We start from the raw sequence: 46925 nt of genomic DNA, 5'->3' as shown, positions 1-46925 counted from the left end.
AAAATGCCTTAGACGTGTCCCTGGCGGCGGGCCGGACAGCACGCCTCCCCGGCGCCGAGTGGGGCGCCGGGGCGGCGGAACAGCAGCCCGACTAGTTGGCGTTGTTCTGGTAGAGCGCGGAGACCCGGTTCGGATGCTCCGACTGGAACTGCGTTTGCGCATTGGCACGGATCGACTTGTTCGATACATCGCGGCTGGCTGCGGACGCCGTACCCGAAAGCAGGCCCAGGAACAGGACGGCGACGATGGCTTGGACACCCAGGACTTTCATAGCGAATACCTCTTGGTTTGGCTGTTTCGATAGACACAGCGTACTCCTGGTACTAATTCGCCAAAAAGAGCCCTTTTCGAGAGTGATATTTACCTATAAGGCAAATATCATATGGGAACTTCCAGGTCGTTCCTGAGCGTCCGGGATTCGGCCAAGGGCTCTGGCGCGGCTATCGCAACTCCCGCAGCTGCTTTTCCAGCCCCATGGCCCGGCCAGCGCCGACACTGGTCAGGTGGAAGAAGCCGTAGTCTTCCAGATAGGTCCAGCGACTCCGCGGTCCGCTCCCCGCCTCGCCATGCTGGCACTCCAGGGTCTTGGCCCGGCCGCTGAGGCTTGCCAGTACCTTGCGTGCCTCGCCTTCGCTCACCACCTTGCAGGACAGCCGGATTTCGCGCTGCTCGTTGCCTTTGAGATTGCCGGTCAGGGATTGCCGCGCCTGATAGCCAACCTGGCTGCCCACGGCGAGGGCGCGCCAGTCGCCGCTGAAGGCCAACTGGTCCAGGCTGGCCACTTCTTCCACCGGCAGATTGCCGTTGTCGATACGGGTGCGGCGGACCAGATCGATCAGCCCGCGCCAGGTGAGCGAATCGACCCGGGCCGCCTTGCCCTGGGCACTGAAGCGCAGCAGTCCGGGCTGAGGACCGGCGCTGACCTGAACCTCTTCGCGATAGGCATGGGTCTGACCTTCGTAGCGGCTTTCGCCCTCCTCCACGAAGCGCTGGACGGCCAGACGCGGTGCCGGCAGCGCTTGCGCCTTTAGCGCCTGCAGGGGCTGTGCCTGGGCTGCGGGCAATTCACCGAGGGGCGGCGGTGCGGTCGATGGCGTAGCCGCAGCCTTGACCCCCTCCAGGCGTGGCGTGGCCAGCAAGGCGTCCCGACGATCACAGGCGGCTTCCAGCAGCGTACGCCGCTCGACCGGCGCCGTCGTGAAGGCCTCCTGACCTTGGGCGCCCAATTGGCTGTCGGTCACCCGCCCGCGGTCGTCCAGGCCATAGCGCGCCAGCAGCAGGTAACGGCGCGCCGTGCAGTCGGCGGCCAGGGATTCGCGCCACTGGCGTACCGGAGCGCCATAGCGTGGCGTCTGCACCGCGACCGCCAATTGCTGACCGCCCCAGAAGCGGCGTACTCCGTTGGCATCCATCAGGCTGTTACGGTCGATCAACAGGGTATCACCCCCGGGGCCGCTGGCGAGGGCGCGCCAGTCGGTGTTGGCCGGCTGGGCGCAGAGCGCCGCCACATCGGGACGCTGCTTGAACGCCGCGACCTTGGCAGCGCTCAGCGGCAGGGGCGCGGCATAGGCATTCACCCGCCCGGGATAGACCCGCTGAGCGCCATCCAGATAGAGCAGTTCCGCCTGGTCAGCCGCGCAATCCAGAGATACCAGGGCGGAACCGCCATCCTCCAGGGCGAGCGCCAGCTGCAGGCGTGAATCCTCGCGCAGGACGCTTCCGCCGATGACCGGACGGGCAAAGAGGTCGTCGGCACTGGTCGGGGGCTCGACCGGCGGCTGCTGGGTACTGCAGCCAGCCAGTAGCGACAGCAGGCAAAGGGCGGAAAAACGGCTGGAGATCATGAATCCTCTCGGCAGGGAACCGCGAAAGATGTGGCGAACGGCAAATTGACCTGAACGAAATGCGTCTGGCGCGGATCAATAAAGGAAGCATGCCGCTTGGCATGACCTCCCCCGTTTTCCAACACGAGGTGCATTTATGAATACCGATCAGATCATAGGCAGTGCCAAGGATGCTACCGGCAAGGTCCAGGATAGCTTTGGCGCCGCAACCGGCAATGCCGATTGGCAGGCCGAAGGCAAGGCCCGTCAACTGGAAGGCAAGCTGCAGGAGCAGTATGGCCAGGCCATCGACTGCGCGCGCAATGTGACCGCCGACAAGCCCTTCACTGCACTGGCCATCGCCGGCGGTGTCGGTTTCGTACTGGGCGTACTGCTTTCGCGCTCCTGATCGGAGACGCAGGGCTGGTTGCGCGCCAGCCCCAAACGAAAAAGGCCTGTCTAGACAGGCCTTTTTCGTTTGGGGCTCGTTAGCGCTCCAGGGTGACCAGTTGCCGGTGTACCGCATCCACGATGTCGCCGATGTTGAACGGCTTCTGGAACACGGCGTCGAACAGGTCCCCGCTCTCCTGGGCCAGGTGCGCCTGGGCTCCGCTCATCAGGATGATGGGCAGATGTTGCAGCCCCTGACGTTCACGCAGGGCCTCTGCCAGTTCACGACCGTTCATCACCGGCATCATGAAATCGGTGATGACCAGCGACGGTAGTTCTCGATCGAAGACATCAAGCGCGCGGCGACCGTTGCTCGCCTTGACCACCATGTAACCTTCGTCTTCGAGGGCGAAGGCCAGGATGTCCGCTATCAGAAATTCGTCATCGACTACCAGTATCGTCGTCATCTGGAGATTCTCCCACCCGACGCGATCATGGTTGTGTTGAGGGCATGGCTGAACCTGAAAGTACCTTCACCATGTCTTTGAATGCCTTTTTGAGTTCGATTCCCGAATCGTCTATCACCAGCTCACACAGAGAGGGATCGTAGATGCTGTCCCTGACCTTGAGGATGGACAGCACTCGCTTGATCTCGGCTTCGGCCTCGACGAATCGCAGCAGAATCAGATTGTCCACCATGCTGGAAAGTTCGGGCGCCGGCGCGGCTATATCAGCGCCAAAGACGTCGCGCAGTTCCCAGGTTGCTAGAACTGTGACGCCTTGGGTGCGTAGCTCGTTCAGTAACGCGCTGAAGTATTCGATGAGCCGTCCTTGCGGCAGGGCGAAGCGGGCGATGGCGCCGAGGCTGTCGATCACCAGCCGCTTGATGCCATGCTCTCTGACCATCGCCAGCAACTTGATGCCCACCTCGTCGAGGCGCATTTCGGTGGTGGGTTGCCAGTGCAGGTGCAGGGCGCCCTCGTCGAGGCGACTCGCCAGATCCACGCCCAGGGCGCTCGCCTTGAGCAGCAGCCGCTCCGGGGGTTCGTAGAAGCCGAACATCAGGGCGGGCGCTTCCGGCGTGCAGGCCGCCAGGAAGTTGAGACTTATGGAGGTCTTGCCAGCGCCCGAGGGCCCCATGATCAGGGTGGTCGAACTTTCCGGCAGGCCGTTTCTGATCATTGCATCGAGCGACGCCATGCCACTCGGCACGCGCCGGTGACCGATCCGGTAGGTCGAGCCCGCCGAGGGATCGCGATAGAGCGTCTCCAAGCGCGGGAACACGGTGATGCCGACATCGGAAATGGTGAACTCATGGAAGCCCGGCAGGGCGCCGCTGCCGCGGGTCTTGCGCAGTGCCAGCCGGCGGATGGTGCGACTGCCGATCTCTTCCTCGTGCAGATCCAGCACCCCGTCGACCATGGTGTGTTCCGGGCTGCCGTCTTCGAGGCGGGCGCTGGTTAGAAAGATCACCGTGCAACCGGCAAAGGCCGCGTGGCCCTGCAACTCGGCGATGAATTTCTTGGTGTCGATGGGCGTTTCCGCGCGCGAGCGGGCGTTGAGCAGGCCATCGACCACCAGCAGACTGGCCTTCTGCCGGCTGATCTCGCGCCGCAGCAGGCGCACCACCTCGTCCAGGCCCTCGCCTTCCATGGTGTCGAAGGCACTCAGATACTGGACCTGGTCACCGATGCAGGAGCGATCGAAGAAATCCAGCGTGGAAAAGAACTGGAACATCCGCTCATGGGTTTCCGACAGCATGGTCGCAAAGAGCACTCGCCCACCACCACGCACATGGTTGAAGGCGATCTGATTGGCCATGATCGATTTGCCGGAGCCCGGACGCCCCTGGATGACATAGGACGCGCCTGCGACCAGGCCACCCTTCAAGATCTCATCCAGCCCCTGGATACCGGTTACCACGCGCTCGAGTCGATTCAAGAACGATGCCCCAAACTGATTATGTGTCTGGACGCCCACCCCGGGCATCCGATCCTTCGCAGCAAGAGCCTATAAGGGTGCTGCGCAAATATCCAGCTAGAGGGTCTCGCCTCAGCCGCGTTTGCGAATCAGTCCTTCCTGAGCCACCGAGGCCACCAACTGACCGGCGCGGTTGTAGATGCTGCCGCGACACAGGCCGCGGGCACCGCCGGCCCAGGGACTGTCGATGGCGTACAGCAGCCAGTCGTCCAGGCGGAAATCGCGATGGAACCAGACCGCGTGATCAAGGCTGGCGATCTGCAGCGAGCGGTCCCAGAAGCTGGTGCCATGGGGCAGCAGCGAACTCGGCAGCAGGTTGAAGTCAGAGGCGTAGGCCAGCAGATAGCGATGCAGCGCCGGCTGGTCCGGCAGATCACCGGTGGCGCGGAACCAGACGTGGCGGACCGGTTCGGTGGGCTCCGGCTGGAAGGGATCGGTAAAGACCACCGGGCGCATCTCGATCGGCCGTGGCCCCAGCAACTTGTCGCGCAGCGGCGCGGGGATCAGCTCGGCATAGCGCTGGGCATGGGCGATCTCCGACTGCAGGGTCTCGGGTGCGGGCACCTCCGGCATGGTCGTCTGGTGCTCGAAACCAGGCTCCTCGACATGGAAGGAGGCGCTGCAGAAGAAGATCGGCTGTTCGCCCTGGAAGGCGGTGACCCGACGGGTGGAAAAGCTGCCGCCATCGCGGATGCGATCCACCTGGTAGGTCACTGGCTCCACCGCCGAGCCGGCGCGCAGGAAGTAGCCGTGCAGCGAGTGCACGCGGCGCTCCACCGGCACGGTCTGGCTGGCTGCCGACAGCGCCTGGCCCAGCACCTGTCCACCAAAGAGCTGGGGAAAGCCGAGATCCTGGCTGCCGCCTCGATACAGATCGGGGGCCAGGGATTCGAGGGTCAGCAGATCGACCAGGTTGTCCAGCACCTTGCTCATGGGGAGGGTTCCTTGACAGAGAGCGATCATCATACGCAAAACCGGTCAAATCCTGTGCGTTCGCCGTGCTTCCAGACCTATTGCTCATCGTATGACGATAACTGGTGGAGCTTGTGGCCGCATAAGTGGTCACAATGCAGGTATCGCTGTCCGCTCGCAGGCTTCCTCTCCATGACCGAAACCGCCAACGCTTCGTCTCCCCACCCTTCCGCCGCGCTGATCGCGGAGTTGGGCAAGGGCCTCGGACACGACGACATCTTCTTTGCCGCCGTGAAGAAGACCCGGATGCCGATGATCGTGACGGATCCGCACCAGCCGGATAATCCGATCATCTTCGCCAACGAATCCTTCCTGCGGACGACCGGCTACGCCCTGGACGAAGTGATGGGGCGCAATTGCCGCTTCCTGCAAGGGCCCGATACCCGCCCGGAGCACATCGCCGAAATCCGCACTGCCGTGCGCGAGCAGCGTGATTGCGACATCGAACTGCTCAACTACCGCAAGGACGGCTCGACGTTCTGGAACGCGCTGTTCATCTCGCCGGTGTTCGATCCCGAGGGGCAGCTGCGCTACTACTTCGCCTCGCAGCTGGATGTCTCCCGTCGGCGCGATGCCGAAGACGCCCTGCGCCAGGCGCAGAAGATGGAAGCCCTGGGTCAGCTCACCGGTGGCATCGCCCACGACTTCAACAACCTGCTGCAGGTGATGGTCGGCTATCTGGATATCCTGAGGATCAACCTGGACCGTCCGGAGCTGGACAAGGACAAGGCCAAGCGCCATGTCGACAACACCCGCGACGCGGTAAATCGGGCGGCGACCCTGACCCAGCAGTTGCTGGCCTTCGCCCGCAAGCAGCGCCTGACCGGGCGCGCAGTGGACCTGAACAAGCTCATCAAGGCCCGCCAGGGACGCCTCGCCCAGGCGCTGGGCGGGCCTTTCCGCTTCATCTTCCGCCCGGCGCCGGCGCTGTGGAATTGCCGTCTCGATCCGAGCCAGCTGGAAACGGCGCTGCTCAATATCGTCGACAACGCGCGCCTCGCCATGCAGGAGCGAGGCACGGGCACCCTGACCCTGGAAACCCTCAATGTCGAGGTCAGTGGCCAGGACCTGGCGCACGGTGGCCTGGCCCAGGGGCATTATGTCTGCATCGCCCTGACCGACACCGGCGGCGGCATGTCCACCGACGTGCTCGGGCGTGCCCTGGATCCCTTCTTCACCACCCGTGACGAAGGCCAGGGCAGTGGCCTGGGCCTGTCCATGGTCTATGGCTTTCTCAAGCAGTCGGGCGGCCTGGTCAGGCTCTATTCCGAAGTCGGCATAGGCACCTCGGTGCGCCTCTACTTCCCGGTTTCCGAAGAGGAAGCGCGCGAGCATCCGGTACCTCTGCCCACCCCGCACGAAGACGGCGGTGGCTCCGAGACCATCCTGGTGGTGGATGACCGACCGGACGTAGCGGCGCTGGCCCAGGCCATCCTGGAGGAGACCGGCTACCAGGTGCTGGTCGCTCATAATGGCCAGCAGGCGCTGGATATCCTTGCCCGCGAGCCCGCGGTCGATCTGTTGTTCAGCGATCTCATCATGCCCGGCGGCATGAATGGCGTGATGCTGGCCAAGGAGGCCCAGCGGCGGCAGCCCGAATTGCGCATCCTGCTCACCACGGGGTATGCCAACAACGCGCTGGAGCTGGAGGAAGGCAACGGCGAGCGCTTTCCCATTCTCAACAAGCCCTATGGTCGCCAGGATCTGACGCGCTGGATCCGGCGCATGCTGGACAGCGGCCAGCCATGAAGGACCAGGCCCTGGAGCAGGAGCCCGCCAGCTGCGATGCCGGACAGGATGGCCCGGTGGATCTCCAGAGCTTTCTGGCCTGCCTGGAGCGAGTCGGCAACAGCCCCAGCCAGGTGTCGGTGCAGCACCTGATCGACGCCATCGGCAGCCGCTCCTTCGGTCCCATGATCCTCCTGCCGGGGGTGCTGGCGGTCTCGCCGCTGACCGGCATTCCCGGTATCGCCACCGCCATTGCCATCTTCGTGATGCTGGTGAGTGGCCAGCTGCTGCTCGGCCGGGATCATTTCTGGCTGCCGCGCTGGGTGCTGCAGCGTTCGGTCTCGCGCGGCAAGCTGCGCAAGTCGTTGCGGCTGCTGCAGAAGCCGGCGCGCTGGGTGGACAAGGTGGTCAAATCACGGCTGCGGGTACTCACCTCGCGACCGGCGCACTTCGTCACCGCCCTGCTCTGCATCCTCATCGCCGCGACCATGCCGGTGCTGGACCTTGTGCCCTTCGCCAATACCACGGCGGGGCTGGCATTGACCTCCTTCGCCCTGTCGCTGATCGCCCGCGACGGCCTGCTGTTCCTCCTGGCGCTGGGTTTCTGCACCGGCATCGTCTGGTTCATCCTGGAGCTTCTGGTGTTTTGAGCACGCGCCTGCCGCTGGTCTACCACGAGGACTACAGTCCACCCTTCCCCGCTGGCCATCGCTTTCCGATGGAGAAGTTCCGCCTGCTGCACGAGCACCTGAGCGCCAGTGGCATCCTCGGCGCGGACAACTGGCGGCGGCCCGAGCTCTGCCCGGACGAGGTGCTGGCGCTGGCCCATGCGCCCGACTACGTCCGCGCCTTCCAGGCCGGCGAGCTGGCGCCGCCGCTGCAGCGCCAGCTGGGCCTGCCCTGGAGCGAAGCCCTGGTGCGCCGTACCCTCCGCGCCGTGGGCGGTTCCCTGCTCACCCTGGAGCTGGCGCTGCGCCATGGCCTGGCCTGTCACCTGGCCGGCGGTACCCACCATGCGCACCACGACTATCCGGCCGGCTTCTGCATCTTCAACGACCTGGCGATCCTGGCGCTGTCGCTGCTGGAAAGCGGGCGCGCCGGACGGGTGCTGATCCTGGACTGCGACGTCCACCAGGGCGATGGCACGGCACGCATCCTCGCCGAGGTGCCGGACGCCGTCACCGTCTCGCTGCACTGCGCCACCAACTATCCGGCGCGCAAGGCGCACAGCGACTGGGACATCCCCCTGCCCCGCGGCCTGGACGATACCGGGTACCTGCAGGTACTCGACGACGCCCTGGGCTATCTGCTGCCGCTTCATCAACCCGACGTGGTGCTCTACGACGCCGGCGTCGACGTCCACCGCGACGACGCCCTGGGCTATCTGGACCTCACCGACGCCGGTCTCGCCGCCCGGGACGGGCTGGTCTTGCGGCGCTGCCTGGCGGCGGATATACCGGTGGTAGGGGTGATCGGCGGCGGCTATTCCGCCGACCGCCTGGCCCTGGCCCGCCGGCACGGCATCCTTCATCACACGGCAACCCAGGTCTGGCACGAGCTGGGCCTGAACTGAACGGGAGTTTTCATGAGCAAGATCGCCAAACCCGCCGAATCCAGCCAGGCGCGCCTGGCGGTGCTGATCGATGCGGACAACGCACCGGCCGCCATCGTCGACGGCCTCATGGCCGAGATCGCCCGCTTCGGCGTGGCCAGCGTCAAGCGCATCTATGGCGACTGGACCCAGCCGCAACTCAATAGCTGGAAAAAAGTGCTGCTCGACCACTCCATCCAGCCGGTGCAGCAATTCGGCTATACCAAGGGCAAGAACGCCACCGACAGCGCCCTGATCATCGACGCCATGGACCTGCTCTACACCCGGCGTTTCGACGGCTTCTGCCTGGTTTCCAGCGACAGCGACTTCACCCGCCTGGCGGCGCGCCTGCGCGAAGAAGGGTTGACGGTCTATGGCTTCGGCGAGGAAAAGACCCCGGACCCCTTCGTCTCGGCCTGCGACAGATTCATCTACACCGAGATCCTCAGGTCCAAGCCGCGGGAAGAACCGCGGGAAGCCACCGGCACCACCGACAAGCCGGCCACCACCAACCGCGGCAAGCCCAAGCTGAGCACCATCCTCAAGCTCATCGAACAGGCGGTGGAAGACGCCTCCGACGAAGGCGGCTGGGCCAATCTGGGCCTGGTCGGCACCAACCTGGGCAAGGTGCGTCCGGACTTCGACGCCCGCCTCTATGGGCATCGCAAGTTCAGTGGCCTGGTCAAGGCCCATGGCGATCGTTTCGAGGTCCAGGAGCGTGACCCCGCAGATCGCAGCGCGGGCAAGGCCGTCTATATCCGCAACCGCTAGCACCGCTGCGCCTGCCCGGCTCTGGCCTGGGCACTGGCGGCAACAAGCCGCGATCGGTCGCTATCAAGGTGCCATACCACCGGTCCGAGGGCGCGGAACCGCTCGGCTGGCGGTGGCCTCAATCCTAGGTGCTTACCGCCCTACGGAGACCGCCATGCGAGCCTTGACCTACCACGGTGCCCACGATGTCCGCGTCGATACCGTGCCTGATCCGACCATCCAGGATGCCGACGACATCGTCCTGCGGGTGACCGCCACAGCCATCTGCGGCTCGGACCTGCACCTCTATCGCGGCAAGATTCCCACCGTCGAGCACGGTGATATCTTCGGCCACGAATTCATGGGTATCGTCGAGGAAACCGGTCCGGCAGTGACCGCCGTGCAGAAAGGCGACCGGGTGGTGATTCCCTTCGTCATCGCCTGCGGCAGCTGCTTCTTCTGCAACCAGGATCTCTACGCCGCCTGCGAAACCACCAATACCGGCCGCGGCGCCATTCTCAACAAGAAGCAGATCCCACCGGGCGCGGCCCTGTTCGGCTTCAGCCATCTCTACGGTGGCGTACCGGGCGGCCAGGCCGAGTACGTGCGCGTACCCAAGGCCAACACCGGGCCCTTCAAGGTGCCCGGTACCCTGGCCGACGAGAAGGTGCTGTTCCTTTCCGACATCCTGCCCACCGCCTGGCAGGCGGTGCTCAACACCGGCATCGGTCAGGGCTCCAGCATCGCCATCTATGGCGCCGGGCCGGTCGGCCTGCTGTCCGCGGCCTGTGCGCGGATGCTGGGTGCCGAGCGCATCTTCATGGTCGATCACCACCCCTATCGCCTGGCCTATGCCCAGCAGACCTATGGCGTCATCCCGATCAACTTCGACGAAGACGATGACCCGGCAGCGACCATCATCGAGCAGACGCCCGGCAAGCGCGGCGTCGACGGTGTGGTCGATGCGGTAGGCTTCGAGGCCAAGGGCAGCACCACCGAGACCATTCTCGCCAACCTCAAGCTGGAAGGCAGCAGCGGCAAGGCCCTGCGCCAGTGCATCGCCGCGGTACGGCGTGGTGGCACCGTGAGTGTCCCGGGCGTCTATGCCGGCTTCATCCATGGCTTCCTGTTCGGCGACGCCTTCGACAAGGGCCTGACCTTCAAGATGGGCCAGACCCACGTGCAGCGCTATCTGCCGGAACTGCTGGAACACATCGAGCGCGGCGATCTCGCTCCTGAGGCCATCATCACCCACCGGATGTCCCTGGAGCAGGCGGTCGAGGGCTACAAGATCTTCGACAAGAAGCAGGAGGACTGCCGCAAGGTGATCCTGACGCCGGGACGCACGGAGCCCCTGATTCCGGAGCGGCTGGAAGAACCCCTGGCGGCGCCCCTGGGTCAGGCTGGCGTGGTCTAAGAGCCCAGCACCTCGCGTACAATGGCGGCTTTCCGTAGCTCCTGGATGCCGCCATGTCTCTCTCCCCCGCCCCCCCTGCAGTCGTTGTCATCGGGGGTGGCCCAGCCGGGTTGATGGCGGCCGAGACCTTGGCCGCTGCCGGCATCTCCGTAGACCTCTTCGACGCCATGCCCTCCGTGGGCCGCAAGTTCCTGCTGGCCGGTGTGGGCGGCATGAACATCACCCATGCCGAGGAACAGGCCGCTTTTCGCCGGCGCTATCGCGAACGCGAGAGCGGCGTCGGGCTCTGGCTCGATAGCTTCGACAGTGATGCCCTGCGTGCCTGGATCCATGACCTCGGCATCGAGACCTTCGTCGGCACCTCGGGGCGAGTGTTTCCCGCCGACATGAAGGCTGCGCCGCTGCTGCGCGCCTGGCTGCATCGCCTGCGCGATCAGGGCGTACGCATCCACACCCGCAGCCGCTGGCTGGGCTGGGACGCCGAGGGTCGGCTGCGCCTGGCGACCCCGGAAGGCGAGCGTCTCTTGCAGCCCCAGGCCTGTGTGCTGGCATTGGGCGGCGGCAGTTGGCCGCGCCTGGGCTCGGACGGTGCCTGGCAGGCCCTGCTGGCCGAACGTGGCGTCACACTGCGACCGCTGGAACCGGCCAACTGTGGCTTCGAGGTGGCCGGCTGGAGTGACTTCCTCAAGACCCGCCATGCCGGCGCGCCAGTCAAGCCCGCCGCCCTGGCCCTCCCCGGCCAACCGCCACGCCAGGGCGAATTCGTCCTTACCGAGACCGGCATCGAAGGCAGTCTGGTCTATGCGCTGTCCGCCGAGATCCGCTCGGCCATCGAAGGCGACGGCCAGGCAACCCTGACCCTGGATCTGGCACCCCAGCGCGACCTCGCCGAACTCGGCCGGGCACTCGCCAAGCCGCGCGGCAGCCAGTCCCTCGCCAATCACCTGCGGCGCCACGCCGGGATCGACGGCGCCCGCGCCGCCCTGCTTCGCGAGCTGGCCCCGGCGGAAACGTTCCAGGACATGGCTCGGCTGGCCCAGGCCTGCAAGGCCCTGCCCCTCACCCTGGTCAGACCGCGCCCCCTGGCAGAAGCCATCAGCAGCGCGGGCGGCGTGCCCCTGGAGGCATTGGACGAGGGCCTGATGCTGCGGCAATTGCCTGGCGTCTTCTGTGCGGGCGAGATGCTCGACTGGGAAGCGCCTACCGGTGGCTATCTGCTCACAGCCTGCTTCGCCAGCGGCCGCGCAGCGGGCCAGGGCGTGCTGCGCTGGCTGGCCGCTGGCGGCAGATCGGCCTGAGCGGCCCCGTCGCGATGCGCCGCTACCGCTCGGACACTAGAGCTTGACCCCGATCGATCGCGGCCTGGTTCGTTGCTTCGCTGAGCCAATCCCCTGCTGCGACCTGGTCGATCATCACGCCTCCCGCCCGGCAACAGCCTTCTTTGATGCCGGACGATCGGGCGCTGTAACCTAGGCCAAGACCACCGCGATCATCATGGATCCATGCCACCTTCCCAGGCGTTGTCGGAATTCAGGCAGTTGTTGCGCGATCTGGCGGGAGATCTCCGCCAGTTCGGCCGCGACCGTCGCCGCCTGGTCGACGAACTGGAAACCCTGACCTCGGTCTTGCTGGCGATCCTGCTCGGCCATTTGGCCGGGGTTCAGCATGTCGGTTGGGCGGCTTTCAGCGGCTATATCGTGATGAGGTCAGATGTCCGCGACAGCTTCGCGCGCGGCTGCCTGCGGGTGCTGGGTACCTGTATCGGCGCCGCAGGTGCCTTGTTGGTCCTGCGCCACCTGCAGCTGAACCCCTACGAGCAGGCTCTACTGCTGGGCACCGTGGGCAGCATCACCCTCTATCTGACCCTGGTGGGCCGCTATGGCTATGCCTGGTTGCTGGGCGGCCTCACCTACGCCATGGTGGTCCTGGCGAGCCTCCAGGCGCCCGCTCAGCTGGAGCAATACGCCCTGTCGCGCCTGTTGGAAGTGGCGCTCGGCACCTCGGCTTGCGTACTGGTGAGCGCGCTTTCCACCTACGGCATCCGTGCCCGCCTATGGCCCAAGGCACCGATCACGGTAGCCGCACCGCCGCGCGCCTAGGCGTCTGGCAACCCTTGGCATTGCGCCATGCGCTGCAGGGCGGTCTGGCCCTGGCCCTGCTGGCATTGGGCGCGACGGCGAAGATCGAGGTGGACATCAGCCAGGCGGCCATCACCATTCTGGCGGTCATGGTCGTTCCCTTCGACGGCCTGGGCAGCGCCGGCAAGGCAGTCTCCAAAAGGCTGCTGCATCGAATGCTCGGTTGCCTGCTCGGCGGCGGCCTGGCGGCCATTCTGCTGCTGGTCAGCCAGGAAAGTCTCTGGCTGACGCTGGCGGGCGTCGCGCTCGGCGTGCTGATCGGCAGACACCTCGAGAACGGCGCGCTCGGTATCGGCTATCTCGGCATGCAGTTCGCGCTGGCGTTTCTGGTGGTGATGGTGCCTGACCACTATGACCATATCGACCCGGTGGCAGGCATGGCGCGACTGGGCGGCATCCTGCTGGGTTTTCTGGTGCTGGAGCCGGTGTACTGGATCTCGACCTGGCTGATCAGGCGCCTGTCATCCTCGATAACCTAGCACGCGGCCGTGCTGACCTCAGGCCGGGCGCTCGACGAACGCGGTGGCCGGTGAGCCATCGGCATTGTGCTGGCGGATCACCGCCGGCCGCCCTTCCTCGTCCAGCAGCACCTGGCCGATACCGGCACCGTTCCACAGCCGCTCGCCGGCCTCGCGGCGATCGGGCAGGCGTGGCTGCAGCGCCCAGCGGCGGCGCTTGGTGAAGCCGTTGAGCGGCGACCAGGGTGCATAGAGCCAGCGATTGAGCCGGTCCAGGGTCGCCAGCAGGCGCGGCGGAAATTCGTTCTTGATGCCACTGCTGGTGATCTGCCAAAGCCGCGGCTCGCCCCGTCGGTCACGGATGCGGATGTCGTAGACGAAGGAATAGTGCACGTCGCCGGAGAGCACCACGTAGTTGCCCGGGGTGCGCCGGTGGCGAAAGATATTGAGCATGGTCTTGGCCGCACCGGGGTGGGCCATCCAGTTCTCGGCATCCACCATCAGCGGCTGGCCGAACCAGGTGAAGATGCGCTGCACCGCCTCGATCAGCTTGACGCCGAACATGGGCGCGGCCGAGACGATCACCGCGGAGGGATGGTCCAGCAGATCCTGTTGCAACTCGCAGAGGGCTTCCCAGTCCATCAGGCCCGACGGATGCTCCAGGCGTCTTTCGCTGCGCCAGCGGCGCGTGCGGGTGTCCAGCACGATCAGCGGCGGGTCGGTCTTGAGCACATAGTGCCATCCCTGGAAGCGCAGCAGATCGTCGATGCAGGTGTTCTGCACCGGGCAATTCAGCGTGCCATCGTCTCCCGCCGTTTCCAGCAGACGGGCCGTAGCTGCCAGCGGCTCGGCCACCAACTCGGGCGCATTGCCCCAGGCCTGGCAGAGCAGATAGGCCAGCAGCGCATTGCCGAGGATACGCCGGGAAAAGGGGTGGCCGTAGGCGGTCTCCTCCCAGCGGGCGGACAGATTCCAGTCATCGGTGACGTCGTGGTCGTCGAAGATCATCAGCGTCGGCACCCAGGCCAGGGCCCGCGCCGCCTGGGGCAGGGTCGCGACGAAGCCGTCGATGCAGCGCGATTCGGCGGCGTAACGCTCACTGTCCTTGGCGTCCAGCGCCGGCGGCACCACCGCGATCAGGCTCCAGGGTGTCGGCGACCAACAGAGCAGATAGAGCGCCAGCACCTCGCTCAGCGTCACCAGGTGATTGTGCGCATTGGTGGAGGTGAAGATCGGCTTTTCCACCCCGCCGAAGAATTTCTCCCGTAGCGCCCGGTTGGCCTTGAAGGCCGGCAGCAGGTCTTCGCGGTGATAGAGGTTGGCCGGATGGGCCATCAGCGCTTCGCTGTCCGCCACCACCGCGCCTTCGAGACCCTCGCCATGGAGGCCGAGGCGGCGGATCAGTGCCTGCACCGCCAGCAGCATCGGCCCGGCGACGTCGTCGGCATAGACCTGATCGCCGGTGAGCAGCAGGGCCGCGGGCCGCTCCGCGGGGGCCGTGCAGGCCTGCAGCAGGCGATCCACCGCGATCAGGCCATCGGCCGAGGCATGATGAGGCTTGCGGCAGGAGCCATGGAGCAGGTGATCGAAACGCGCGCGCAGCACGAAGCGTGGCAGCTCGCCCTCGGCGGAGAGCAGGTGTGGCGCCCAGTCGCGGATCCCGCCGCCGGCCAGCCGGACGTCGTACTGGATGAAGGCGTCGACCGGCAACGCGACGGCGGGCCGGACGTCGATCAGTTGTAGATAGGCGTGCTCGCCCAGGCGCAGGCAGCGCACCTCGGCCTGAGCCCCGAGCTCGACCGCGCCCTGCCATAGCCGTGGGACAGGCGCCTCGGCCGTGGTGGTCACCAGCCAGAGCAGCAACCGTGAGGCCTCGGTGCGCCGCAGCAGCGGGCCGGCCAGGACCGGGGGCAAGGTAGGGGTAGCGCTCATGGGGTCTCCTGTAGCCACGGAACTGACCACTATGCCGTGTCGGGATTCCGCCTGCAGCCGCCGCTTGGCTACAAAGTTTGAGCACGCGTCACAGTCGGCCTAGAATTCGCTCCCTTTTCGTCGCCTTCCGGGCCCGTCATGACCTTTGCCGACCTCGGCCTCATAGATCCGCTGCTGCAGGCGCTCAGCGCCCTGGAGCACAGCTCCCCTACCCCCATCCAGCGCCAGGCCATCCCGGCGGTGCTGGCCGGTCGCGACCTGCTGGCCGCCGCCCAGACCGGCACCGGCAAGACCGGCGCCTTCGGCTTGCCGCTCCTGCAGCGACTGGTGCAGGACGGCACGGCGGTGGCGCCCAACCATATCCGTGCGCTGATCCTCACCCCCACCCGCGAGCTGGCCGAACAGGTCCATGCCAGTCTGCGCGACTACGCCCAGCAGCTGCCCTTGCGCACCGCAGTGGCCTATGGCGGCGTCAGCATCAATCCGCAGATGATGAAGCTGCGCAAGGGCGTGGACGTGCTGGTGGCGACCCCCGGGCGCCTGCTCGACCTGTTCAGCCAGAACGCCGTACGCTTCGACCAGGTGCAGCTGCTGGTGCTGGACGAAGCCGATCGCATGCTCGACCTGGGCTTTTCGCGGCAGCTGGGCGAGTTGTTCGTCATGCTGCCGCGCAAGCGCCAGACCCTGCTGTTCTCGGCGACCTTCTCCGACGCCGTGCGCCAGCTGGCCGCGCCCGTGCTGCGCGATCCCCAGACGATCGACGTGAGTCCGCGCAACACCGCTGCCGTCACGGTCAAGCAGTGGGTGGTGCCGGTCGACAAGAAGCGCAAGACCGAACTCTTCCTGCACCTCTATCGCAGCGGTCGCCACGGCCAGGTGCTGGTGTTCGCCAAGACCCGCAAGGGTGTGGAGCAACTGGTAGAGGCGCTGCAGGCAGAAGGTCTGGCCGCCGAATCCATCCATGGCGACAAGCCCCAGCCCGCGCGGCTGCGCGCCCTCGCCCGCTTCAAGGCCGGCGAGGCGGACATCCTGGTGGCCACCGACGTGGCTGCGCGTGGCCTGGACATCCAGGACCTGCCACTGGTGGTCAACCTGGACCTGCCCATCGTCGCCGAGGACTATGTCCACCGCATCGGCCGGACCGGGCGTGCCGGCAACCAGGGCCAGGCCGTGTCGCTGGTCTGCGCGGATGAAGTGGAGCAGTTGGCCGCGATCGAGACGCTGATCGGCCAGGTCCTGCAACGCCGCGACGAACCGGACTTCATCCCCGATCACCGGGTCCCGGAAACCCGCCCCAACGGCCTGGTCGTGAAGAAACCCAAGAAGCCGAAGAAGCCCAAGGTGGGCGCGCCGGTGTCGGACAGGCCCCTGGGTCGCTGGGTGGAAGACGGCAAGCCGAAGGTCAAGTCGGTGCGCAAGTCGCCCGGTTTCGGCAAGCCGCGCAAGTAAACCCTGAGGTTTGGAGCGATGGACAAGGCTTCGCCGTTGTCCATCCTACGACGCACTCCGTAGCCCGGAAAACCGCGCAGCGTTTTCCGGGGATGGGACGGTGGAACAGGCCAAATCAGTCCCGTAGCCTGGAAAACCGCGCAGCGTTTTCCGGGGATGGTGGAACAGGCCAAATCAGGTGGATGACGCAGAACCGTCATCCACCTGATCGCAGACCTATTCCGCCAGGCGCCAAGTGGTGCCGCCCTTGCCGTCTTCCAGCACCACGCCGAGGGCGGTGAGCTGGTCGCGAATGCGGTCGGATTCCGCCCAGTTCTTTTCCGCGCGCGCGCTCAGGCGCGCCTGGATCAGGGCCTCGACCTCCGCCGCATCCACCCGCCCCGCCGCGTCGGCGCGCAGGAAGGCTTCCGGCTCCAGCTGCAGCACGCCGAGTACATCACCCAGTTCGCGCAGCCGCCCGGCCAGGCCAGCCGCCGCGGCAGGATCGCTCTCGCGCAGGCGGTTGATCTCGCGGGCCAGCTCGAACAGCACGCCACAGGCACCCGCGGTGTTGAAGTCGTCGTCCATGCACTGGGCGAAGCGCTCGGCATAGCTTTCGCCGCCCTGCGCCGGCGCCTGGGGCAGGCCCTTGAGCGAGTGGTAGAAGCGCTCCAGAGCGCCCTTGGCTTCGCGCAGGTTGTCTTCCGAATAGTTGATCGGACTGCGGTAATGGCTGGCGATCAGCAGGTAGCGCACCACCTCGGGGTGGTACTTCTCCAGCACCTCGCGCAGGGTGAAGAAGTTGCCCAGGGACTTGGACATCTTCTCGCCATTGATGGTGATCATCCCGCAATGCAGCCAGGCATTGGCGTAGGTCTTGCCGGTGGCCGCCTCGCTCTGGGCGATCTCGTTCTCGTGGTGGGGGAATTCCAGGTCGTTGCCGCCGCCGTGGATGTCGAAGGTCTCGCCCAGGCAGCAGGTGGACATCACCGAGCACTCGATATGCCAGCCCGGCCGCCCGGCGCCCCAGGGCGACGGCCAGCTCGGCTCGCCCGGCTTGGCGGCCTTCCACAGCACGAAATCCAGCGGATCTTCCTTGGCTTCGCCCGGCTCGATGCGGGCACCGATGCGCAGGTCCTCGATGCGCCGCCGCGACAGCTTGCCGTAGCCAGCGAAGCGATTGACCCGGTAGTAGACGTCGCCATTGCCCGCGGCATAGGCGTAGCCCTTGTCGATCAGGGTCTGGATCATGGCGTGCATGCCGTCGATGTGCTCGGTGGCGCGCGGCTCCTGATCGGGCTTGCGGATATTCAGCCGCGCCTCGTCCTCGTGCATCGCCTCGATCATCCGTGCCACCAGGTCGGTGAAGGGCTCACCGTTGGCATTGGCGCGATTGATGATCTTGTCGTCGATGTCGGTGATGTTGCGCACGTAGGTCAGGTCGTAGCCGCTATGGCGCAACCAGCGGGTGATGACGTCGAAGGCCACCATGCTGCGACCATGACCCAGGTGGCAGTAGTCGTAAACGGTCATGCCGCAGACGTACATCCGCACCTGCCCCGGCACCAGCGGCGTGAAGGCTTCCTTGGTCTTGGTCAGGGTGTTGTAGAGGTGCAGCGCCATCATTGCCCCCAGGAGTCGCGCAGGGTCACGGTGCGGTTGAACACCGGCTTGCCGGGCGCCGAATCCTTGGGATCGACGCAGAAGTAGCCCTCGCGCTCGAACTGGAAGCGGTCTTCCGGCTGGGCCTGGGCCAGCGACGGCTCGGCGCGGCAGCCCTGGAGCACCACCAGGGAATCGGGGTTGATGTTGTCGAGGAAGCTGCCGCCCTCTTCGCTCTTCTCCGGCTGCGCCGAACGGAACAGGCGATCGTAGAGGCGCACCTCGCACTCCACGCTGCCCTCGGCCGGCACCCAGTGGATCACGCCCTTGACCTTGCGACCCTCGGGATTCTTGCCGAGGGTGTCCGGGTCATAGCTGCAGCGCAGCTCGACGACGGTGCCGTCGGCATCCTTGATGGCTTCGTCGGCGCGGATCACGTAGCTGCCGCGCAGACGGACCTCGCCACCCGGCTCCAGGCGCTTGTAGCCCTTGGGCGGATTCTCTTCGTAGTCACCCTGATCGATGTACAGCTCGCGGGTGAAGGGCAGCTGGCGCACACCCAGATCCTGCTTGGGATGGCGCGCCAGCTCCAGATTTTCGACCTGGCCCTCGGGGTAGTTGGTGATCACCACCTTGAGCGGCTTGAGCACGCACATGGCGCGCGGGGCGTTCTGGTCCAGGTCCTCGCGGATGGCGAATTCCAGCATGGCCACGTCGACCACGCCGTTGGAGCGGGTCACGCCGATCATCTCGCAGAAGTTGCGGATGGCGGCCGGGGTGTAGCCGCGACGGCGATAGCCCGACAGGGTCGACATGCGCGGATCGTCCCAGCCGTGCACGTGGCCTTCGTCCACCAGCTGCTTGAGCTTGCGCTTGCTGGTGACGGTGTAGTTCAGATTGAGGCGGGCGAATTCGTACTGGCGTGGCTGGGCCGGCACCGGCAGCTTGGCCAGGAACCATTCGTACAGCGGGCGATGGTCCTCGAACTCCAGGGTGCAGATGGAGTGGGTCACGCCTTCCAGGGCATCGGACTGGCCATGGGTGAAGTCATAGCTTGGATAGATGCACCAGGCATCGCCGGTCTGGTGGTGATGGGCGTGGCGGATGCGATAGAGGATGGGATCGCGCAGGTTCATGTTGGGCGAGGCCATGTCGATCTTGGCGCGCAGCACCTTTTCGCCGTCCTTGAATTCGCCGGCCTTCATGCGGGCGAAGAGGTCCAGGTTCTCGGCCACCGAACGGTCGCGGAAAGGACTGTTGCGACCCGGCTCGGTGAGGCTGCCACGGTATTCGCGGGCCTGCTCGGGGGTGAGGTCGCAGACATAGGCCAGGCCTTGCTCGATCAGGTTGACGGCCCAGGCATAGAGCTGATCGAAGTAGGCGGAGGCGTAGCGCACCTCGCCAGCCCAGTCGAAGCCCAGCCAGTGCACGTCGCTCTTGATGGCGTCGATGTATTCCTGGTCTTCCTTGGCCGGGTTGGTGTCGTCGAAGCGCAGATGGCAGTCGCCGCCGAATTCCTTGGCCAGGCCGAAGTTCACGCAGATCGACTTGGCATGACCGATGTGCAGGTAGCCGTTGGGCTCGGGCGGGAAACGGGTGACGATCTTGGCCTGCTTGCCGGCGTCCAGGTCAGCCTGGACGATCTGCCGCAGGAAATGCGCGGGGGCGGCTTTGGCGGCGGTGGACGAGTCGGAAGTCGGCTTGCTCATGGGATCCTTAACTGGGCAGACGCACGGCCAGGGTAGGCCGAGCAAAGGTAAACCCGTATCATAGCCCAACCCGTCAAGTCCCGGCGAAACCCTTGAGGCCTCGCCGGGTCTGGATGCTGTCCCCCTTAGCTACGGATTCGCTGCCATGATCAAGCTGCACACCAACCACGGCGTCATCACCCTGGAACTCTTCGAGGACAAGGCGCCCGAAACCGCGGCCAACTTCAAGGAATACGTCAAGAGCGGTCACTACGACGGCACCATCTTCCACCGTGTGATCAGCAACTTCATGGTCCAGGGCGGTGGTTTCGAGCCGGGCATGAAGCAGAAGCCGACCCGCGCCCCGATCAAGAACGAGGCCAACAACGGCGTCTCCAACGCGATCGGCACCGTCGCCATGGCCCGCACCATGGACCCGCACTCCGCCTCGGCGCAGTTCTTCATCAACGTGTCCGACAACACCTTCCTCAACCACACCGCGCCTACCAGCCAGGGCTGGGGCTATGCGGTGTTCGGCAAGGTCGTCGAAGGCATGGACGTGGTCAACGCCATCAAGGGCGTCGCCACCACCAGCAAGGCCGGTCACCAGGACGTGCCGAGCGAAGACGTGATCATCGAGAAGGCCGAGATCGTCGAGTGATTTTACTGGTCTCCGACCTGCATCTCGAACCGCAACGCCCGGACCTGGTCCGGGCGTTTTTGCATCTCCTCGAAACCCGTGCCCGCGGTGCCGAGGCCCTGTACATCCTTGGCGATCTGTTCGAAGCCTGGATCGGCGACGACGCCATGGGCGCCTTCGAGCAGGAGATCGCCACCGCCCTGCGCCAGCTGGCCGACAACGGCTCGGCCGTCTACCTGATGCATGGCAATCGCGACTTCCTCATCGGCAAGGCCTTCTGCCACCAGGCCGGCTGCCGCCTGCTGCCGGATCGCCATATCACCGACTTCCACGGCCGCCGCGTGCTGCTGATGCATGGCGACACCCTCTGCACCCGTGACGAGGGCTACCAGAAGCTGCGCCGCATCCTGCGCAACCCTCTCACCCTCTTCGTCCTGCGCCACCTGCCGCTGGCCAGCCGCCAGAAGCTGGCGCGCAAGCTGCGCAGCGAGAGTCGCCAGCAGACCCGGACCAAGGCCATGGACATCACCGATGTCACCGAGGCCGAGGTCGAGCGGGAAATGCGCGCCGCCCGGGTGACGACGCTGATCCACGGCCATACCCACAGACCCGCCCGCCATGAACTGCTGCTCGATGGCCGGCCGGCCGAACGTATCGTGCTGGGCGATTGGGACAGACGTGGCTGGGTGCTGGAAGCCAGCGAGACGGGCCTGACCCAGGTCGATTTCTCCCTCGACGAACGGTAGAGGCGCTGCCAGGCATGCCTGGTTTTCTTGCGACAAGTCCCTGACCAGCAATGCAATTTCACTCAGCTACGCGGTCAGGACCGCGCGGACTGCGACCGATCGTCACATGACAGCTACAGAAATCCGCGCAGGCGACCGATGACGAGGGTGTCAGGAGATGTAACCCTTTTCCGCGGAGACGCCCATGCAACTCGACACCCTCTTTGCCCAGCTGCACAACCTGCCCAACGTCCCCGAAGTGGCGCAGGTCCTGATCCGGCAATTCGACGACCCAAACACCAGCATCGAAACCCTGTCACGCACCGTGGCGCGGGACCCGGTCATCGCCGCCAAGGTGCTGCGCCTGGCCAACTCGGCCCGCTTCCGTGGCGCCCGTGAATCCACCAGCATCGAAGATGCCGCCCTGCGCCTGGGCTTCAACACCCTGCGTACCCTGGTGCTGGCCTCGGCCTTCGCCAGCGGCTTCAAATCCGCGCCCGGCTTCGATCTGCAGGCCTTCTGGTACAACAGCTTCCTGGTCGCCAGCCTGTGCAAGCCGCTGGCCAAGCAGGCCGGCCTGGATCAGGAAACCGCCTTTACCTGCGGCATGCTGCATGACATCGGCGAGTTGCTGATCCAGAGCGGCGCGCCGGAGCTAGCCCCTAGCCTGGCCGGCCGCGCCACCGCCAGCAGCCATCGCGCCGCGGACGAAACCCTGCAACTGGGGTTTGGCTATCCGGAGGTAGGCGCCGAGCTGGCGCGCCGCTGGCAGCTGCCCCAGGTGCTGCGCGACGCCATCGGCTACCAGGCGCGCCCGTTGCAGGCACCGGAAGGCAATGGCTATGCGCTGATCGTGGCCCAGGCGGTCGCCGTGGCCGAGGTGCTCCACGAGAACGCCGGCGACAGCAAGGTGCAGGACCTGAGCGGCCCGCTGTTCGCCAGCATCGACCTGGAGCAGCTGACGGCCGTGCTGCCCAACGCCCGGGACACCGCCGCGACCTTCGCCCAGGCCGCCTGACGCTCGGCTCGCCTGGCCAAATCGCAGGCAAGAAAAAACCCCTGGAGCTGGGCTCTCAGGGGTTCTCTCAGATCTGGCGGTGAGGGAGGGATTCGAACCCTCGATAAGATTTCTCCTATACACACTTTCCAGGCGTGCTCCTTCAACCGCTCGGACACCTCACCAGATTTGCTCGGCGGCTGCATCTGCATCACCGAGGCGCGCAACTATAGGCAAAGGCGATTTCGATGGCAAGCTTTTTCTTCAATCGATTCATGCATTTGCATTCAAGACCTGGAAAGACCTGCGCCCTGCCCCGTTCACGGGATGACCGGTTGGTCGCCTCCCCCCTACTCCAGGTCATTGCTGCCTCCGACCAACGGTAGCGTCGCAAGCATTTTTCTAATCGGCTGAAAGCAAAGGAAAAATCGCCCGGTACGACATTTCTGATAACCGCCTGGCCGGTTACCGACACAAAACTGAAATTTATGTTCTATAGCTACTGGATAGTGCTCAAGCCTGCGGGTATCAGTAATTGCATGCCGCTGTTGCGCAAGCGCTTCCCGCTGAAGACGTCAAGGCTCTAAACAGCTAACAATAAAGGCCCCGAGTCATGTTCAAGAATCCCGTCCCCAAGTGGCGTCAGGCGAGTTTCGTGCTCATCGTCACCACCGTAGTGCTGGTCATCCCCAACCTCTCGCGGTTCGTTGGCTGATCCCTAGCGCCAATAGTCCGCAGGGGCTGCCGGCAAGTCTGCCAGCAGATCACGCAACCCCTCCCCCCAGCCCTTGCGCAAGGCCTGGAAGTAGGGATCGTGTTCGTCGATCCGATGACTGCTCACCTGCGCCAGTCGATCACGCGGATAGACCACCAGATCCAGCGGTAGTCCGACCGAGAGATTGCTGCGAATGGTGGCGTCGTAGGAGAGCAGTGCGCAGCGCAGGGCTTCCTCCAGCGGCGTCGCGAAGGTCAGCGCCCGATCCAGGATGGGCTTGCCGTATTTGCTCTCGCCGATCTGGAAGTAAGGCGTGTCTTCGGTGGCCCTGATGAAGTTGCCATGAGGATAAAGATTGAACAGCTCCGGCTCCGCGCCGCGGATCTGCCCACCCAGCAGAAAGGAACAGCTCAGATCCAGGCCGTGCCCCTGGGGTGCATCCTCGGCGTCGCGTCGCAGGACTTCCCGCAAGGTCTGCCCCAGCAGCCGGGCGGCGTCGTACAGGATGGGCACCCCGTGGAGGTTATCCTGCTCGCTGTCCAGCCGTTGCCGGAGCAGACTCACGACCGCCTGGGAGGTGGCCAGGTTGCCCGCCGACTGGATGGCGATCAGGCGCTCGCCGGGGATCCTGAACAGATGCAGCTTGCGGAAGATAGCGATGTTGTCGACCCCGGCATTGGTGCGGGAGTCGGCGACGAATACCAGGCCATCTTGCAGTTTCATGGCGACGCAATAGGTCATGCGAACCTCGGGTGATGGAACGGTCGACGCAACAGACGCGCCCCCAAAAGAAAAGACGGCCCGTGGCCGCCTTCTCGTCTGCTGTGGGCAGCGCTGATTATTGCTGTTGCTGCGCCTGCTGCAAGGGCTCGACCAGCACCTTGGCCTCCATGTGCTCCACCCCGCCACCGCGGCGCATGCCGCGCACCGGACAGGCATCCAGGTAGTCCAGGCCGATGGCCAGGCGCAGGTGCCGCTCCGGTCGGATCAGACGATTGGTGACGTCGTAGCTGTACCAGGCGCCATCGTGCCAGGCTTCCGCCCAGGCATGGCTGGAAAGGTGCGCGCTGTCGTCGGTGCACAGATAGCCAGACACATAGCGTGCCGGGATACCCAGGCTGCGGGCGCAGGCCAGGAAGGCATGGGCATGGTCCTGGCAGACCCCGGCACCCTTGGCGAAGGCCTGGGCGGCATTGCCGTCCACCTCGGTGGAGCCGGGCACGTAGGTCATGCGCTCGTGCAGGTGCTCCATCAGCTGGATCAGGGTGGCGCGATCCCGACGGCTGTCGCAGACCTCGCGGGCAAAGGTCGTCAAAGCTTCGTCGGCCTCGGTCAGCCGGGTCTGGCGGAGAAAGGGAAAGGCCGAAGCCTGGCACGGTTCCGCCTCGAAGGTCTCGTCGATCTCCACCTGCCCGCTGGCGGTGATGGTGATGGCGTCGTGCGGGGTGTCCATGGTCAGCACATGCAGAATGTTGCCGAAGGGATCGCGCTGCGCGAGCGCCGGGCGTGGCAGTGCCAGCTCCCAGCTGAGGATGCGCTGACGAGCATCATCCTGGGGGGTGAGGCGTAGGTACTGGATGCTGGCGCGGACCAGGTCGGCGTAGCGATACAGGGTTTCGTGATGGATCGCGAGTCTCATACGATCTCCAGGTAAGCGGTGTTGATGCCACTGCCAAGCTGGCGGATGTGGACGATGAAATCGCCGATCCAGGCATGCAGTCCTTCTTCAAGCACCTCGTCGATGCTGGTGTAGCGCAGGCGTGCCTCCAGGCCTGCCGCCAGGCGCTTGGCCTCGCGACCGTTCTCGCCGGGCAGACTGACCAGCACCCGGTGCAGCTCGATCACGCAGGCCAGCAGCGAGCGTGGCAGGTCTTCCTGCAACAGCAGCAGCTCGGCGCCGTTGCGCACGTTGAGGGCATCGCGATAGAGCTCGGTGTAGGCCTCGAAGGCGCTCAGGGCGCGCAGCAGGGCGCTCCACTGATAGAAGCCGCGGGCGGAGGCATCGCTGATGGCTTCCGCTTCCTCTTCGCCGAGCACCTGGTAGCGGGCGTCGAGCATGCGCAGGGTGTTGTCGGCGCGCTCGACGAAGGTACCCAGGCGGATGAAGCGATAGGCGTCGTTTCTCATGATGGTGCCGACGGTGGCGCCACGGAACAGGTGGGAACGCTCCTTCACCCACTCGCAGAAACGGCTGATGCCGAAGCGGATCAGGCCGGTGACGGCGATCTCGCGCATCTCCAGCCAGGTGGAGTTGACGTTCTCCCACATGTCGGCGGTGATGCGCCCACGCACTGCGTGGGCATTGCTGCGGGCGGCCTGCAGACAGCAATAGATGCTGCCGGGGTTGCGCTCGTCCAGGGCGAAGAAGTGCAGCAGGCGCTCGGGGTGCAGGGCCCCGTGCTTTTCCCGGTAGTCATCCAGGGTGCCGGTGATGAGCAGTGGCATGGCCAGTTCGTCCAGGCCTCCGCCCTGCCCGCTCTGCGGCATCATCGACAGCGAATAGCTGACGTCCAGCATCCGCGCGAGATTCTCGGCGCGCTCCAGGTTGCGGGACATCCAGTAAAGATCGGCAGCGGTACGACTCAACATGGTGGGGTCGCCTTTCAAAGGTCCTTGCGGGGCCGCCGGGGCGGCCGCTGTTCTGTGGCGATCTAGTCCTGGACCACCCAGGTGTCCTTGGTGCCGCCGCCCTGGGAGGAATTCACCACCAGCGAGCCTTCGCGCAATGCGACCCGGGTCAGGCCGCCGGGCACCAGACGCGTCTTGCGCCCCGACAACACGAAGGGCCGCAGATCGATGTGTCGCGGCGCGATGCCGCTCTCGACGAAGGTCGGACAGGTGGACAGCGACAGGGTGGGCTGGGCGATGTAGGCACTGGGGTTGGCCTTGAGCCGCGCGCGAAAGGCCTCGATCTCCAGGCTGCTGGCGGTAGGCCCGACCAGCATGCCGTAGCCGCCGGAACCATGGACTTCCTTGACCACCAGCTCGGGCAGGTTGGCCAGCACATGGGACAGTTCGTCCGGCTTGCGGCACTGCCAGGTAGGCACGTTGTAGAGAATGGGTTCTTCGCTGAGATAGAAGCGGATCATCTCCGGCACATAGGGATAGATCGACTTGTCGTCGGCCACCCCGGTACCTATGGCATTGGCCAGGATGACATTGCCGGCGCGATAGGCGGCCAGCAGGCCAGGCACGCCGAGCATGGAATCGGGATTGAAGGCCAGGGGATCGAGGAAGGCGTCGTCGAGACGCCGGTAGATGACATCGACCTTGCGGAAGCCCGAGGTGGTGCGCATGAACACCTGTTCGTCGCGCACCAGCAGATCGGCACCCTCCACCAGCTCCACGCCCATCTCCCGCGCGAGGAAGGCGTGTTCGAAGTAGGCGCTGTTGAAGCGCCCCGGGGTGAGGACCACCACCGTGGGGTTGTTGACCGGGGTGGAGCTGCGCAGGGTATCGAGCAGGATATTCGCATAGTGGTCGATGGGCGCGATGCGCTCCAGGGTGAACAGCTCGGGAAACAGCCGCATCATCATCTTGCGGTTTTCGAGCATGTAGGACACCCCGCTGGGGGTGCGCAGGTTGTCTTCCAGCACGTAGTAGGCACCGTCGCCATCACGCACCAGATCGACCCCGGCGATATGGGCGTAGATGCCATTGGGCAGATCCAGCCCCTGCATGGCCAGCTGGTACTGGTCGTTGGCCAGCACCTGCTCGGCGGGGATGACCCCGGCCTTGATGATGCGTTGGTCGTGATAGAGGTCGTGGAGAAAGAGATTCAGCGCCTGGACGCGCTGGATGCAACCGCGTTCGATGATCTGCCATTCGCTGGCGGGAATGGCGCGCGGCAAGGCGTCGAAGGGAATCAGGCGCTCCGTGCCCTGTTCGTCGCCATAGAGGGTGAAGGTGATCCCGGCGCGATGGAACAGCAGATCGGCTTCACGCCGCCGCTGGGCCAGGAGTTCCGGGGGTGTCTCGCTCAGCCACTGGGCATAGCGACCATAATGCGGTCGACACTGTGCCTGGACGTCATACATCTCGTTATACAGTTGGCGGCTCATGCCGATCTCCTTGTCACCCACGGTGCAGCGTCGCAAGCCGCGTGCCAGCGCCAGAACCTTCAAAATCAAGCCTTTGCGCGGCTTCGGGTCGCACAATGCACCAAACCCAGGCACGTAAGCGTGCGCATGCACCGCAACGTCTCCGTCAAGAGCCTAAGACGGTGCGCCAGGCGGAAAGTGCGATGATTGAGCGGCGGAGCGATTTCAGCGGAAGAGACGGACATCCCTGACGGGATGCCGCCTCGACGTGCCCGAGATCAGGCGGAGCTGCGGCTGACTTCCTGGGTGACGCCCCAGCCGTCGAGCTGACCACCCAGAGGTGCCACCACCGCCTCGAGATCGCTCTCGAAATCGTTGATGGTGGCGTGGGTGGCGAACATCACCTTGCTGACCTGCAGATGCCAGCCACCCTCTTCGTGGAGCATCACCTGGGCGTTGAGGGACTCGCCATGGAACTGGTCCGCGGCAATGCGGGCCTTGCCTTCATCGGCGAAGATGGCGAAGAAGTCGATGGGATGGAAGCGGGCGAAGTCGAAGCCGCCCTCCTTCATCCGCTGCAGCAGGTTCAAGCTCACATCATCGGCAAACGACAAGGACATAGGACAACCCTCCTCTGGTTCGGATGATCTTCTCGCCGGGTCGTCGCTACCGACGGCCGGCGAGTTGCGGCTGAAAACTCGAACGGTGCCGCGACCGCCAGGGCTTACGCCTTGCCGATGGCCTCCAGCACGTATCGAGGTAGAGCAAAGGCAGCAGCATGCAGCTCCGGAGTGTAGTAACGAGTCTGGATGCCTGTATCACTGTAGCGCTGCGCCAGGGTTTCGGCATCTTGCCGACGCAAGGTCGTGTCCTTGCTACCCCAGGCAAGGGTCATGACGCCCCCTATGTAAGTAGGCACCGCTGACAGGTAAAAGTGCCAGTCGGCGAACAGCCCGGACATGCGGCTGGCCGTGGTCCTGACCTCGTCCAGCTGCAGGAAGGGCGTACCGTTCTGGGCCACCATGACGCCGCCCTCCTGCAGGCAGCGATGGCAGGCCTGGTAGAAATTCTCCGAGAACAGCACCTCGGCCGGGCCGATGGGATCGGTCGAGTCGGAGATGATGACGTCGTAGCGCTCGGTGGTGTTGGCGACGAAATTCATGCCGTCGTCGATCACCAGCTTCAGTCGCGGATCGTCGAAGGCGCCGGCCGAGTGACCGGGGAAGTGCTCCTTGCACATCGCCACCACCGAACCGTCGATCTCGACCATGGTGATGTGCTCGACACCCCCGTGCTTGGCCACTTCGCGCAGGATGCCGCCGTCGCCACCGCCGATGATGAGCACCCGCCGGGGCGCCGGATGGGCCAGCAGGGGCACGTGGGTGAGCATCTCGTGATAGATGAATTCGTCGGCCTCGGTGGTCTGGATGACGCCATCCAGGGCCATCACCTTACCCAGCACGGCGTTCTGGAAGATCACCAGGTGCTGATGCTCGGTGCGCACCTCGTGCAGCATGCGCTCGACGGTGAATCGCTGACCGTAGCCGTCGTAGAGGGTTTCCAGGTAGTCGCTCATGTCGATCTCCGCAGGTGGCTGGCCGAGACAGACAATGCCCGGCCAAAAGCCGGGCATTGTAAGAGCTGGATGTGACAGGCTCCAGCGTTGTGCTGGCTAGCCCTTGTGCGTGGGCGCCGTGGCCGAGCGATTGCCGCGCGGTCCGGCGGCAGCCCAGGCGATCAGGCCGATCACCGGCAGCACGATGATGAGCACCGTCCAGCCGATCTTGGCGTTGCTGGTGCTGTCGCTGCGGATGACGTTGACGATGGCCCAGATGTCGAGCAGGAAGACGATGAAGCCCAGTACACCGCCGATGGTGGAATTGATCATGTCGCGACTCCCGTTGCGAGGACACAGGTCTCGTCAATTGGGACTGGCGATGAGGGCGTCGAGTTCGGCCGGCTCGCTTGGCAGCGGGGCCGGCCGCAGGCTTCAGCCGAGTCTGGCGAGATCGATGTCGGCGAAGGACGCCACACACGGATGATCGCCCAGCCGGCCACCGGCACGCACCAGCCCGCAGGTCGGCAGGCCCGCCTGGCGCGCGGCATCCAGCTCTTCCACCACGTCGGAGAGGAACAGCAGTTCCGCCGGCGCGTGGGTGGTGGCCGAGGCGATGCGCGCATAGGACTCGGCTTCGCGCTTGCCACCGGTCAGGGTATCGAAATACCCGGAAAACAAAGGCGTGAGATCGCCATGCTCGGAGCAACCGAAGATCAGCTTCTGCGCCTGGATCGATCCGGAGGAATAGACGTACAGCGGCAGCCCTGCCGCGTGCCACTGGCGCAGGGCCTGGACGGCGTCGGGATAGACGTGACCCTGGAGGGTGCCGGCGCGATAGCCCTGCTCCCATACCTGACCCTGCAGCGCCTTGAGCGGTGTGGCCTTGCGGTCGGTGGCGATCCACTCCAGCAGGATGGCGATCACCCGCTCCACGTCGGCGTCCAGCTCGCCGGCTTCGGCGCGCACGGCATCGAGTTGCTCGGCCACGGCCGGCTCTCCGGCATGGGCGCGCACAAGGGCCGGCAGGTGCTCGCGGGCATAGGGAAAGAGCACGTCGAAGACGAAGCTGACGGCGCTGGTGGTGCCTTCGATATCGGTGAGGATGGCCTTGATCGTCACGCCTCGACCTCCAGGCGCGGGAAGCGCTGGGCGATGTCGACGCCGGTGAAGTGGGCGACCCAGCCATCGGGATTGTCGAACAGGCGAATGGCGATGAAGGACGGCGACTCGCTCATGTCGAACCAGTGCGGGGTGCCGGCCGGCACCGAGATGAGGTCGTCCTTCTCGCAGAGCATGGCATAGACCTGGTCGTCGATGTGCAGGGTGAAGAGGCCCTGGCCGGCGACGAAGAAGCGCACCTCGTCCTCGTTATGGCAATGCTCTTCGAGGAACTTGGCGCGCAGCGCCTCCTTCTGCGGATGCTCGGGATGCATGCTGATGACGTCGACGGTCTGATAGCCGCGTTCCTGGATGAGGCGATCGATTTCCGGCCGGTAGGCGGCGATCACCTCCTCCTGGCTGGCGCCCGGCGCCACTGGAGCGGTGGCCTGCCAACGCTCGAAACGCACCCCGACCTCGGCCAGGGTGGCGGCGATGTGCTCGCCATCGCTGATCACCTTCAGCGGCTGGCGCGGTTCGGCATCGTGGTAGACGGTCAGTCGGCTCATGGACGCAGGCTCCGGGTCTTGAGTTCGCATTCGAAGAGGAATTCGAAGGCTTCCACGTGGCGCAGGGCATCGGCCATGCGCGGCCCCCAAGTATAGAGGCCGTGCCCGCGGATCAGGTACCCCACGCAGTCGGGATGCACGTCCAGCCAGGTCTGTACCTGGTCGGCCAGACGCGGGATGTCCTGGTCGTTATCGAACACCGGGATCTCCACCCGCACGTCGTGGGTGGTGACGCCATGCAGGGCCTTCTGCAGCTCGTAGCCGTCAAGCAGCAGGCGATCGCCTTCGAGCTGGCGCGAGAGCACCGTCGAATTCACCGAATGGGTGTGCAGCACGGCGCCGATTTCCGGCTGCCAGCGATAGAGCTGGGTGTGCAGCGCGGTCTCGGCCGAAGGCTTCTTGTCCTCCAGCGGCGTGCCGTCGAGATCGGTGGCGAGGACGTCGTCCAGCTCCAGCTGACCCTTGTGCTTGCCGGAGACGGTCAGCAGCAGGCGGCTGTCGGACAGCCGTACCGAATAGTTGCTGCTGGTGGCCGGCGACCAGCCGCGGCCATAGAGGAAGCGACCGGCGTCGATGATTTCCCGGGCCAGTTGCTCACGCTGCTGGATCATGGAGGGTTCTCCTAACGGACAAGAGGATGAGGAAGGCGCCCGCCAGTGCTGCAAGGGAGGCACCGGCAAAGGCGGCAAGGGCACCGGACACCTGCCAGGCATAGCCAGCATACAGCGCGCCCAGCGCCCCACCAGCCCCGGAAAGTGCCGCATAGAGCGATTGGGCCTGGCCCTGGCGACGGCGGTCGAAATGGGATTGGACGAACTGGATGGCGGCGGCGTGGAAGCAGGCGAAGGTGGCCGCATGCAGGAGCTGGGCGAACAACAGCACTGGCAACTGGTCGGCCAGGGCGCCCAGCAGCAGCCAGCGCCCGGCAGCGATAAGGAAGGCGCCGACCAGCAGGGCGTTGAGCGACAGCCGCGCCAGCAGTTGCGGCATCACCAGGAAGACCAGCACCTCGGCGACCACGCCCAGGGACCAGAGCTGGCCGATGACGCTACGGCCATAGCCGAGTTCTTCCAGGTGCAGGGTGAAGACCGTGTAGTAGGGTCCGTGGGACAGCTGCATCAGCGCCGCCGCGATGAAGAAGGCCAGCACCCGCGGCTGACGCAGGGTGGTCAGAAAGGGCTCGGCCGGCGCCTCGGGGCGCTGGCCCGGATCGACCTTGACCCCCGGCACCGCCAGCGAGGCCAGCAGGATGATCGTCATCACCAGCAGCAGATAGGCCGGATAGAGATCCAGGCTGACGTATTCGAAGGCCCAGCCAAGCCCCGCCACCGCGGCGATGAAGCCGATCGAGCCCCAGAGGCGGATGCGCGCATAGCGCTGCGGCTGGTCGCGCAGATGGGCCAGGGTGATGGCTTCGAACTGGGGCAGCACCGCGTGCCAGAAGAAGGCGTGCCCCGCCATGATCAGCGCCAGCCAGGCGAAGCCCTGGCCCAGGTAGATACCGGAGAAGCACAGCAGGGTGCATGCGGCGCCGAGGCGGACGATGCTCAGCCGGCGGCCGGTGCGATCGGCCAGCCAGCCCCAGAGGTTGGGCGCCAGTACCCGCATCAGCATGGGGATGGCCGCCAGCTGGCCGATGGCGGTGCCGGAAAAGCCCAGGTGGTGGAAGTACAGCCCCAGGTAGGGCGCCGTGGCCCCCAGCAGCGCGAAGTAGGCGAAGTAGAAGCCCGACAGCCGCCAATAGGGAACCGGCATCGTCCGTCCGCGGATCAGAGTTGCTGCAGAATGGGCGTGTGCACTTTCACCTCGGCGTTCTGCGCGCGGTGACGCAGCAGGTGATCCATCAGCACCAGGGCCATCATCGCCTCGGCAATGGGCGTGGCGCGGATGCCCACGCAGGGATCGTGGCGACCCTTGGTGATGATATCCACCGGATTGCCATGGACGTCGATGGAGCGCCCCGGGGTGGTGATGCTGGAAGTGGCCTTCAGCGCCAGGTGGGCGACGAGGGGCTGACCGGAGGAGATGCCGCCCAGCACGCCACCGGCGTTGTTGGACAGGAAGCCCTCCGGGGTCAGCTCGTCACGATGCTCGGTGCCGCGCTGGGCGACGCTGGCGAAGCCGGCGCCGATCTCCACGCCCTTCACCGCATTGATGCTCATCAGCGCATAGGCCAGTTCGGCGTCGAGGCGGTCGAAGATCGGCTCGCCCAGCCCCGGCGGCACGCCGTCGGCGACCACGGTGATGCGCGCGCCCACCGAATCCTGATCGCGGCGCAGCTGGTCCATGTAGGCCTCCAGCTCCGGTACCCGGTCCGGATCAGGGCTGAAGAAGGCGTTCTCTTCCACGCTGTCCCAGGTCTTGAAGGGGATCTCGATGGGACCCAGCTGACTCATGTAGCCACGCACCCGGATGCCCTGGGTGGCCAGGTACTTCTTGGCGATGGCACCGGCCGCGACGCGCATGGCGGTTTCCCGCGCCGAGCTGCGACCGCCGCCGCGGTAGTCGCGCAGGCCGTACTTGTGGTGGTAGGCGTAGTCGGCATGGGCCGGGCGGAACAGGTCCTTGATCGCCGAGTAGTCCTTGGACTTCTGGTCGGTGTTGCGGATCAGCAGGCCGATGGGGGTACCGGTGGTGACGCCCTCGAAGACCCCGGACAGGATCTCCACCTCGTCCGCTTCCTGGCGCTGGGTGGTATGGCGGCTGGTGCCGGGCTTGCGCCGATCCAGGTCACGCTGCAGGTCGGCGATGTCCAGGGGCAGTCCAGGCGGGCAACCGTCGACGATGGCGACCAGCGCCGGGCCATGGCTTTCGCCGGCGGTGGTGACGGTAAACAGCGTGCCGAGGGTATTGCCGGACATGCGAGGGCTCCGCGCTACGGGTGAAAGGTATGGATTCAAATTGGCAATGGGCGATTTTACACGCGCCGTGGTCTTTTACACGGATTGTGTGCGGGATAGGCCCCACACCCCAGCTCTCCGGTGCCCTTCCTGCCATGCGTCTGCTGTTCTCCCTGCTGCTGTGCCTCGCCCTGCCCGCCCTCGCCACGGCGGCCGATCCCGTGCTCTATCGCCCCTTCTCGCTCGACACCGGCAGCGGGGTGCTCAAGGGCAGTCTGATCCTGCCGCGCAGCGAGCGTCCGCAACCGGTGGTGCTCTTCGTTTCCGGCTCGGGCCCCATTGACCGCAATGGCAACGCCCCCGGCGCCCGCAATGCCGCCCTGCAGCGTCTGGCCGAGGCCCTGGGCCGGCAGCGGATCGCCAGCGTGCGCTTCGACAAGCGCGGGGTGGCCGAGAGTCGCGGCGCCGAGCCGGACGAGAGTCGTCTCAGCGTGGAACGCTATGTCGACGATCTGGTCGGCTGGATCCGGCTGCTGCGCGCCGATCCGCGCTTTTCCAAGGTGATCCTGCTCGGTCACAGCGAAGGCGCCCTGATCGCCAGCCTGGCCGCCGACCGGGTGCCGGTCGGCGGCGTGGTCACCCTGGCCGGCAGCGGCCGGCCCATCGACGTGGTGCTGCGCGAGCAGCTGGCCGGCAAGCTGTCGCCCGCCGGCCTGGCCAGCGCCCAGTGGATCATCGATCAGTTGCTGCGCGGCACGCCGGTGCCCGAGGTGCCGAAGGAATTGCTGGTGCTGTTCCGCCCCAGCGTCCAGCCCTATCTGATCTCGCTGTTCCGCCAGGACCCGGCCAAGGCCTTCGCCGGCATCCACGCCCCGGCGCTGATCGTCCAGGGCACCCATGACGTTCAGGTGGAGGTGGACGATGCCCGCGCTCTGCAGCGGGCCAAGCCGGATGCCGAACTGGCGATCATTCCCGGCATGAACCACGTGCTGCGCATCGCCCCGGCGGACCTCCAGGCGCAACTGCCCACCTACGACAACCCCAACCTGCCACTGGCCCGCGCGCTGGTCGAGCGCGTGAGCGCCTTCGTCGCGCGCTCAGGTTCCCCGCACCCTGGCCGATAAGCCAGCAAAGGCGCCCAGGAGGCGCGCCAGCTGGAGTCCCACCGTGGAAACCCCCGATCACGCAACGCCGGCCGTCGAAGCCGTCCCCCATGAGCCCCATCCCTGGGCCAGCCTGCCGCCCGAGCGCTTCCAGCTGCTGCGGCTGATGCCGCAGCCGGCGGATCGGCGGGTGGGCGTGCGCCCGCTGCGCTTCGTGCAACTCGGCCTGGTCGAGCGCCATGGCGACGACGAAAGCCTGCTGCGACTGACGGTGCAGATTCCCGGTCAGCTGCTGCATCGCGAGGTGAACGTGCTGGAGGTCTGGGTCGATCATCGCCTCGGCGAAATCCGCCTGGGTCCCGAACGCGGCCTGCAGATCGAGCCGGAAGAACGCGGCCTGGGCCGCTTCCTGCTGGCCCGGGCGGCCGCCTGGGCGCGCCTGCGCTGGAACCACTACCGGGTGCAGGACCTGCCCCTGGCGCGCCGCGACGCCCTCGACGACGACAGCCGCAAGCGCCGCGACCATGTGCTCGGCGCCCAGGGCTTCACCGTCGAGACGGCGGCAGACGACGAGCGCCAGCAGCTCTGCCGGGCGGCTCGGGTCAGCCAGCTGCGCGAGGACTGGAATACCGACAAGGTGCAACTGCTGTCGCTGCTGGACGGCGCCACCCTGCTGGAGCAATGCGACCGGGTGATCGACGAGCGCGATGCCAGCCTGCGCCAGCTGGAGGACCGCATCGCCCTCTATCGTCGTGATGACATCTCTTTGAGATTCGCCATCGGCTGCCTGGCGGTGTTCTGCCTGTTCCAGGCCGCACTGCTGATCTGGATGGCGCTGCGCTGATCGGGAAGAGGCCGCGCCAGGCGCCCTGCCGCACGACCTGTCGGCAGCGCCCAGGCGCCACCCCTCGCCCGAGGCTTGCTCCCCCGGCGGACCCTGCTAACGTAGCCCCCCGTTCGCATCCATCCGCTCGGAGTGTCCGCTGTTCATGGTCTCGCCTCTCCCGTTTCGCCCGCGCGCGCCGCTGCGCCTCGCTACCCTCGGCCTGCTGACCGCCCTCGCCGGCTGCCAGTACTTCGCCGAGGAGCCGTCGCCCCGCGGCCAGCCGCAACTCAAGGGCAGCCTGCCCCTGCGCGGCCTGGCGCAGACCGCCTCGGTGCGCCGCAATGCCGACGGCCAGCCGCTGATCGAGACCACCACCTTTCACGATGCCCTCTTCGCCCTCGGCTACGTCCACGCCAGCGAGCGCCTGGCGCAGATGGTCGAGCTGCGCCTGCTGGCCCAGGGGCGGCTGGCCGAGGCCTACGGTGAAAGCCGCCTGGACAGCGACAGATTCATGCGCGCCGTGGACCTGCGCAAGGCCGCCCAGGTGGCCTACGGCAACGCCTCGCCGCGGATGAAGACCTTCTTCGAGGTCTATGCCCGGGGGGTCAACGCCTACCTCTATCGCGCCGGCGAGCGGGTCGCGCTGGATGGCCACGACTACCGCGCGGAATACTGGAAAGCCGAAGACAGCGCGCTGCTCTTCGAACTGCTCAACTTCGCCCAGGCGGTGGACCTGCGCAAGGAGACCGCGGCGCTGGCCCTGGCCACCCAGGTCGGTCCCGAGCGCCTGGCCTGGCTCTTGCCCACCTACCCGGATGAACCGCTGCCGGAGGAAGAGACCGCCAAGCTGCGCGGCCTGAATCTGCGCGGCCAGCTGCCGGGACTCGACGCCCTGCTGCAGGTCCAGCGGCAACTGGCGGAACACGCGCCCTTCGGTGGCCCCACCGGTACCGCCTGGGCGGCCACCCCGGGCCATACCCGCAGCGGTCGCAGTCTGCTCGCGGTGGACAAGGTCAGCGCCTTCGCCGGCCAGTCGCCCTTCACCCTGGTGACCCTGAGGGCGCCGCGCTTCGAGGCCGTGGGCACCACCCTGCCCGGGCTGCCGCTGCTGCTCGACGGCTACAACGGCAAGCTGGCCTGGGGCGCCGCGACCCTGATGGGCGACAGCCAGGACCTCTACCTCGAACGCCTGCAGCGCCAGGGCGGTCGCCTGCAGGTGCAGAGTGGCGGCCAGTGGCAGCCGGCCGGCGAGCGGGTGGAGACCTTTTTCGTCCGCGGTGAAAAGCCGCGGCGCGAGACCCTCTACACCAGTCCGCGCGGTCCGTTGCTGAATCTGGCCCTGGCGCCGGACGCCAACGGCTACGGCCTGGCCCTGCGCAGCAGTCGCCTGGAAGCTGACAAGAGCCTGGACGCCCTCTTCGATCTGTCCCGCGCCAAGGACGTGGAGCGCGCCTTCGAACTGGCCCGCGGGTTGCGCGCCAGTGACTGGAATCTGGTATTCGCCGATGCCGAGCATGTCGGCTGGCAGGTAACCGGTCGTTATCCCAATCGCCGCAGCGGCCTGGGGCTGCTGCCCTCGCCCGGTTGGGACGAGCGTTACGCCTGGGACGGCTACGCCGATCCCATGTTGCACCCCTACGATCAGGACCCGGCCCAGGGCTGGCTGGGCGCCGCCAACCAGCGTGTGGTGCCGCGTGGCTATGGCATGCAGCTGTCCAGCAACTGGTCGGGCCCCGAGCGCCAGGAGCGCCTGGCACAACTGGCCGGGCGCTCGGCGCGCCTCGATACCCGCGACGCCATGGCCCTGCAGCAGGACCAGACCACCACCCTGGCCGCCAAGCTCAAGACCCAGCTCGACGCCCCCGGCTTCGCCGCCCCGCTGCGCCAGGCCATCGCCGCCCTGCCAGCCGCCCGGCGCCAGCGAGCGGAAGAAGCCCTGCGCCGACTGCTGGCCTTCGACGGTCGCCTGGCCGCCGGCTCCGCCGACGCGGCGCTCTACGAGGCCTTCTTGCAGGCCCTGGCCGAACAGACCTTCGCCGACGAGCTGGGTGGCACCAGGAGCCCGGCCTGGCAGGCCTTCACCACCCTCAGCGACACCGGCTACAACGCCATCGTCGATCATCTCCTGGCCCGCGACGACAGCCCCTATTGGGATGACGTCGGCACGCCTACCCATGAAGACAAGCCGGCGATCTTTGCCCGCGCCCTGGCCGGGGCCGTCGAGACCTGCGAGGCCAAGCTGGGCAGCAATCGCGCCGCCTGGCAGTGGGGCCGCTTGCACCGCCTGGATGGGACGGCCAGTGGCGGCGACGGCTCGACCCTGGACCTGACCGCCAGCCACTGGGGCGGCGATGACCAGGCCTGGCTGGCGCCAGCGCTGCGCCTGGTGGTGGACTTCGGCCTGGCCGAGCCCCTGCAGGCGAGCCAGGCCGGCACCCCGGGTACGGGCTGGGCCCGCGGCCAATACCAGAGCCTGCCGTTGCAGCCGCAGAATCTGGAGCGCGTCTATGGCCGTGACCGCCTGCTGCTGGTCCCGCAGAAGTAATCCTCTCCTGGCAACCCGTGACTTGGCGCGGGTTTTGCCCCTTCTCTGGCAAGCCTCAGCCGGCGCCCTTCCTCCCGCCGCGCCGCGGACCGCTGCCAAGGCGTGGTCCAGCAGGCGCTGGTGGCAGGGAAAGCGCCCGGTGATGGTGCCGTGCCTGTCACCAAAATGGTGCAGCCCCTAGTCGAGACGCCCATAGCGGTGCACAGAGAGGCACCCTGACGTCTGCCAGCGAGCGGAGACACCATGCCTGCCCTGCCTTCCCCCCACGCCGCGCATCTCTGGGTCGCGGGTTCGGATGCTCCGGAAAAGCCCGAGCTCAATCTGGGCTTCCTGCCCCTGAGCGATGCCGCCTCGCTGATTGTGGCGGCGACCCAGGGCTTTGGCGAACCCCATGGCCTGACGCTCAATCTGCACCGCCAACCCTCCTGGTCGGCGCTGCGCGACAACCTGCTCAACGGCCAGCTCGATGCCGCGCATTGCCTCTATGGCCTGGTCTACGGCGTCCAGCTCGGACTGGGCGGTGCCGCCGCCACGCCGATGGCGGTACTCATGAGCCTGGCGCAGAACGGTCAGAGCCTCAATCTGGCGCGCAGCCTGACCCGGGAAGGCGTCCGGGACACGGCCTCCCTGGTCGAGCGGATCCGCCAGCCGGGGGCCAGGCCGCTGACCCTGGCGCACACCTTTCCCACCGGTACCCATATCTTCTGGCTCTACTACTGGCTGGCCGCCCAGGGCATCCATCCCCTGCAGGACGTGCGCACCGCGCTGGTGCCGCCACCGCAGATGCCCGAGCACCTGGCCGCCGGCCGGGTCGATGGCTTCTGCGTTGGCGAACCCTGGGGCGCTGCCGCCGTGGCGCGCGGCCAGGGCTTCACCCTGACCACCACCCAGGCGATCTGGCCGGACCACCCGGAAAAGGTGCTGGCCTGCACCGGCCACTTCGCCGAGCGCTATCCCAACACCGCCCGGGCGCTGATCCGCACCCTGCTCGACGCCAGTCGCTTCGTCGAGGAGAGTCGCGAGAATCGCCTGGGTACCGCCCAGCTGATCAGCGGTGCCGACTATGTGGATACCGACCCGGCGCTGCTCGCCCAGCGCTTTCTCGGTCACTACGAAGACGGCCTGGATGGTCACTGGGAAGACCAGCACCCCCTGGCCTTCCATCGCCAGGGCACGGTCAATCCGCCCTATCTCTCCGATGGCCTCTGGTTCCTCACCCAGTTCCGCCGCTGGGGCTTGCTACGCGAGGAGCCGGACTACCTGGCCATCGCCGAGGCCGTGCAATGCACCGAGCTGTACCGGCAGGCTGCCACCGACCTCGGTCTGGCGGTGCCACCGACCCGGCGCAGCAGCATCCTGTTCGACGGTCGCACCTGGGACGGCAGCGATCCAGCCGGCTATGCCCGCAGCTTCGCCATCCACGCGCTCAGCGATCACTAGGGAGAACGACCTTGCGCATCTTGCTCATCGACGACACCCCCAAGCAGGTCGGCCGTCTCAAGGCCGCGCTGATCGAAGCCGGTTTCGAGGTCATCGAGGAATCCGGCCTGACCATCGACCTGCCCGCGCGCATCGAGGCCCTGCGGCCGGACGTCATCCTGTTCGACACCCAGTCTCCCGGTCGCGACGTCATGGAACAGGTCTGCCTGGTCACCCGCGACCGGCCACGCCCCATCGTCATGTTCACCGACGAGCACGATCCGGCGGTGATGCGCCGGGCCATCCAGTCCGGGGTCAGCGCCTACATCGTTGAGGGTATCCAGACCAGCCGCCTGCAGGCCATCATCGATGTGGCACGCGCCCGGTTCGAGACCGACCAGGCCCTGCGCGCCGAACTCCAGGCCCGCGAGCAGCAGTTGCTGGAGCGTAAGAAGGTCGACCAGGCCAAGGGCCTGCTGATGAAGATGCGCGGTTGCAGCGAAGACGAGGCCTATACCCTGATGCGCCGCCAGGCCATGAGCAAGCAGCAGAAGCTGATCCAGGTGGCCGACCAGATCATCGCCATGAGCGAACTGCTCGGCTGAGACAGGCCGCGCGAGCCCGCCCGATTTTTTCCTCGACAAGGGCAGCGGCGTGCGGCTAATGTCCGCGGCAGGTCACCTCCTGTGACCCACGTCGCTCGGACGGTTCCGGGCGCTTACGTACTTCGAGGAACGCATGACTGATTCCAGTCCCGTGCGCCGCTTTGCGCGCATCGATCGCCTGCCCCCCTATGTCTTCAACATCACCGCCGAACTCAAGATGGCCGCGCGCCGTCGCGGTGAGGACATCATCGACCTGTCCATGGGCAATCCCGATGGCCCGACCCCGCCGCACATCGTCGAGAAGCTCTGCCAGGTCGCCCAGCGCGAAGACACCCACGGCTATTCCAGCTCCAAGGGCATCCCCCGCCTGCGTCGCGCCATCTCCCACTGGTATCGCGATCGCTACCAGGTGGAAATCGATGCCGACAGCGAAGCCATCGTCACCATAGGCTCCAAGGAAGGCCTGGCGCACCTGATGCTGGCGACCCTGGATGCCGGCGACACCGTACTGGTGCCCAACCCGAGCTATCCGATCCACATCTACGGCGCGGTGATCGCCGGCGCCCAGGTGCGCTCGGTGCCCCTGGTGCAGGGCATGGACTTCTTCGCCGAACTGGAGCGGGCCATCCGCGAAAGCATTCCCAAGCCGAAGATGATGATCCTCGGCTTCCCCTCCAACCCCACCGCCCAGTGCGTGGAGCTGGATTTCTTCGAGCGCGTGGTGGAGCTGGCCAAGCGCTACAACGTGCTGGTGGTGCACGATCTGGCCTATGCCGACATCGTCTTCGACGGCTGGCAGGCGCCCTCCATCATGCAGGTGCCCGGCGCCAAGGACATCGCGGTGGAATTCTTCACCCTGTCCAAGAGCTACAACATGGCCGGCTGGCGGATCGGCTTCATGGTCGGCAATCCCGAGCTGGTCGCCGCCCTGGCGCGGATCAAGAGCTATCACGACTACGGCACCTTCACCCCGCTGCAGGTGGCGGCCATCGCCGCCCTGGAAGGCGACCAGCAATGCGTGCGCGACATCGCCCAGCAGTACCAGCAGCGCCGCGACGTGCTGGTGCGCGGCCTGCACGAAGCGGGCTGGATGGTGGAGAATCCCAAGGCCTCCATGTACGTCTGGGCCAAGATTCCCGCGCCCTATGCCCACCTGGGTTCGCTGGAATTCGCCAAGAAGCTGCTGGCCGAGGCCAAGGTCTGCGTCTCGCCGGGGTTGGGCTTCGGTGACTATGGCGACGACCATGTGCGCTTCGCCCTGATCGAGAACCAGGACCGCATCCGCCAGGCGGTGCGCGGCATCAAGCAGATGTTCCGCGCCGACGGCCTGCTGCCCAAGGCGGCCCCGCGCAAATCCGGCGTCGAGCCGGCCTGAGCCTTCGCCGCGCCGGCGACTGGCGGCGCGGCGAATTCTTGTCAGTCCGGGTGTTCCAAGCTATAAGCGCCTAGTGCATCCCCAGGATATCGTCATGCTGAAAGGCCTGTTCAACCTGCTCAAATCGCCCTCCGCGGACGATCTCAAGCTGGCCGCGAGCATCAACAACTCCTACAAGTCCATGCGCGTGGTCGGCCGCGGCACCCTGCGCATCGATCCGGCGGAGGTCTTCGACTCCCCCGAATTCAAGGAAGACCTGGACCGCGCCCGGCGGCTCATCAACCGCTGATGTTCCTGCTGCTGCTCCTGCCGATCCTGGTCAGCGGTTTTCTTGTCTGCCACAAGCATCCGCTCTACTTCTATCGCCTGCACCGCTACGAGGGCCAGTACCTCTATCTGCAGAGCGCCCGTTTCGGCCTGTTCTGCACCCTGCTTGCCGTGATCCTGCACCTGGGCGTCGCTCAGGTTCTGCAGGGGCGCAGCTGGTCATGGGGCGAGCGGATCTTTTCCCTCGACTACTTCGCCGGTCTCGCCGACCTGCTGCGCCGCACCGGCACCCTGGAGGACCCGCTGCAGGCCGCCTGGATCCTGGTGGTGACGGTGACCGCCCTGCTGATCCCCGGCGCCTGGGCCGCGCTGGCGCGCTGGACCATCAAGCGCAAGTACGGCCTGAGCGAGGACAACTACCGTACCTTCATCCTCGCCGGCATCCTCAAGGACAGTCCGCTGGACGATCTGCTGATGACCGCCTCCATCAACAAGGAGACGCTGATGCTGACCCTGGAAGAGCGCAAGGTGTACGTCGGTCGCATCACCACCCTGGGCGAGCCGAGCGAAACCGAAGGAGCCGACCAGGACGTCTGCATCAAGCCGATCATGAGCGGCTATCGCGACAAGGACAAACTCTGGGTGACCTTCACCACCCACTATGCAGACAAGGGCAAGGACATCTACCTGACCCTGAAACAGAGCCAGATCGTCTCGGCGACGCGCTTCGATTTCGACGCCTATGAAGCGTTTCGCTCCAGCGTAAGCCGCGCCTGATCTGGCTTCGCGCACGTTCTTCAGGGAACGTATGACTTTTTAGGCAGGTCCCATTTTGCAGGCGCGTTCACTGCCAGCCGGTGACGCCCTTCTCTTACTGCCAAGAAAATCAGGAGCACGTCCATGACGCCCATGCTGAAGAAAGCTTCCAGCCTGTCCCTCGCCATCCTGCTGGCTGCCGGTGCCGGTCTGGCCCAGGCCGCCGACAAGCTGTCGCCGGCCGAATTCGTCGACGACGCCTCGGCCAAGGGCATCGCCGAGGTCGAGGCGGGCAAGCTGGCCCTGGAAAAGAGCCAGTCCCAGGACATCAAGACCTTCGCCCAGAGCATGATCGACGATCACACCAAGGCCAACGAGCAGCTCAAGAGCCTGGCCCAGGAGAAGCAGCTGAAGGTCTCCACCGACGCCGAGCTGATGGACAAGGCGAAGGCCATGATCCTGCAGGTGCGTGACGACTCCTTCGATCGCTCCTATGCCAACAACCAGGTCGTGGCCCACGAGCAGACCATCGAGATCTTCCGCAACGAAGCCAAGACCGGCGATGACGCCGCGCTCAAGGCCTTCGCCGAGAAGACCCTGCCCAAGCTGGAGCACCACCTCCAGGAAGCCAAGGCGCTGCAGACCAAGTACGCGAAGTAACAGCGGCAGATCGTAGGTTGGGCTGCGACGGCCTTATCGCCGAAGCCCGACAGTGCCATGACGCAGCGGCAGTGTCGGACTTCGCTGCGCTCAACCCAACCGACATTCAGGGCGCACCTGCCGTACGCCAAGTCAGGGCGCTGGATCGTAGGTTGGGCTGAGACGGCCTTATCGTCGAAGCCCGACAATGCCATGAGGCAGCGGCAGTGTCGGACTTCGCCGCGCTCAACCCAACCGACAGGCACAGGACGAACCACCAGGGCTATGGTCCGTACGGGTATGCCAGGCGCTAATAGAGAGCAGCTTGCCGTACCTGCGCTCGATCATTGTGCAGCACGTCGTCCTCTTTAGACGCTGCCAGCGCCGTGGGCGTCGATAAACACCGGGCTTACGTGACTTGGCTTCGCTCTTGCAAAGACCTGGGTAGCGGTGGCCAACGGCGGTCACCCCAATCGACAAAGGCGTCAGTTCACCTCCCGGCAACGGGCAAGGGTGACTGGCGCCTTTTTCATGCCCGTGACGTGCCCGAGGTGCCTCCATGAGTCCCAGTTTCTGGAAAGCCGGCCATGCGCCGACCCTGTTCGCCGCCTTCCTCTACTTCGACCTGAGTTTCATGGTCTGGTACGTGCTCGGCCCCATGGCCGTGCAGATCGCCACCGACCTGCAGCTGACCACCCAGCAGCGCAGCATGATGGTGGCGACGCCCATCCTCGCCGGCGCTGTCCTGCGCCTGATCCTGGGCTTCGTCGCCGATAGACTGTCACCCAAGACCGCCGGCATCATCGGCCAGGTGGTGGTGATCCTGGCGCTGCTGGTGGCCTGGCAGCATGGCGTGCACAGCTATGAGCAGACCCTGGTGCTGGGCCTGTTCCTCGGTTTCGCCGGCGCCTCCTTTGCCGTGGCCCTGCCGCTGGCCTCCCAGTGGTATCCGCCGCAGCACCAGGGCAAGGCCCTGGGCATCGCCGGTGCCGGCAACTCCGGCACGGTGTTCGCCGCCCTCTTCGCCCCGGCGCTGGCCAAGGCCTTTGGCTGGACCAACGTGTTCGGCTTCGCGCTGATCCCGCTGATCCTGACCCTGGTGGTCTTCGTACTCTGTGCCCGCAACGCCCCGGAACGCCCGGCACCGAAGAAGCTGGCGGACTACGGCCGCGCCCTGGGCGACCAGGACAGCTGGTGGTTCATGTTCTTCTACAGCGTGACCTTTGGCGGCTTCCTCGGCCTCGCCAGCACCCTGCCCGGCTACTTCCATGACCAGTACGCCCTGGAGCCGGTGGTTGCCGGCTACTACACCGCGGCCTGTGTCTTCGGTGGCAGCCTGATGCGGCCCCTGGGTGGCGCCCTGGCCGACCGCATCGGCGGCATCCGCGCGCTGCTCGGCATGTACACGGTGGCGGCCATCTGCATCGCCGCCGTGGGCTTCCACCTGCCCAGCGCCATGGCCGCCCTGGCCCTGTTCGTGGTGGCCATGCTCAGCCTGGGTGCCGGCAATGGCGCGGTGTTCCAGCTGGTCCCCCAGCGCTTCCGCAAGGAAATCGGCGTCATGACCGGGTTGATCGGCATGGCGGGCGGCATCGGTGGCTTCGCCCTCACCGCCGGCCTGGGCGCGGTCAAACAGGCCACCGGCGACTATCAGCTGGGTCTCTGGCTGTTCGCCGCCCTCGGCGTGCTCGCCTGGTTCGGCCTGCTCAGCGTCAAGCGCCGCTGGCGCACCACCTGGGGCTCGGCTGCGGTTACCGCGGCGCGGGTCTGAGGGAAGTCCGGCGGCCAGGTGCCGCCGGTTTTCATTCAGGGGGCGGGACGGACATAGCTGGTCAGCACGTGATCCCGCCAGACCCCGTCGATTTCCAGATAGCGCCGCGCCAGGCCCTCGCGCTCGAAGCCGAGGCGGGTCAGCAGATGAGCGCTGCGGGTGTTCTCCGGCAGATGGTTGGCCATGATCCGATTCAGGCCCAGCTCGGCGATGACGAAATCCCGCCCCAGGCGCACCGCCTGGCGCATCAGCCCCTGTCCCTGCCAGGCTGCATCCAGGCCGTAGCCCAGGTAGCAGGCCTGGAAACCGCCGCGAACCATCTGGCTGAAATTCACCGTACCTATCACCAGCGGCCCCGCCCGCAGCACCAGGCGCAATTCGCTCAGGCCTGGGCCGCCGGCGCGGTACGCCGCTACCTGCCCTTGCCATTGCGCCAGGGTATAGAAGGCATCCGAGCGCCGTGGCATCGACAGCGCCAGGTGCTGGCGATTGCGCCGATAGTAGTCGGCTACCGCGCCAGGATCGGCCAGGGTCAGGTCGATCAGTTCCACCGCCTCGGTCACGGCGAAGCGGGGCGGATACTGCAGCGGAACGCTCAGGGTGGTCATGGCTTCACCTGCGGCGGCAATTCGTAGACCCAGGTGGCGCAGCGCTGCCCGTCTGGACCTTCCCGATCGTTTTCCAGCACCCGGACGCGCCGGAAACCCGCCCGTTCGGCGAGGCGCTGGCTGGAGTGATTGGCGGCCGAGGTGGTGAGAAAGAGCCCCGCCGCGCCCCGCTGCTCGACAAAGTAGCGCAGCGCGGCGGTCATCAGGCCCTGCCCGGTATGCAGGCTGTGCAGCCAGTAGCCGATCTCGTAGCGCCGCCCGCCGTCCAGTGGCGTGAGCCCCAGGCAGCCGAGCAAGGCGTCATCGCGCACCAGGAAGTAGCGTTTCTCGCCCTGGGCCAGGGTGAAGGCACCGCGAGCGGCGAGCAGGCTGTCGCGGGCCTGGGCGACCGTGGTGTGTTCCCGGGCCCAGCCGAGGAAGCGGCGATGCTCGGCATAGCTCCAGTTCAGCGCCTCGGCGAAAGCCTCGGCCAGGCGCGGTTGCGGCCAGACCAGCGCGAAGTCGGCCAGGGCGATGCGCGGTGGAAAATTCATGGCGGGGTCCCGAAATCCAGGCGCGGCACGGCGGCCAGCAGGCGCTGGGTCATGGCGTGAGCGGGCGCACGCAGCACCCGTTCGGCGCTGCCCTGTTCGACGATGCGACCGCCGTCCATCACCGCGATGCGATCGGCCAGGTATTCGACCACGCCGAAATTGTGGGTGATGAACAGATAGGCCAGCCCCCGCTCCGCCTGGAGCTCGCGCAGGAGATCGAGGATCTGCGCCTGCACCGAGACGTCGAGCGCCGAGGTGGGTTCGTCGCATACCAGCACCTGCGGCTCGACGATCAGCGCCCGGGCGATGGCGATGCGCTGCCGCTGGCCGCCGGAAAATTCGTGGGCGAAGCGCTGCAGGGTGTCGCCGGGTAGCCCGACCCGCTCCACCAGGGCGGCAGCGCGGCGCTGGCGCTCGGCGGCATCCAGCTCGGGACGCAGCGCTAGCAAGCCCTGCTCCAGGGTAGCGCCGATGCGCATGCGCGGATCCAGTGAGGCGAAGGGATCCTGGAAGACGATCTGGATCTGCCGCCGTAGCCGCTGCAGGGTACGCCGATCGGCCGTGAGCAGGTCCTCGCCGCCCAGCTGGGCGCTGCCGCTGATGCGCGGTCCATCGAGCAGGCGCAGCAGCGCCTTGCCGGTGGTGGTCTTGCCGCACCCGGACTCGCCCAGCAGCGCCAGGGTCTCGCCCGCGTGCAGGTCGAAGCTCACCCCGTCCACCGCCCTGACCCAGTCCCGCGTTCGGCCCCAGGCCCCGCGGCGGAGCGGATAGTGCACGGCCAGCTCACGCACCTCCAACAGCCGCGCGCCCGGCTGGCGCTGCGGCAGGGCACGCGGGGTGCCGGCCAGGGTCTGGCCGCGCTTGGCGAAGGTGGGAATGGCGGCGAACAGCTCGCGGGCATAGGGATGCCGGGGCGCCTCGAAGAACTCCGCGGCCGGGGCGCTCTCGACGATCTCGCCATGGCGCATCAGGGCCACGTGATCGGCCACCTGGCGCACCACCGCCAGATCGTGGGTGATGAGCAGGATGGCCATGCCCAGTTCGCGCTGGATGTCGGCCAGCAGCGCGAGGATCTGCGCCTGGACGGTAACGTCCAGCGCCGTGGTGGGTTCGTCGGCGATCAGCAGGTCCGGCTCGGCGGCCAGCGCCAGGGCGAGCATGATGCGCTGCTTCTGGCCACCGGAGAACTGGAAGGGATAGTCGTCGATCCGTCGCTCCGGCTCGGGAATGCCGACCCGGCGCAGCCATTCCACCACCCGGGCACGGGCGGCGGCGCCGCGCAGCGCGGTATGGGCGCGCAGGGTTTCCTCGATCTGCTCGCCGATGCGCATGACCGGATTCAGGCTGGTGGCGGGCTCCTGGAAGATGGTGCCGACGCGGCCGCCGCGCAGTTCGCGCA

46 protein-coding genes and 1 tRNA gene are annotated in these 46925 nt (G+C 66.3%); 23 read left to right on the top strand and 24 right to left on the bottom strand.

What is annotated here, in order from left to right; all coding sequences use genetic code 11:
• Positions 1–91 precede the first annotated feature (91 nt).
• Together QMX82_RS15260 and QMX82_RS15255 are read right to left on the bottom strand one after the other, a co-directional pair.
• Positions 92–271 (bottom strand): hypothetical protein, encoded by a 180-nt coding sequence (locus QMX82_RS15260; protein WP_133861123.1) that lies wholly within the window; start codon positions 269–271, stop codon positions 92–94.
• 169 nt (positions 272–440) lie between these two features.
• The gene (locus tag QMX82_RS15255) at positions 441–1844 is read right to left on the bottom strand and encodes a hypothetical protein (RefSeq protein ID WP_282285036.1); all 1404 of its coding nucleotides are present in this window, start codon (positions 1842–1844) and stop codon (positions 441–443) included.
• 136 nt (positions 1845–1980) lie between these two features.
• Between QMX82_RS15255 and QMX82_RS15250 the strand changes: the two genes are divergently transcribed.
• The gene (locus tag QMX82_RS15250) at positions 1981–2232 is read left to right on the top strand and encodes a CsbD family protein (protein ID WP_208691714.1); all 252 of its coding nucleotides are present in this window, start codon (positions 1981–1983) and stop codon (positions 2230–2232) included.
• A gap of 79 nt (positions 2233–2311) precedes the next feature.
• On the opposite strand, the gene QMX82_RS15245 is transcribed toward QMX82_RS15250, so the two are convergent.
• The 3 genes from QMX82_RS15245 to tesB all read right to left on the bottom strand — a co-directional run bounded on the left by QMX82_RS15245 (position 2312) and on the right by tesB (position 5126).
• Positions 2312–2680, bottom strand: a complete 369-nt coding sequence (locus tag QMX82_RS15245) for a response regulator (protein WP_208691715.1) — start codon at positions 2678–2680, stop codon at positions 2312–2314.
• Positions 2681–2705: 25 nt separating this feature from the next.
• Entirely contained in the window at positions 2706–4202 is a 1497-nt protein-coding gene (locus QMX82_RS15240; protein WP_208691716.1) for an ATPase domain-containing protein, read from the bottom strand.
• A gap of 63 nt (positions 4203–4265) precedes the next feature.
• Entirely contained in the window at positions 4266–5126 is an 861-nt protein-coding gene (tesB, locus tag QMX82_RS15235) for an acyl-CoA thioesterase II (RefSeq protein WP_282285030.1), read from the bottom strand.
• Positions 5127–5297: 171 nt separating this feature from the next.
• Here tesB and QMX82_RS15230 point away from each other — a divergent pair, with 171 nt between their 5' ends.
• From QMX82_RS15230 to QMX82_RS15195, 8 genes are all read left to right on the top strand, one after another.
• A complete protein-coding gene (locus QMX82_RS15230) occupies positions 5298–6914 on the top strand; it encodes a histidine kinase famiy protein (protein ID WP_208691718.1) in 1617 nt (538 codons plus the stop codon).
• Entirely contained in the window at positions 6911–7543 is a 633-nt protein-coding gene (locus QMX82_RS15225; protein WP_282285026.1) for an exopolysaccharide biosynthesis protein, read from the top strand. The genes QMX82_RS15230 and QMX82_RS15225 overlap by 4 nt, the downstream gene beginning before the upstream one ends.
• Positions 7540–8466, top strand: a complete 927-nt coding sequence (locus QMX82_RS15220) for a histone deacetylase family protein (protein ID WP_282285024.1) — start codon at positions 7540–7542, stop codon at positions 8464–8466. The genes QMX82_RS15225 and QMX82_RS15220 overlap by 4 nt, the downstream gene beginning before the upstream one ends.
• 12 nt (positions 8467–8478) lie before the next feature.
• A complete protein-coding gene (locus QMX82_RS15215) occupies positions 8479–9255 on the top strand; it encodes an NYN domain-containing protein (RefSeq protein ID WP_282285022.1) in 777 nt (258 codons plus the stop codon).
• A 154-nt stretch (positions 9256–9409) separates the two neighbouring features.
• Entirely contained in the window at positions 9410–10651 is a 1242-nt protein-coding gene (locus tag QMX82_RS15210; RefSeq protein WP_017642201.1) for a zinc-dependent alcohol dehydrogenase, read from the top strand.
• Between the two features lie 53 nt (positions 10652–10704).
• Entirely contained in the window at positions 10705–11949 is a 1245-nt protein-coding gene (locus QMX82_RS15205; RefSeq protein ID WP_282285018.1) for an NAD(P)/FAD-dependent oxidoreductase, read from the top strand.
• 204 nt (positions 11950–12153) lie between these two features.
• Positions 12154–12750: an FUSC family protein gene (locus QMX82_RS15200; protein WP_282285016.1), complete on the top strand. Its 597-nt coding sequence runs from the start codon at positions 12154–12156 to the stop codon at positions 12748–12750.
• 20 nt (positions 12751–12770) lie between these two features.
• A complete protein-coding gene (locus tag QMX82_RS15195; protein WP_282285014.1) occupies positions 12771–13268 on the top strand; it encodes an FUSC family protein in 498 nt (165 codons plus the stop codon).
• Between the two features lie 18 nt (positions 13269–13286).
• On the opposite strand, the gene QMX82_RS15190 is transcribed toward QMX82_RS15195, so the two are convergent.
• Complete coding sequence (locus QMX82_RS15190; RefSeq protein WP_282285012.1) at positions 13287–15179, bottom strand: alkaline phosphatase family protein; 1893 nt, start codon at positions 15177–15179, stop codon at positions 13287–13289.
• Between the two features lie 138 nt (positions 15180–15317).
• Between QMX82_RS15190 and QMX82_RS15185 the strand changes: the two genes are divergently transcribed.
• Positions 15318–16628 carry a DEAD/DEAH box helicase gene (locus QMX82_RS15185; protein WP_282285010.1) on the top strand — a complete coding sequence of 437 codons (1311 nt, stop codon included), beginning with the start codon at positions 15318–15320 and terminating at the stop codon, positions 16626–16628.
• Positions 16629–16844: 216 nt separating this feature from the next.
• On the opposite strand, the gene cysS is transcribed toward QMX82_RS15185, so the two are convergent.
• Together cysS and QMX82_RS15175 are read right to left on the bottom strand one after the other, a co-directional pair.
• Complete coding sequence (cysS, locus tag QMX82_RS15180) at positions 16845–18230, bottom strand: cysteine--tRNA ligase (RefSeq protein ID WP_187979711.1); 1386 nt, start codon at positions 18228–18230, stop codon at positions 16845–16847.
• On the bottom strand, positions 18230–19918 hold the full coding sequence (locus QMX82_RS15175; RefSeq protein WP_282285007.1) for a glutamine--tRNA ligase/YqeY domain fusion protein: 1689 nt from the start codon (positions 19916–19918) through the stop codon (positions 18230–18232). Before QMX82_RS15175 ends, cysS begins: the two co-directional genes overlap by 1 nt.
• Positions 19919–20063: 145 nt before the next feature.
• Here QMX82_RS15175 and QMX82_RS15170 point away from each other — a divergent pair, with 145 nt between their 5' ends.
• The 3 genes from QMX82_RS15170 (at position 20064) to QMX82_RS15160 (ending at position 22280) form a co-directional block, all read left to right on the top strand.
• Entirely contained in the window at positions 20064–20558 is a 495-nt protein-coding gene (locus QMX82_RS15170; RefSeq protein WP_007158996.1) for a peptidylprolyl isomerase, read from the top strand.
• A complete protein-coding gene (gene lpxH / locus QMX82_RS15165) occupies positions 20555–21283 on the top strand; it encodes a UDP-2,3-diacylglucosamine diphosphatase (protein WP_282285003.1) in 729 nt (242 codons plus the stop codon). The genes QMX82_RS15170 and lpxH overlap by 4 nt, the downstream gene beginning before the upstream one ends.
• A 184-nt stretch (positions 21284–21467) precedes the next feature.
• On the top strand, positions 21468–22280 hold the full coding sequence (locus tag QMX82_RS15160) for an HDOD domain-containing protein (protein ID WP_133861139.1): 813 nt from the start codon (positions 21468–21470) through the stop codon (positions 22278–22280).
• A 74-nt stretch (positions 22281–22354) separates the two neighbouring features.
• On the opposite strand, the gene QMX82_RS15155 is transcribed toward QMX82_RS15160, so the two are convergent.
• The 13 genes from QMX82_RS15155 to aroC form a co-directional block, all read right to left on the bottom strand.
• A tRNA-Ser gene (locus tag QMX82_RS15155) sits at positions 22355–22444 on the bottom strand.
• Between the two features lie 533 nt (positions 22445–22977).
• The gene (locus QMX82_RS15150) at positions 22978–23715 is read right to left on the bottom strand and encodes a proteasome-type protease (protein ID WP_282285000.1); all 738 of its coding nucleotides are present in this window, start codon (positions 23713–23715) and stop codon (positions 22978–22980) included.
• A 97-nt stretch (positions 23716–23812) separates the two neighbouring features.
• Positions 23813–24613, bottom strand: a complete 801-nt coding sequence (locus tag QMX82_RS15145) for a transglutaminase family protein (RefSeq protein WP_282284998.1) — start codon at positions 24611–24613, stop codon at positions 23813–23815.
• Entirely contained in the window at positions 24610–25563 is a 954-nt protein-coding gene (locus QMX82_RS15140) for an alpha-E domain-containing protein (RefSeq protein ID WP_187979717.1), read from the bottom strand. The genes QMX82_RS15145 and QMX82_RS15140 overlap by 4 nt, the downstream gene beginning before the upstream one ends.
• A 62-nt stretch (positions 25564–25625) precedes the next feature.
• Entirely contained in the window at positions 25626–27035 is a 1410-nt protein-coding gene (locus QMX82_RS15135) for a circularly permuted type 2 ATP-grasp protein (RefSeq protein ID WP_208691731.1), read from the bottom strand.
• 257 nt (positions 27036–27292) lie between these two features.
• Complete coding sequence (locus tag QMX82_RS15130) at positions 27293–27634, bottom strand: ribonuclease E inhibitor RraB (RefSeq protein WP_208691732.1); 342 nt, start codon at positions 27632–27634, stop codon at positions 27293–27295.
• Between the two features lie 104 nt (positions 27635–27738).
• Positions 27739–28590: a polyamine aminopropyltransferase gene (gene speE / locus QMX82_RS15125; RefSeq protein WP_282284995.1), complete on the bottom strand. Its 852-nt coding sequence runs from the start codon at positions 28588–28590 to the stop codon at positions 27739–27741.
• A 96-nt stretch (positions 28591–28686) separates the two neighbouring features.
• Positions 28687–28899 carry a PLD nuclease N-terminal domain-containing protein gene (locus QMX82_RS15120; RefSeq protein WP_026083979.1) on the bottom strand — a complete coding sequence of 71 codons (213 nt, stop codon included), beginning with the start codon at positions 28897–28899 and terminating at the stop codon, positions 28687–28689.
• Between the two features lie 105 nt (positions 28900–29004).
• On the bottom strand, positions 29005–29691 hold the full coding sequence (mtnC, locus tag QMX82_RS15115; RefSeq protein WP_282284983.1) for an acireductone synthase: 687 nt from the start codon (positions 29689–29691) through the stop codon (positions 29005–29007).
• Positions 29688–30239, bottom strand: coding sequence for a 1,2-dihydroxy-3-keto-5-methylthiopentene dioxygenase (locus QMX82_RS15110; protein WP_282284982.1), 552 nt, complete (start codon positions 30237–30239; stop codon positions 29688–29690). Before QMX82_RS15110 ends, mtnC begins: the two co-directional genes overlap by 4 nt.
• Positions 30236–30850 (bottom strand): methylthioribulose 1-phosphate dehydratase, encoded by a 615-nt coding sequence (locus tag QMX82_RS15105; RefSeq protein WP_133861148.1) that lies wholly within the window; start codon positions 30848–30850, stop codon positions 30236–30238. The genes QMX82_RS15110 and QMX82_RS15105 overlap by 4 nt, the downstream gene beginning before the upstream one ends.
• A complete protein-coding gene (locus QMX82_RS15100; protein WP_282284979.1) occupies positions 30834–31994 on the bottom strand; it encodes an MFS transporter in 1161 nt (386 codons plus the stop codon). Before QMX82_RS15100 ends, QMX82_RS15105 begins: the two co-directional genes overlap by 17 nt.
• Positions 31995–32008: 14 nt before the next feature.
• Positions 32009–33100, bottom strand: coding sequence for a chorismate synthase (gene aroC, locus QMX82_RS15095; protein WP_208691738.1), 1092 nt, complete (start codon positions 33098–33100; stop codon positions 32009–32011).
• A 134-nt stretch (positions 33101–33234) separates the two neighbouring features.
• Here aroC and QMX82_RS15090 point away from each other — a divergent pair, with 134 nt between their 5' ends.
• The 10 genes from QMX82_RS15090 (at position 33235) to QMX82_RS15045 (ending at position 44385) form a co-directional block, all read left to right on the top strand.
• Positions 33235–34203 (top strand): alpha/beta hydrolase, encoded by a 969-nt coding sequence (locus tag QMX82_RS15090; RefSeq protein ID WP_282284977.1) that lies wholly within the window; start codon positions 33235–33237, stop codon positions 34201–34203.
• 43 nt (positions 34204–34246) lie between these two features.
• Positions 34247–35026 (top strand): hypothetical protein, encoded by a 780-nt coding sequence (locus QMX82_RS15085; RefSeq protein WP_208691740.1) that lies wholly within the window; start codon positions 34247–34249, stop codon positions 35024–35026.
• Positions 35027–35171: 145 nt separating this feature from the next.
• Positions 35172–37553, top strand: a complete 2382-nt coding sequence (locus QMX82_RS15080; protein ID WP_282284974.1) for a penicillin acylase family protein — start codon at positions 35172–35174, stop codon at positions 37551–37553.
• Between the two features lie 243 nt (positions 37554–37796).
• Complete coding sequence (locus tag QMX82_RS15075; protein WP_282284972.1) at positions 37797–38993, top strand: CmpA/NrtA family ABC transporter substrate-binding protein; 1197 nt, start codon at positions 37797–37799, stop codon at positions 38991–38993.
• 11 nt (positions 38994–39004) lie between these two features.
• Entirely contained in the window at positions 39005–39577 is a 573-nt protein-coding gene (locus QMX82_RS15070; protein WP_027599890.1) for an ANTAR domain-containing response regulator, read from the top strand.
• Between the two features lie 133 nt (positions 39578–39710).
• Entirely contained in the window at positions 39711–40952 is a 1242-nt protein-coding gene (gene alaC / locus QMX82_RS15065; RefSeq protein ID WP_208691743.1) for an alanine transaminase, read from the top strand.
• 94 nt (positions 40953–41046) lie between these two features.
• Positions 41047–41241: a hypothetical protein gene (locus QMX82_RS15060; RefSeq protein WP_017642174.1), complete on the top strand. Its 195-nt coding sequence runs from the start codon at positions 41047–41049 to the stop codon at positions 41239–41241.
• Complete coding sequence (locus QMX82_RS15055) at positions 41241–41996, top strand: hypothetical protein (protein ID WP_208691744.1); 756 nt, start codon at positions 41241–41243, stop codon at positions 41994–41996. The genes QMX82_RS15060 and QMX82_RS15055 overlap by 1 nt, the downstream gene beginning before the upstream one ends.
• Before the next feature lie 123 nt (positions 41997–42119).
• Positions 42120–42635 (top strand): DUF4142 domain-containing protein, encoded by a 516-nt coding sequence (locus QMX82_RS15050; RefSeq protein WP_208691745.1) that lies wholly within the window; start codon positions 42120–42122, stop codon positions 42633–42635.
• Positions 42636–43173: 538 nt separating this feature from the next.
• Positions 43174–44385 (top strand): nitrate/nitrite transporter, encoded by a 1212-nt coding sequence (locus tag QMX82_RS15045; protein ID WP_133861158.1) that lies wholly within the window; start codon positions 43174–43176, stop codon positions 44383–44385.
• Positions 44386–44420: 35 nt separating this feature from the next.
• Here QMX82_RS15045 and QMX82_RS15040 read toward each other — a convergent pair whose 3' ends face one another.
• From QMX82_RS15040 to QMX82_RS15030, 3 genes are all read right to left on the bottom strand, one after another.
• Positions 44421–44993 carry a GNAT family N-acetyltransferase gene (locus QMX82_RS15040; RefSeq protein WP_208691746.1) on the bottom strand — a complete coding sequence of 191 codons (573 nt, stop codon included), beginning with the start codon at positions 44991–44993 and terminating at the stop codon, positions 44421–44423.
• A complete protein-coding gene (locus QMX82_RS15035; RefSeq protein ID WP_282284946.1) occupies positions 44990–45526 on the bottom strand; it encodes a GNAT family N-acetyltransferase in 537 nt (178 codons plus the stop codon). Before QMX82_RS15035 ends, QMX82_RS15040 begins: the two co-directional genes overlap by 4 nt.
• Positions 45523–46925 (bottom strand): dipeptide ABC transporter ATP-binding protein (locus QMX82_RS15030; protein WP_282284944.1); only part of this gene is annotated, 1403 nt, incomplete at its 5' end. The genes QMX82_RS15030 and QMX82_RS15035, both read right to left, overlap by 4 nt.

It is taken from the genome of Pseudomonas sp. PS02302, assembly GCF_029959585.1.
Lineage (GTDB): Bacteria > Pseudomonadota > Gammaproteobacteria > Pseudomonadales > Pseudomonadaceae > Chryseomonas > Chryseomonas aestiva.
The sequence above is the reverse complement of the archived record's forward strand: the minus strand, read 5'-3'. Positions and strand labels throughout refer to the sequence as shown.

Coding starts and splice junctions, on each gene's coding strand:
- QMX82_RS15260 (WP_133861123.1), bottom strand. CDS start 271: ATGAAAGTCCTGGGTGTCCAAGCCATCGTCGCCGTCCTGTTCCTGGGC.
- QMX82_RS15255 (WP_282285036.1), bottom strand. CDS start 1,844: ATGATCTCCAGCCGTTTTTCCGCCCTTTGCCTGCTGTCGCTACTGGCT.
- QMX82_RS15250 (WP_208691714.1), top strand. CDS start 1,981: ATGAATACCGATCAGATCATAGGCAGTGCCAAGGATGCTACCGGCAAG.
- QMX82_RS15245 (WP_208691715.1), bottom strand. CDS start 2,680: ATGACGACGATACTGGTAGTCGATGACGAATTTCTGATAGCGGACATC.
- QMX82_RS15240 (WP_208691716.1), bottom strand. CDS start 4,202: ATGCCCGGGGTGGGCGTCCAGACACATAATCAGTTTGGGGCATCGTTC.
- tesB (WP_282285030.1), bottom strand. CDS start 5,126: ATGAGCAAGGTGCTGGACAACCTGGTCGATCTGCTGACCCTCGAATCC.
- QMX82_RS15230 (WP_208691718.1), top strand. CDS start 5,298: ATGACCGAAACCGCCAACGCTTCGTCTCCCCACCCTTCCGCCGCGCTG.
- QMX82_RS15225 (WP_282285026.1), top strand. CDS start 6,911: ATGAAGGACCAGGCCCTGGAGCAGGAGCCCGCCAGCTGCGATGCCGGA.
- QMX82_RS15215 (WP_282285022.1), top strand. CDS start 8,479: ATGAGCAAGATCGCCAAACCCGCCGAATCCAGCCAGGCGCGCCTGGCG.
- QMX82_RS15210 (WP_017642201.1), top strand. CDS start 9,410: ATGCGAGCCTTGACCTACCACGGTGCCCACGATGTCCGCGTCGATACC.
- QMX82_RS15205 (WP_282285018.1), top strand. CDS start 10,705: ATGTCTCTCTCCCCCGCCCCCCCTGCAGTCGTTGTCATCGGGGGTGGC.
- QMX82_RS15200 (WP_282285016.1), top strand. CDS start 12,154: ATGCCACCTTCCCAGGCGTTGTCGGAATTCAGGCAGTTGTTGCGCGAT.
- QMX82_RS15190 (WP_282285012.1), bottom strand. CDS start 15,179: ATGAGCGCTACCCCTACCTTGCCCCCGGTCCTGGCCGGCCCGCTGCTG.
- QMX82_RS15185 (WP_282285010.1), top strand. CDS start 15,318: ATGACCTTTGCCGACCTCGGCCTCATAGATCCGCTGCTGCAGGCGCTC.
- cysS (WP_187979711.1), bottom strand. CDS start 18,230: ATGGCGCTGCACCTCTACAACACCCTGACCAAGACCAAGGAAGCCTTC.
- QMX82_RS15175 (WP_282285007.1), bottom strand. CDS start 19,918: ATGAGCAAGCCGACTTCCGACTCGTCCACCGCCGCCAAAGCCGCCCCC.
- QMX82_RS15170 (WP_007158996.1), top strand. CDS start 20,064: ATGATCAAGCTGCACACCAACCACGGCGTCATCACCCTGGAACTCTTC.
- QMX82_RS15160 (WP_133861139.1), top strand. CDS start 21,468: ATGCAACTCGACACCCTCTTTGCCCAGCTGCACAACCTGCCCAACGTC.
- QMX82_RS15150 (WP_282285000.1), bottom strand. CDS start 23,715: ATGACCTATTGCGTCGCCATGAAACTGCAAGATGGCCTGGTATTCGTC.
- QMX82_RS15145 (WP_282284998.1), bottom strand. CDS start 24,613: ATGAGACTCGCGATCCATCACGAAACCCTGTATCGCTACGCCGACCTG.
- QMX82_RS15140 (WP_187979717.1), bottom strand. CDS start 25,563: ATGTTGAGTCGTACCGCTGCCGATCTTTACTGGATGTCCCGCAACCTG.
- QMX82_RS15135 (WP_208691731.1), bottom strand. CDS start 27,035: ATGAGCCGCCAACTGTATAACGAGATGTATGACGTCCAGGCACAGTGT.
- QMX82_RS15130 (WP_208691732.1), bottom strand. CDS start 27,634: ATGTCCTTGTCGTTTGCCGATGATGTGAGCTTGAACCTGCTGCAGCGG.
- speE (WP_282284995.1), bottom strand. CDS start 28,590: ATGAGCGACTACCTGGAAACCCTCTACGACGGCTACGGTCAGCGATTC.
- QMX82_RS15110 (WP_282284982.1), bottom strand. CDS start 30,239: ATGAGCCGACTGACCGTCTACCACGATGCCGAACCGCGCCAGCCGCTG.
- QMX82_RS15105 (WP_133861148.1), bottom strand. CDS start 30,850: ATGATCCAGCAGCGTGAGCAACTGGCCCGGGAAATCATCGACGCCGGT.
- QMX82_RS15100 (WP_282284979.1), bottom strand. CDS start 31,994: ATGCCGGTTCCCTATTGGCGGCTGTCGGGCTTCTACTTCGCCTACTTC.
- aroC (WP_208691738.1), bottom strand. CDS start 33,100: ATGTCCGGCAATACCCTCGGCACGCTGTTTACCGTCACCACCGCCGGC.
- QMX82_RS15090 (WP_282284977.1), top strand. CDS start 33,235: ATGCGTCTGCTGTTCTCCCTGCTGCTGTGCCTCGCCCTGCCCGCCCTC.
- QMX82_RS15080 (WP_282284974.1), top strand. CDS start 35,172: ATGGTCTCGCCTCTCCCGTTTCGCCCGCGCGCGCCGCTGCGCCTCGCT.
- QMX82_RS15075 (WP_282284972.1), top strand. CDS start 37,797: ATGCCTGCCCTGCCTTCCCCCCACGCCGCGCATCTCTGGGTCGCGGGT.
- alaC (WP_208691743.1), top strand. CDS start 39,711: ATGACTGATTCCAGTCCCGTGCGCCGCTTTGCGCGCATCGATCGCCTG.
- QMX82_RS15060 (WP_017642174.1), top strand. CDS start 41,047: ATGCTGAAAGGCCTGTTCAACCTGCTCAAATCGCCCTCCGCGGACGAT.
- QMX82_RS15055 (WP_208691744.1), top strand. CDS start 41,241: ATGTTCCTGCTGCTGCTCCTGCCGATCCTGGTCAGCGGTTTTCTTGTC.
- QMX82_RS15050 (WP_208691745.1), top strand. CDS start 42,120: ATGACGCCCATGCTGAAGAAAGCTTCCAGCCTGTCCCTCGCCATCCTG.
- QMX82_RS15045 (WP_133861158.1), top strand. CDS start 43,174: ATGAGTCCCAGTTTCTGGAAAGCCGGCCATGCGCCGACCCTGTTCGCC.
- QMX82_RS15040 (WP_208691746.1), bottom strand. CDS start 44,993: ATGACCACCCTGAGCGTTCCGCTGCAGTATCCGCCCCGCTTCGCCGTG.
- QMX82_RS15035 (WP_282284946.1), bottom strand. CDS start 45,526: ATGAATTTTCCACCGCGCATCGCCCTGGCCGACTTCGCGCTGGTCTGG.